General features: G+C 34.2%; 47 protein-coding genes. 31 read left to right on the top strand and 16 right to left on the bottom strand.

Annotated elements, in window-relative coordinates; all coding sequences use genetic code 11:
• Positions 1-248 (bottom strand): hypothetical protein (locus AC23MC_RS14695; protein WP_487569060.1); only part of this gene is annotated, 248 nt, incomplete at its 3' end.
• A 47-nt stretch (positions 249-295) separates the two neighbouring features.
• Here AC23MC_RS14695 and AC23MC_RS14690 point away from each other — a divergent pair.
• From AC23MC_RS14690 to AC23MC_RS14625, 14 genes are all read left to right on the top strand, one after another.
• Positions 296-493 (top strand): adenylosuccinate synthetase, encoded by a 198-nt coding sequence (locus AC23MC_RS14690; RefSeq protein WP_487569061.1) that lies wholly within the window; start codon positions 296-298, stop codon positions 491-493.
• Positions 494-571: 78 nt separating this feature from the next.
• Positions 572-1,180, top strand: a complete 609-nt coding sequence (udk, locus tag AC23MC_RS14685) for a uridine kinase (protein ID WP_487569062.1) — start codon at positions 572-574, stop codon at positions 1,178-1,180.
• Positions 1,181-1,182: 2 nt separating this feature from the next.
• A complete protein-coding gene (locus tag AC23MC_RS14680; RefSeq protein WP_487569063.1) occupies positions 1,183-1,536 on the top strand; it encodes an FtsB family cell division protein in 354 nt (117 codons plus the stop codon).
• Between the two features lie 2 nt (positions 1,537-1,538).
• The gene (locus AC23MC_RS14675) at positions 1,539-2,900 is read left to right on the top strand and encodes a methylmalonyl-CoA mutase subunit beta (protein WP_487569064.1); all 1,362 of its coding nucleotides are present in this window, start codon (positions 1,539-1,541) and stop codon (positions 2,898-2,900) included.
• On the top strand, positions 2,897-5,020 hold the full coding sequence (scpA, locus tag AC23MC_RS14670) for a methylmalonyl-CoA mutase (RefSeq protein ID WP_487569065.1): 2,124 nt from the start codon (positions 2,897-2,899) through the stop codon (positions 5,018-5,020). The genes AC23MC_RS14675 and scpA overlap by 4 nt, the downstream gene beginning before the upstream one ends.
• 98 nt (positions 5,021-5,118) lie before the next feature.
• Complete coding sequence (locus tag AC23MC_RS14665) at positions 5,119-5,688, top strand: GNAT family N-acetyltransferase (protein ID WP_487569066.1); 570 nt, start codon at positions 5,119-5,121, stop codon at positions 5,686-5,688.
• Positions 5,689-5,762: 74 nt separating this feature from the next.
• Complete coding sequence (locus AC23MC_RS14660) at positions 5,763-6,893, top strand: methionine aminotransferase (protein ID WP_487569067.1); 1,131 nt, start codon at positions 5,763-5,765, stop codon at positions 6,891-6,893.
• Between the two features lie 74 nt (positions 6,894-6,967).
• Positions 6,968-7,849, top strand: coding sequence for an SDR family oxidoreductase (locus AC23MC_RS14655; RefSeq protein ID WP_487569068.1), 882 nt, complete (start codon positions 6,968-6,970; stop codon positions 7,847-7,849).
• Between the two features lie 116 nt (positions 7,850-7,965).
• Complete coding sequence (locus AC23MC_RS14650; RefSeq protein ID WP_291094579.1) at positions 7,966-8,730, top strand: ParA family protein; 765 nt, start codon at positions 7,966-7,968, stop codon at positions 8,728-8,730.
• 6 nt (positions 8,731-8,736) lie between these two features.
• Complete coding sequence (locus tag AC23MC_RS14645) at positions 8,737-9,639, top strand: ParB/RepB/Spo0J family partition protein (protein WP_487569069.1); 903 nt, start codon at positions 8,737-8,739, stop codon at positions 9,637-9,639.
• Positions 9,639-10,202 carry a DUF5683 domain-containing protein gene (locus tag AC23MC_RS14640; protein ID WP_487569070.1) on the top strand — a complete coding sequence of 188 codons (564 nt, stop codon included), beginning with the start codon at positions 9,639-9,641 and terminating at the stop codon, positions 10,200-10,202. Before AC23MC_RS14645 ends, AC23MC_RS14640 begins: the two co-directional genes overlap by 1 nt.
• Entirely contained in the window at positions 10,202-10,903 is a 702-nt protein-coding gene (gene dapB / locus AC23MC_RS14635) for a 4-hydroxy-tetrahydrodipicolinate reductase (protein ID WP_487569071.1), read from the top strand. The genes AC23MC_RS14640 and dapB overlap by 1 nt, the downstream gene beginning before the upstream one ends.
• Positions 10,904-11,019: 116 nt before the next feature.
• On the top strand, positions 11,020-12,573 hold the full coding sequence (gene lepB / locus AC23MC_RS14630) for a signal peptidase I (protein ID WP_487569072.1): 1,554 nt from the start codon (positions 11,020-11,022) through the stop codon (positions 12,571-12,573).
• Between the two features lie 3 nt (positions 12,574-12,576).
• The gene (locus AC23MC_RS14625) at positions 12,577-13,188 is read left to right on the top strand and encodes a WbqC family protein (protein ID WP_487569073.1); all 612 of its coding nucleotides are present in this window, start codon (positions 12,577-12,579) and stop codon (positions 13,186-13,188) included.
• 1 nt (position 13,189) lies between these two features.
• On the opposite strand, the gene AC23MC_RS14620 is transcribed toward AC23MC_RS14625, so the two are convergent.
• From AC23MC_RS14620 to AC23MC_RS14595, 6 genes are all read right to left on the bottom strand, one after another.
• On the bottom strand, positions 13,190-14,242 hold the full coding sequence (locus AC23MC_RS14620) for an endonuclease/exonuclease/phosphatase family protein (protein ID WP_487569074.1): 1,053 nt from the start codon (positions 14,240-14,242) through the stop codon (positions 13,190-13,192).
• A 237-nt stretch (positions 14,243-14,479) separates the two neighbouring features.
• Positions 14,480-15,352: a rhomboid family intramembrane serine protease gene (locus AC23MC_RS14615; protein ID WP_487569075.1), complete on the bottom strand. Its 873-nt coding sequence runs from the start codon at positions 15,350-15,352 to the stop codon at positions 14,480-14,482.
• A 41-nt stretch (positions 15,353-15,393) separates the two neighbouring features.
• The gene (locus AC23MC_RS14610; protein ID WP_487569076.1) at positions 15,394-16,215 is read right to left on the bottom strand and encodes a rhomboid family intramembrane serine protease; all 822 of its coding nucleotides are present in this window, start codon (positions 16,213-16,215) and stop codon (positions 15,394-15,396) included.
• Positions 16,212-18,062: a DNA mismatch repair endonuclease MutL gene (gene mutL, locus AC23MC_RS14605; protein WP_487569077.1), complete on the bottom strand. Its 1,851-nt coding sequence runs from the start codon at positions 18,060-18,062 to the stop codon at positions 16,212-16,214. Before mutL ends, AC23MC_RS14610 begins: the two co-directional genes overlap by 4 nt.
• Before the next feature lie 507 nt (positions 18,063-18,569).
• Positions 18,570-19,049, bottom strand: a complete 480-nt coding sequence (ribH, locus tag AC23MC_RS14600) for a 6,7-dimethyl-8-ribityllumazine synthase (protein WP_487569078.1) — start codon at positions 19,047-19,049, stop codon at positions 18,570-18,572.
• A 2-nt stretch (positions 19,050-19,051) separates the two neighbouring features.
• A complete protein-coding gene (locus AC23MC_RS14595) occupies positions 19,052-19,834 on the bottom strand; it encodes a tetratricopeptide repeat protein (protein ID WP_487569079.1) in 783 nt (260 codons plus the stop codon).
• A 178-nt stretch (positions 19,835-20,012) separates the two neighbouring features.
• Between AC23MC_RS14595 and recF the strand changes: the two genes are divergently transcribed.
• The 10 genes from recF to AC23MC_RS14545 all read left to right on the top strand — a co-directional run bounded on the left by recF (position 20,013) and on the right by AC23MC_RS14545 (position 29,620).
• Positions 20,013-21,092 (top strand): DNA replication/repair protein RecF, encoded by a 1,080-nt coding sequence (gene recF, locus AC23MC_RS14590; RefSeq protein ID WP_487569080.1) that lies wholly within the window; start codon positions 20,013-20,015, stop codon positions 21,090-21,092.
• A 46-nt stretch (positions 21,093-21,138) separates the two neighbouring features.
• A complete protein-coding gene (locus tag AC23MC_RS14585; RefSeq protein ID WP_487569081.1) occupies positions 21,139-21,813 on the top strand; it encodes a DUF2461 domain-containing protein in 675 nt (224 codons plus the stop codon).
• Positions 21,814-21,822: 9 nt separating this feature from the next.
• The gene (gene murB / locus AC23MC_RS14580) at positions 21,823-22,836 is read left to right on the top strand and encodes a UDP-N-acetylmuramate dehydrogenase (protein WP_487569082.1); all 1,014 of its coding nucleotides are present in this window, start codon (positions 21,823-21,825) and stop codon (positions 22,834-22,836) included.
• 73 nt (positions 22,837-22,909) lie between these two features.
• Complete coding sequence (locus tag AC23MC_RS14575; RefSeq protein WP_112086944.1) at positions 22,910-23,113, top strand: membrane or secreted protein; 204 nt, start codon at positions 22,910-22,912, stop codon at positions 23,111-23,113.
• Positions 23,114-23,127: 14 nt separating this feature from the next.
• Positions 23,128-24,234 carry a glycosyltransferase gene (locus tag AC23MC_RS14570; protein ID WP_487569083.1) on the top strand — a complete coding sequence of 369 codons (1,107 nt, stop codon included), beginning with the start codon at positions 23,128-23,130 and terminating at the stop codon, positions 24,232-24,234.
• A complete protein-coding gene (locus tag AC23MC_RS14565) occupies positions 24,225-24,773 on the top strand; it encodes an RNA polymerase sigma factor (protein WP_487569084.1) in 549 nt (182 codons plus the stop codon). The genes AC23MC_RS14570 and AC23MC_RS14565 overlap by 10 nt, the downstream gene beginning before the upstream one ends.
• A 117-nt stretch (positions 24,774-24,890) precedes the next feature.
• Positions 24,891-25,763, top strand: a complete 873-nt coding sequence (gene lipA, locus AC23MC_RS14560) for a lipoyl synthase (protein WP_487569085.1) — start codon at positions 24,891-24,893, stop codon at positions 25,761-25,763.
• Positions 25,764-25,833: 70 nt separating this feature from the next.
• A complete protein-coding gene (gap, locus tag AC23MC_RS14555; protein WP_487569086.1) occupies positions 25,834-26,826 on the top strand; it encodes a type I glyceraldehyde-3-phosphate dehydrogenase in 993 nt (330 codons plus the stop codon).
• 37 nt (positions 26,827-26,863) lie between these two features.
• Positions 26,864-29,044, top strand: a complete 2,181-nt coding sequence (locus AC23MC_RS14550) for an ATP-binding protein (protein WP_487569087.1) — start codon at positions 26,864-26,866, stop codon at positions 29,042-29,044.
• Positions 29,045-29,089: 45 nt separating this feature from the next.
• A complete protein-coding gene (locus AC23MC_RS14545) occupies positions 29,090-29,620 on the top strand; it encodes a hypothetical protein (RefSeq protein ID WP_487569088.1) in 531 nt (176 codons plus the stop codon).
• A gap of 305 nt (positions 29,621-29,925) precedes the next feature.
• On the opposite strand, the gene AC23MC_RS14540 is transcribed toward AC23MC_RS14545, so the two are convergent.
• From AC23MC_RS14540 to AC23MC_RS14525, 4 genes are all read right to left on the bottom strand, one after another.
• The gene (locus AC23MC_RS14540; RefSeq protein WP_487569089.1) at positions 29,926-30,738 is read right to left on the bottom strand and encodes a purine-nucleoside phosphorylase; all 813 of its coding nucleotides are present in this window, start codon (positions 30,736-30,738) and stop codon (positions 29,926-29,928) included.
• On the bottom strand, positions 30,701-31,735 hold the full coding sequence (gene lpxK, locus AC23MC_RS14535) for a tetraacyldisaccharide 4'-kinase (RefSeq protein WP_487569090.1): 1,035 nt from the start codon (positions 31,733-31,735) through the stop codon (positions 30,701-30,703). Before lpxK ends, AC23MC_RS14540 begins: the two co-directional genes overlap by 38 nt.
• A 196-nt stretch (positions 31,736-31,931) precedes the next feature.
• Positions 31,932-33,269 (bottom strand): hypothetical protein, encoded by a 1,338-nt coding sequence (locus AC23MC_RS14530; protein WP_487569091.1) that lies wholly within the window; start codon positions 33,267-33,269, stop codon positions 31,932-31,934.
• A gap of 271 nt (positions 33,270-33,540) precedes the next feature.
• Entirely contained in the window at positions 33,541-34,503 is a 963-nt protein-coding gene (locus tag AC23MC_RS14525) for a hypothetical protein (protein WP_487569092.1), read from the bottom strand.
• A 254-nt stretch (positions 34,504-34,757) separates the two neighbouring features.
• Here AC23MC_RS14525 and AC23MC_RS14520 point away from each other — a divergent pair, with 254 nt between their 5' ends.
• The 6 genes from AC23MC_RS14520 to AC23MC_RS14495 all read left to right on the top strand — a co-directional run bounded on the left by AC23MC_RS14520 (position 34,758) and on the right by AC23MC_RS14495 (position 39,350).
• Entirely contained in the window at positions 34,758-35,147 is a 390-nt protein-coding gene (locus tag AC23MC_RS14520) for a DUF1398 domain-containing protein (RefSeq protein ID WP_487569093.1), read from the top strand.
• Positions 35,148-35,230: 83 nt separating this feature from the next.
• On the top strand, positions 35,231-35,581 hold the full coding sequence (locus AC23MC_RS14515) for a hypothetical protein (RefSeq protein ID WP_487569094.1): 351 nt from the start codon (positions 35,231-35,233) through the stop codon (positions 35,579-35,581).
• 104 nt (positions 35,582-35,685) lie between these two features.
• On the top strand, positions 35,686-36,513 hold the full coding sequence (locus AC23MC_RS14510; protein WP_487569095.1) for an alpha/beta hydrolase: 828 nt from the start codon (positions 35,686-35,688) through the stop codon (positions 36,511-36,513).
• Between the two features lie 84 nt (positions 36,514-36,597).
• Positions 36,598-37,692, top strand: a complete 1,095-nt coding sequence (locus tag AC23MC_RS14505; RefSeq protein ID WP_487569096.1) for a Nif3-like dinuclear metal center hexameric protein — start codon at positions 36,598-36,600, stop codon at positions 37,690-37,692.
• Between the two features lie 3 nt (positions 37,693-37,695).
• Positions 37,696-38,475, top strand: coding sequence for a zinc ribbon domain-containing protein (locus AC23MC_RS14500; RefSeq protein ID WP_487569097.1), 780 nt, complete (start codon positions 37,696-37,698; stop codon positions 38,473-38,475).
• A 29-nt stretch (positions 38,476-38,504) separates the two neighbouring features.
• Positions 38,505-39,350, top strand: coding sequence for an alpha/beta fold hydrolase (locus AC23MC_RS14495; protein ID WP_487569098.1), 846 nt, complete (start codon positions 38,505-38,507; stop codon positions 39,348-39,350).
• Here AC23MC_RS14495 and AC23MC_RS14490 read toward each other — a convergent pair.
• The gene (locus AC23MC_RS14490) at positions 39,340-41,010 is read right to left on the bottom strand and encodes a S8 family peptidase (protein WP_487569099.1); all 1,671 of its coding nucleotides are present in this window, start codon (positions 41,008-41,010) and stop codon (positions 39,340-39,342) included. The genes AC23MC_RS14495 and AC23MC_RS14490 overlap by 11 nt on opposite strands.
• A 111-nt stretch (positions 41,011-41,121) precedes the next feature.
• Between AC23MC_RS14490 and rluF the strand changes: the two genes are divergently transcribed.
• On the top strand, positions 41,122-41,898 hold the full coding sequence (gene rluF / locus AC23MC_RS14485; RefSeq protein WP_487569100.1) for a 23S rRNA pseudouridine(2604) synthase RluF: 777 nt from the start codon (positions 41,122-41,124) through the stop codon (positions 41,896-41,898).
• A 195-nt stretch (positions 41,899-42,093) separates the two neighbouring features.
• On the opposite strand, the gene AC23MC_RS14480 is transcribed toward rluF, so the two are convergent.
• The 4 genes from AC23MC_RS14480 to ffh form a co-directional block, all read right to left on the bottom strand.
• On the bottom strand, positions 42,094-42,396 hold the full coding sequence (locus AC23MC_RS14480) for a type II toxin-antitoxin system RelE/ParE family toxin (RefSeq protein WP_487569101.1): 303 nt from the start codon (positions 42,394-42,396) through the stop codon (positions 42,094-42,096).
• Positions 42,396-42,629: a hypothetical protein gene (locus AC23MC_RS14475; protein WP_487569102.1), complete on the bottom strand. Its 234-nt coding sequence runs from the start codon at positions 42,627-42,629 to the stop codon at positions 42,396-42,398. The genes AC23MC_RS14480 and AC23MC_RS14475 overlap by 1 nt, the downstream gene beginning before the upstream one ends.
• Before the next feature lie 70 nt (positions 42,630-42,699).
• Positions 42,700-43,587 (bottom strand): bifunctional 5,10-methylenetetrahydrofolate dehydrogenase/5,10-methenyltetrahydrofolate cyclohydrolase, encoded by an 888-nt coding sequence (locus AC23MC_RS14470; RefSeq protein ID WP_487569103.1) that lies wholly within the window; start codon positions 43,585-43,587, stop codon positions 42,700-42,702.
• Positions 43,588-43,653: 66 nt separating this feature from the next.
• On the bottom strand, positions 43,654-44,991 hold the full coding sequence (gene ffh, locus AC23MC_RS14465) for a signal recognition particle protein (RefSeq protein ID WP_487569104.1): 1,338 nt from the start codon (positions 44,989-44,991) through the stop codon (positions 43,654-43,656).
• Positions 44,992-45,391: the final 400 nt, after the last annotated feature.

The raw sequence follows: 45,391 nt of genomic DNA, 5'->3' as shown, positions 1-45,391 counted from the left end.
AATAAATTTAAACTTTTTCTAATTAACTCCTTTTGAAATTCTAAATTAAAACACTTTGCAAAGTAAAGGTGAGGGATTGCAGCGTAAAGCCCGGAGCAAAAAAACGCCAATTTTCTCAAGCCAAAAAAGCGACCAACGGAAGCTCTTTTTGGGTTGAAGAAAATGGTGTTTTTTGCGAGGACTTGCAGCGAAAAGCCCGACCTGTAGCTTGCGGAAGGGCACGCCCAAAATGATATTGGATTTAACAACTTCTTGATTTTCTGTTTATTATTTTGTAAATTGTAAACAAAAAAAGATGAAAAAATGTATTAGATTATTTATTTTACTGACTTCGGGATTTGTTTTTGCTCAAAAACCAAGTGAAATTCCGGGTGATACGGGTAAAGTTGAATTAACTGAAACTAGTGATGTGATTATTTATATTTTGATTCCGATCATAATTACTGTTTTGTATTTTGTTTGGAAGAAGCGAAAAAAGAATGGTTCTGAATAATAAAATTTTAGTCCGAAAAAGTGTTTTTCTGCAATTATAATTTCTACTTTTGTTATACTTAAATAAACGAAAAAAAACATGTTGATTATTGGCATTGCAGGTGGCACCGGAAGTGGAAAAACAACGGTTGTACATCAGATTATGAATGAACTTCCGGAAACTGAGGTGGGAATTATTTCTCAAGACTCCTACTACAAAGAAACACACAATTTGAGTTACGAAGAGCGAACAAAAATTAATTTTGATCATCCGCGTGCTATAGATTTTGAGTTACTGGTGGCTCATTTAAAAGAATTGAAAGCCAATAATGTTATTCAACAGCCTGTTTACTCTTTTGTTACACACAATCGAACTGATGATACGATTGTGACTCACCCAAGAAAAGTGATGTTAGTGGAAGGAATTTTGATTTTAGCCAATCCGGAACTCCGCGACATGTTTGATATTAAAATCTATGTTCATGCCGATTCTGACGAACGTTTAATCAGACGTATGAAACGCGATATTGCCGAAAGAGGTCGTGATATGGATGAAGTGATTAATCGTTATCAAAACACCTTGAAACCAATGCACGAGCAATTTATTGAACCTACGAAAGCTTTTGCCGATATTATTATTCCGAATGACAAATACAACACGGTGGCGATTGACGTGGTTCGGGCCGTAATCAACCAACGAATACTTTAGTTATGAAGTTTTTCCAACGTTTAGAAGAAAAATATCCTTGGTTTAAATATGTCGGAAACCGATATGTTTTAGTCTTGATTTTCTTTACGGTTTGGATGCTTTTTTTAGACAACTACTCCTATCTGGAACATCGCTTTTTGAATAATGAACTGGATGAACTGGAGACTAATAAAAAATATTATCAAGAGGAAATTAAAAAAGACTGTCTTGACATCAAACGCCTCAAAAATCCTGACCAAATTGAGAAATATGCTCGGGAGAAATACTACATGAAACGAGATAGCGAAGATATTTATATCATCGAATTTGAGGAAGAGATGCTACTCGAAGAGGAAGAAAATCACAAATCGCTATAATTATGGCAACACATTTATTTAAAGAGTTCGAACCGATTTCATCCAAACAATGGAAACAGCAAATTCAGTTTGAACTTAAAGGTGCGGACTACAACGAAACACTCGTTTGGGAAAGTCCGGAAGGTATCAAAGTGAAACCCTTTTATCACATTGACGAAAATGAAGTAAAAATTGAATCTCCTCCTTCGAGCGGATTTAGAATTATTCAAAATATTTATGTTTATGATGTAAAAAAATCGAATGAAAGAGCACTGGATTCGTTGAAAAGAGGTGCGGAATCTGTTCGGTTTACAATTGAAAACGAAGCTGTTTCTTTGAATGATTTGATGGAAAACCTTCCGAAAGAAAATGTGACTTATTATTTTAATTTACTTTTTCTATCGAGTGAATTTATCAAAAAAATTGACGCTTTTGCAAATCAAAATCAATATAAAATAGTTATTCTTCAAGATTCTGTTGGTCAGCTAGCTAAAGATGGAAATTGGTATGAATCGTTAGAAAAAGATTTTCTACATTTAAATACTTGTTCTGCTTTACCAATTTCAATGTTAAGTTGCAAAATTGATTTGTATCAAAATGCCGGAGCCAATATGGTTCAGCAATTGGCGTATGCGATGGCACATGTGAATGAATATTTTAATCGTATAGAAAAAATTTCTTCACCTATTACTTTTGAAGTGGCAGTGGGAACAAACTATTTCTTTGAAATTGCAAAATTGAGAGCTTTACGTCTTCTTTTCAATGCATTAGCTAAAGAATACAATCATGATTTTGATTGCCACATTATTGTTACACCAACCAAACGAAACAAAACACTGTATGATTATAATGTAAACATGCTTCGTACCACAACCGAATGCATGAGTGCGATTTTGGGCGGTGCAAATGGTGTTTCAAATTTGGCTTATGATGCTATTTATCACAAAGACAATGAATTTGGTGATCGAATTTCCCGCAATCAATTGTTGGTTTTAAAACACGAAAGTTATTTTAATCAAGTGCATAATCCGGCCGACGGAGCATACTATATTGAAAGTTTAACAGAACAATTAGCCGAAAAAGCTTTGGCATTATTCAAAGATATTGAAGCAAATGGCGGATTAATTACGCAGTTAATTGAAGGTACAATTCAGCGAAAAATTAGCGAAAGTGCTCAAAAAGAGCAAGATTTATTTGATTCCGGAAAAGAAGTTTTGTTGGGAACTAATAAATATCCGAACAAGAATGATAAAATGAATCATGAGTTAGAATTGTTTCCTTTTGTGAAAATAAATCAAAGAAAAACATTGATTACACCAATTATTGAAAAAAGATTGGCAGAGAAAAGTGAACAAGAACGTTTATCTCAAGAACAACAGCCATGAGAAAAGATATACAACAATTAAAATTAGAAGGTGGAAATCAGAATTTAGAAAATCCTGAAAAGGAGAATTTCTTAACAGCTGAGAACATTGAATTAAAAACTTTATATTCAAAAGAAGATTTAAAAAACATAGAACATCTTGATTTTGGTGCCGGATTTGCCCCTAATCTTCGAGGTCCTTATGCCACAATGTATGTTCGTAGACCGTGGACAGTTCGCCAATATGCCGGATTTTCTACTGCCGAAGAAAGCAACGCTTTTTACCGAAGAAATTTAGCCGCAGGGCAAAAAGGACTTTCGGTTGCGTTTGATTTGGCAACACACAGAGGATATGATTCCGATCACGAACGTGTTGTTGGAGATGTTGGAAAAGCAGGCGTAGCAATCGATTCGGTGGAAGATATGAAGATTTTGTTTGACCAAATTCCGTTAAACGAAATGTCAGTTTCCATGACTATGAACGGAGCAGTTTTGCCAATTATGGCATTTTATATTGTGGCTGCCGAAGAACAAGGTGTGTCTCCAAATTTACTTTCAGGAACAATTCAGAATGATATTTTGAAAGAGTTTATGGTGCGAAATACGTACATCTACCCGCCTACTCCTTCGATGAAAATTATTGCCGATATTTTTGAATATACGAGCAAAAATATGCCGAAATTTAATTCGATTTCGATATCCGGTTACCATATGCAAGAAGCCGGAGCAACTGCCGATATTGAATTGGCGTATACGTTAGCCGATGGTTTAGAATACATCCGAACCGGACTCGCTGCCGGAATGGATATTGATACCTTCGCCCCTCGCCTCTCTTTTTTCTGGGCGATTGGGATGAATCATTTTATGGAAATTGCCAAAATGCGTGCGGGTCGAATGTTATGGGCAAAATTACTCAAACAATTCAATCCGAAAGATGAAAAATCATTGGCTTTGCGAACACATTGTCAGACTTCGGGTTGGAGTTTAACCGAACAAGATCCGTTTAATAATGTGGCTCGTACGTGTATTGAAGCGGCTGCCGCAGCTTTTGGCGGAACGCAATCATTACACACCAATGCCTTGGATGAAGCGATTGCATTACCAACCGATTTCTCTGCTCGAATTGCCCGAAATACACAAATCTTTTTGCAAGAAGAAACTAAAATCTGCAAAACAGTTGACCCGTGGGCAGGAAGTTATTATGTAGAAAGTTTAACAAATGAAATTGCTCAAAAAGCATGGGCGTTGATGGAAGAAGTGGAAGAATTAGGCGGAATGACCAAAGCCATTGAAGCCGGAATTCCGAAACTGCGAATTGAAGAAGCCGCAGCCAGAAAGCAAGCCAGAATTGATAGCAGTCAAGACATCATTGTTGGTGTAAACAAATACCGTTTGGAGAAAGAAGATCCGTTAATGATTTTGGATGTCGATAATCAAATGGTTCGCAAACAACAATTGGAACGATTGGCAGAAATAAAAGCGTCTCGTGATACGGAAAAAGTAAAAGCCAGTTTAGCAAAATTGACGGAATCTGCAAAATCAGGTCAGGAAAATTTATTATCTTTAGCCGTAGAAGCAGCCCGAAACCGAGCAACTCTTGGCGAAATTAGTGATGCCTTAGAAGAAGTTTTCGGACGATATAAAGCACAAATCAGAACCTTTAGCGGCGTGTATAGTAAAGAAATTAAAAATGACGAAAGCTTTGAAAAAGCGAAACAATTAGCCGATGCTTTTGCCAAAAAAGACGGTCGTCGTCCCCGTATTATGATAGCCAAAATGGGACAAGACGGTCACGATCGTGGAGCAAAAGTGGTCGCAACCGGTTATGCCGATGTAGGTTTTGACGTGGACATTGGCCCTCTTTTTCAAACGCCAGCCGAAGCAGCCAAACAAGCCGTGGAAAACGACGTGCATATTTTAGGCGTTTCTTCCTTAGCAGCCGGACACAAAACCTTAGTGCCACAAGTGATTGAAGAACTTAAAAAATACGGTCGTGAAGACATTATGGTCATTGTAGGTGGTGTAATTCCGCACCAAGATTACCAATTTTTGTTTGATGCCGGAGCGGTTGCCGTCTTTGGACCTGGGACGAAAATTAGTGAAGCGGCGATTAGTATTTTGGAGGTTTTACTTGAAGATTAAACACTTTCTTGTCATTCTGACGCAGAAAGAATCTCTATTTTTTATAAAACACTGACTGAGAGGTTGGTGTTTTTTTTTATATTTACAAAAACAAAAAAATGCTCACCCTCTCCTTCACCCCATTCCCAATTCTCGAATCCAATCGTTTATTATTACGAGCGGTTAATGTTGATGATGTCAACGAAGTAATGGAACTTCGTGGCAATCCGGAAACGATGAAATTCATTCCAAGACCGTTAGTAACTTCACCCGAAATGGCATTGGAACACATTGCTATGATTATCGAAAAAATTGAAAATAACACCGGAATCAATTGGGCAATTACGTTAAAAGGAAATCCGAAATTGTTGGGTGTCATTGGTCATTATCGCATTCAACCTGAAAATTACCGTTCGGAAATTGGGTATATGTTGTTGCCGGAATACCAAGGTCAAGGAATCGTGAGTGAAGCCATTAATACTGTTTTGGATTATGGTTTTAATGTGCTGAATTTCCATTCTGTGGAAGCCGTGGTTGATCCGGAAAATTATGTTTCTGCCAAAGTGTTAGAAAAAAATGGATTTGTGAAAGAAGCTCATTTTTTGGAAAATGAATATTGGGATGGAAAATTTTGGGATTCGGTAGTTTATTCACTTTTAAAACGAAATTTTGTAAAGAAAAATTACTAAATTTAACCATATAAGGCATATAAGTTAAGTCACTTTAAAACTTATATGGCTTATATGGTAAAAAAATAAAATCCATGTCAAAACTTCCCAACACGCCCATCAGTATTTTCACTATAATGTCTAAAATGGCAACCGATTATCAAGCCATCAATCTCTCACAAGGTTTTCCGAATTTCCCCATTGATGTGCGAATGACAGAAATTGTGGCTCGTTTAGCCAAAACAGATATTCATCAATATGCTCCGATGGCTGGTTATCCGCCGCTGTTGGAAAAAATTAGTCAATTGACTTTTGATAATTATCAGCGAAGAGTAAATCCGTCCACCGAAATTTTAATCACTGCCGGAGCAACCGAAGCGATTTTTGCCACCATTCAAGCGTTCGTGCAACCGAATGACGAAGTCATCATTCTCGACCCAAGTTATGATTGTTATGAAATGCCAATTTTATTGAGTAATGCAAAACCAATTCGGATTTCGTTAAAAGAAGATTATTCTCCCAATTTTGAGGCAATCAGTCAAAACTTATCATCTAAAACTCGAATGCTGATTTTGAATAATCCACACAATCCATCGGGAAAAATTTGGACAGAAAATGATTTTATTCAACTCGAAAAAATCATCGGAAATTATCCTGATTTATTGATTTTATCAGATGAAGTATATGAATTTATTACATTTGAAAACAAACATATTTCCATCAATACAAGAGAAAAATTAAAAGATAGAAGTTTGATTGTTTCGTCGTTCGGAAAAACACTTCACTTAACCGGTTGGAAAATTGGCTATTTAATCGCTCCTGAAAATTTACTAAAAGAAGTTAAAAAAGTGCATCAATATTTGGTATTTAGCGTGAATAGTTTGTCTCAGGCTGCAATTAATGAATACTTGACTATTTTTGATACTGAAGAAGTTTCAAAATTATATCTTCAAAAAAGAAACTTCTTTCAAAACCTTTTAAAAGAAACCGCTTTCGAGTTGTTGCCTTGTGAAGGAACGTATTTTCAAACAGCATCTTATCAAAACATTTCAAATGAAAATGATTTGGATTTCACGAAACGATTAGTGACCGAATTTGGTGTAGCAACCATCCCGCTTTCGGTGTTTTATGGCAATCAAACCGACTTAAAACGCATTCGGTTTTGTTTTGCCAAAGATGATGAAACGTTAATGAAAGCAGCTGAACGACTTTTAAAAATAAAATAATTTTGTTAGCTAAATGCTAAAAATATTTCATACTTTAACTGAATTAATATCTTTACCAAAAAACTATATTTTATATGAATTTTTCAGCAAAAATGCTCCGTGATAACGCCTTAGAAGGCAAAGTAATTGTAGTAACCGGAGGTGGTAGCGGCCTCGGAAAAGCAATGACAAAATACTTTTTAGAATTAGGTGCAAAAGTTGCCATTACTTCCAGAGATTTAGATAAATTAAAAACCACCGCATCCGAATTAGAAAAAGAAACCGGCGGAACGTGTTTGCCGTTGCAATGTGATGTTCGTTTTTATGAACAAGTGGAAGCAATGCTTGAGGAAGTATTAAAAAATTTCGGAAAAGTAGATGTTTTACTAAACAATGCAGCCGGAAATTTCATTTCTCCTACCGAACGATTATCCGCGAATGCGTTTGATACCATCATCGATATTGTATTAAAAGGTTCCAAAAACTGCACTTTAGCTTTCGGAAAACATTGGATTGACAACAAACAAGAAAGTTCAGTGATTTTAAATATTGTCACAACCTATGCTTGGACTGGTTCTGCTTATGTAGTACCAAGTGCCACAGCCAAAGCAGGCGTTCTTGCGATGACCCGAAGTTTGGCGGTTGAATGGGCAAAATACGGCATCCGAAGTAATGCAATTGCTCCGGGACCATTTCCAACGAAAGGTGCTTGGGATCGATTACTTCCGGGAGATTTAGCCGAAAAGTTTGATATGGCTAAAAAAGTACCGTTAAATCGTGTCGGTGATCATCAGGAATTAGCCAATTTAGCGGCTTATTTAGTTTCTGATTTTTCTGCTTATGTAAATGGCGAAGTAATTACAATTGACGGTGGCGAATGGCTCAAAGGAGCAGGTCAATTTAATTTGTTAGAACAAATTCCTGAACATATGTGGGATATGCTCGAAGCAATGATTAAATCGAAAAAGAGCAAATAAAATCCATCGAATTTTAGCTAATTAATTGTACACAAAACAATTAACATTTGTTAACAACTTGACGTTGAAAAACCCATAAATAATCGTAATTTTACGGCTCAAATTTAATCGAATCAATGGGCAAAATTATTGCAATTGCGAATCAAAAAGGAGGCGTTGGAAAAACCACAACAACCGTTAATTTAGCGGCCTCACTAGGTGTTTTAGAAAAAAAAGTATTACTTATTGATGCTGATCCTCAGGCAAATGCCAGTTCGGGATTAGGGATTGATGTAGATAGTGTTGCGATTGGATCTTACCAGGTTTTAGAGCACAGCAACACGCCACAAGAAGCGGTGATGAAATGTTCTGCTCCCAACGTAGATGTTATTCCGGCTCACATTGATTTGGTTGCCATTGAAATTGAATTGGTCGATAAAGAAAATCGTGAATATATGCTCAAAGAAGCATTGGCATCCATCAAAGATCAATATGATTATATTTTGATAGATTGTGCTCCTTCTTTGGGATTATTAACGTTGAATGCCTTAACCGCAGCAGACAGTGTGGTGATTCCGATTCAATGCGAATATTTTGCATTGGAAGGTTTAGGAAAATTATTAAACACCATCAAAAGTGTTCAAAAATTACATAATCCGGATTTGGATATCGAAGGGTTATTGTTAACGATGTATGATTCCCGGTTGCGTTTATCGAACCAAGTGGTGGAAGAAGTACAAAAGCATTTTAACGATATGGTTTTTAAAACCATCATTCAACGAAATGTAAAATTAAGTGAAGCTCCAAGTTTTGGCGAAAGCATTATTAATTTTGATGCAACCAGTAAAGGAGCCAACAATTATTTGAGTTTAGCAGAAGAAATTATCAAAAAAAATAGCTAGGATTTTATGACACAAGCCACTAAAAAACAAGCATTAGGAAGAGGATTATCGGCTTTATTGAAAGACCCGGAAAACGACATCAAATCGGTAAATGATAAAAATGCCGATAAAGTGGTTGGGAATATTATTGAGCTTGAAATTGAGGCAATAGAAATAAATCCGTTTCAGCCCAGAAGCAATTTTAATGAAGAAACACTTCAGGAATTAGCAACATCCATTAAAGAATTGGGTGTAATTCAGCCGATTACTGTTAGAAAATTAGATTTTAATAAGTATCAGTTAATTTCCGGTGAACGAAGACTTCGTGCTTCAAAAATGGCGGGATTAACTGTTATTCCTTCTTATATTCGAATTGCCAACGACAATGAATCGCTTGTGATGGCTTTGGTAGAAAACATCCAACGTCATGATTTAGATCCGATTGAAATTGCACTTTCATACCAACGTTTGATTGATGAAATTCAGTTGACGCAAGAACAAATGAGTGATAAAGTGGGTAAAAAACGCTCGACGATTGCCAATTACCTTCGATTATTGAAATTAGACCCGATTATTCAAACCGGAATTCGCGATGGTTTTATTTCGATGGGACATGGTCGTGCGTTAATCAATATTGAAGACGAAGATGCTCAATCTGACATTTATCACAAAATCATCAGTCAGAATCTTTCTGTTCGTGATACTGAAACATTGGTAAAAAACTATCAGGAAGGTTTAAAACCAAAATCCGGAAAAACTGCAAAAGCTGCTTCGGCATTTGTAGTTGCAGAATCTGATAAAAAAGAAATTGCAACGGTTTTAGGCACAAAAGTTGACGTGAAAATTGATACCAACGGAAAAGGAAAAATAACTATTCCGTTTAAATCTGAAGCCGATTTTCAACGAATTATTGCTTTAATTAAAGGATAGTGGTTGTTTCTCGAATCATACTTTTTTCTTTTTTCCTTTTTGGAATAAATTCTGCTATTGCACAAGTTCAGTTTGAAGAAGTCAAAATTACAAAAGACTCTACTTCATACAAATCAATCGATCCTTTAACACCTGCAAAAGCTGCTTTTTATTCAGCTGTTATTCCAGGTTTGGGACAAGTTTACAACAAACAATATTGGAAAGTTCCAATTGTTTATGGTGGTTTAGCAATTGGTTTTTATTTTTATAACGATAGTAGTAAAAAGTATAAAGAATTTAGAAACATCTATAAAAGAAGGTTAGAAGGCTACACCGACGACCGTTATTTTGGTGTTTATTCAGATGCCGTTTTAATAAACGCTCAAAGAGGTTTCGAACGAAATAGAGATATTTCAACCGCGGTAATGATTGGTTTTTATGTCTTAAATATTATTGATGCCAATGTTGGTGCTCATCTTATGCAATTTAATGTAAACGATAATTTATCATTAACTCCAGATCTTAGCAGAAATGAAATCGACTACAAATACAACGTTGGATTAACTTTGAATTATAAATTTTAATGAAAATTGCACTTTTAGGATACGGGAAAATGGGAAAGGTAATCGAACGAATTGCCTTAGAACGCGGTCATGAAATTGTGTTGCGAAAAGGAAGTTCTGATTCTTTTGAAGGATTAGAAAATACTGATGTTGCAATAGATTTCAGTGTGCCTGATTCTGCCGTAAATAATATCTCTACTTGTCTTGAAAACGGAATTCCTGTAGTTTCAGGAACAACAGGTTGGTTAGAAGATTATCACAAAATGGTTAATCTTTGCAAAGAAAAAAATGCTGCATTTATTTATGGTTCTAATTTTAGTTTAGGCGTAAATTTATTTTTTGAATTGAATGATTATTTGGCTAAGATGATGGCAAAATTCAATCAATATAACGTTTCGATGGAGGAAATTCATCACACCCAAAAATTAGATAAACCAAGCGGAACAGCAATTTCATTAGCCAATTCAATCATCAATCATACAAACAAAAATAACTGGAGCATCGAAAATCCAAAATCAGATGATTTATTTATTGATGTAAAAAGAGAAGACAATGTTCCCGGAACACATAGTATTTTCTATCAATCGGAAGTTGATACCATCGAAATCAAACATACCGCTCACAACCGAGACGGTTTTGCTTTTGGTGCCGTGATTGCCGCCGAATGGATTGTGGGTAAAAAAGGTGTTTTTACCATGAAAGATGTTTTAGATTTAAAATAATTCATAGCAAAATCATTATAAATAAACGTTAAATTGGTAACGTTTTCTATATTTGAGAACTAATTAAGAACTTGACTTTCGTTAACAAGTAAAAACGAAATTAAAAAATAATAAAAATGACATTATATCAATGGTTTATATTCTTCTTAGTGATACAAATCGTACACTATTTGGGAACATGGAAATTATATCAAAAAGCAGGTAGAAAATCATGGGAAGCTGCTGTTCCTGTTTACAATGCAATCGTTCTGATGAAAATTATAAACCGTCCTTGGTGGTGGGCTTTTTTACTTTTTATTCCAATTGTAAACCTAATTATGTTTCCTGTTGTCTGGGTTGAAACCTTGAGAAGTTTCGGGAAAAATTCGCAATTAGACACGATTTTAGGTGTTGCTACTTTAGGTTTATACATCTACTATGTAAATTATACACAAGACGTTACACACATCAAAGATCGTTCATTACATCCCAAAAATGCTACTGCAGATTTTGTGAGTTCAATATTATTTGCAATTGTGGTGGCAACAACCGTTCATACCTATGTAATGCAACCGTTTGTTATACCGACATCTTCCTTAGAAAAATCATTGTTAGTAGGTGATTTTCTTTTTGTAAGTAAATTTCATTACGGTGCCAGAACACCTACTACAGCAGTTGGTTTACCGATGGTACACGATTCTATTCCGATTGTTCGAACCAAATCTTATTTAAGTTGGCCTCAACTACCTTCGTTCCGTTTTCCGGGAATTGAAAGTATTGAAACTAATGATATTGTGGTGTTTAACTGGCCAATTGATACGGTTTATAAATTCAGAGATAGATCAGGAAGAAGAGTAGATAAACCACTTGATAAAAAATCAAATTATGTAAAACGCTGTTTAGGAATTCCGGGAGACAGTCTTCAAATTAAAAACGGAGATGTTTATGTTAATGGGAAAATGCTTCCAATGCATGACCGTCAGAAAGTTCAATATTCCTATGACGTTATTACAGACGGAACGCAATTTAATCCTGATTATGTTTACAACGATCTTCAAATTACAGATGGCGTTAGCGTAAATTCACAGAATTCATATACCTTTTTTGCTATAACCGATGAAAATGCAGCTCGATTAAAAAACAATCCAATTGTAAAATCAGTTACAAAAAGAATTGATACGGAAGGAACAACCAGTGTTTTTCCTCATACCAAAAATTGGAATACTGACAATTACGGTCCGATATACATTCCACAAGCCGGAAAAACGGTGGCTTTAAACAAAGAAACTTTGCCTTTTTATAAAATGATCATTACCGATTATGAGAAAAATGATTTACAAGTAAACGGTGACGAAATTCGAATTAACGGAAAAGTTGTCAAAGAATACACTTTTAAAATGGATTATTATTGGATGATGGGTGACAACCGCCATAACTCGGAAGACAGCCGTTATTGGGGTTATGTTCCAGCCGACCACATTGTTGGTAAACCAGTATTCATTTGGATGAGTTTAGACCAAAATGTTCCATGGGGCAAAGCGATTGACAAAATACGTTGGAATAGATTGTTCACAACAGTTGGTGGAAGTGGCGAACCTGTTTCTTATTTTATTTACTTCGTCATTCTTTTAGCCGGATGGTTTGGCTTTGATTTCTACAGAAAAAGAAAGAAAAAAAAGGCTGATTTATAACTAATGAAAGCACTCGTTCATCCTACCTATTTCCCGTCAATTAGTCATTATGCCGCTATGATTCAGGCAGAAAAAGTTGTGTTTGAAATGGAAGATAATTTCCAAAAACAAACCAACCGCAACAGAATGTACATTTATAGTCCAAACGGAATTCAAATGCTTAACATTCCGATAAAGCACAGCAAAATAGCCAATCAAAAGTGTAAAGATGTTAAAATTGAACCGGATTTCAATTGGCAAAAACAACATTTCAAATCGTTGGAAGCAGCGTACAGAACATCTCCTTTTTTTGAATATTTTGAGGACGACATCGCTCCTATTTTTCAAAAAAAACATACTTTTTTAATGGATTTGAATTTGGAAGTTTTTGAACTACTCAATCAATGTCTTGACATTTCCATTTCACCCGAAAAAACAATAGAATATTTTCACGAAGTGAATGATGTAACCGATTTTCGTTTTCTAGCAAATGGAAAAAAAGACCAAACTCAATGCGAACCTTACACGCAAGTATTCGGCGAAAAACATGGATTTCTTAATAATTTAAGCGTTTTAGACTTACTTTTCAACGAAGGTAGATATGCGTTAGATTACTTAAAAAAACAGCAATTATAATTTACTTTTCTTTTTCAAAAGACAATCGGGTAACAATAGGAAAATGATCTGAATTCCTAAAATTTGGAAAAGAATTGAACTGTTTCACCACAAATTTTTTATCCGCAAAAACATAATCAATTCGAGCTGGATAGTACTTAAAACTATACGTTGTGCCAAAACCGGAACCGGCTTCTTCAAATGCATCATTCAAGTCGCCTTTTACACTGCGGTAAACGAACGAAAAAGGACTATTATTCAAATCGCCGCAAATTATAATTGGAAATTTACAATCCGCTTTGTGCTTTTTAATAATCTCTGCCTGATTTTGCTGCGATTTAAACGACGTACTCATTCTACGAAGCATGCGTTTTGACTGGTCTTGCGAAACACCTTGAATATTTTCATCAATTTCATGCACGTCAGGCGTAATTTTAATCGACTGCAAATGCATACTGTACACCCGAATCGTATCTTTCCCTCTTTTAATATCAGCATAAATTGCATTATTTGTAGAATTAGGAAACGGAATAACACCTTCATTCACAATCGGATATTTAGAAAAAATAGCCTGTCCAAGCTTTGTGTTCTTACCTTCAATAAAAACGTATTTATGTTTATACACTCGAAAATCGACTTCATTCGTATTCGAAAATTCCTGAATACACAAAATATCCGGAGTTTGTTCTTTAATAAAATCTGAAATTGACAAGCTCACATCACGCTCAATCCAATCATACAAATTAAATAAGCGAACGTTGTAACTCATCACAATAAAATCCTCTTCCGCGGTGGGTAAATTAGTCTCAGAAAATTTATAAAATTTATTTATAAACGTAATTCCCAACAACAAAACAATGCCGGACAACAACATTTGTCGCTTAAATTGAATCAACCAATAGCTAAAAAACAATAAATTTAGAATCAACATCAACGGTAAAAAAAGCGTCAAAACCGAAAGAATCGGAAAAAGTCTAGGAGCCAAAAAAGGCAAAATATAAGCAATAAATGTCAATACAGTAAGCACTATATTAAAAAACAAAATCACTTTATTAAACCATCCTAGGTTCTTCATTCCGTTATATTAAACATTCAAAAATTAAAAATAATTATGTGCCTAATCCCGCTTTTCACTGCAAGATTTTTTGTCTTGTCGGCATTTTCTAAGCCCAAAAATGTGCTCCCAAGGTCGCAATTTTTTGGCAAGAAAAATGTCCGCCAATCCTGCAAAATGCTTTCCGTTACAATCGGGGGCAAAATCCGTGCTACTTCGCAAGTCCCAACAACTTTCAACCCGCAACCCGCAACCTTCCTAACTCTTCCCCGCTTTAAACAAAAACTCCTTTTCCTCTTTCGTCAAACTATCATAACCTGATTTACTGATTTTATCTAAAATCTCATCAATCTGTTGCTGTGTTTTATCTTTCGGAGCAGGTTTTGGCTTAGTGAATGATTCATTTTTATGCACTTTTTTAAACGGTGCCGATTTTCTTCCTCTAAATAAATTCACCAAACCATCCACAAACGAAGTAAATGGTTTTGTAATATCCGTACCATTTTTAAGCTGAGAACTATATAAATAACCAAACAAAGCACCACCCAAATGAGCAATATGTCCGCCAACATTGGAGAATGACAAACTAATCAAATCAATTATCAAATAAAATACGGCAATGTGCCAAAGTTTTACAGTTCCAATTAACAACAAACGAATTTGCATGTGCGGAGCGTATGTAGTAGTTGAAAAAACCACCGCCATGATTGCTCCCGAAGCTCCAATTAACAAAGCATTTTTATTTATCAAAGCCGGAAAAATCAAATAGCTAATGATAAAAATGACTCCCGAAAAAATGGCTCCCATTAAATATAAACTCAACAATTGCTTTTGGGTAAAAAACGTGAGAAACAATCGTCCTGCAAAATTCAACACAATTAAATTAAACAAAATGTGAAAAAAATCAGCATGAAAGAAAGCATACGTCAAAATAGACCAAGGTTTCCATAACAAATCTGATGGATTGGAAGACAAACTAATGTACTCGGTAAAACCGAAACCAATTCCAAAAAGCGACAAAATTCCTTTTAAAATCCAAGGAATAGCAAACAAAATCACATTAAGGTAGATTAACTTTTCAGTTACGCCACCCATTCTAAATTGTTGCTTTATTTCGTTTAAAATACTCATTTCTATTTCCTTTTACCAATTACCTTTCACCCATCACCATACTAATCCCACCGCTTATCATTAAACTGATTTTTCTTCCACATCCACATCATCAAAAACCCGGTTAAAGCTCCACCTACGTGAGCAAAATGGGCAATTCCACCACCACCAAAAATAGAGTTTCCGCTAATTCCCATAAACAAATCACCTAAAACCAATACCGGCACAAAATACTTTGCTTTAATTGGAATAGGAATAAAAATCATCATCAATTCTGCATTAGGAAACATAAATGCAAAGGCAACCAAAATTCCGTAAAGTGCACCAGAAGCTCCTACTGCTCTTCCATCTGCAATGATAGAAGCATCAAAAAGTGCTTTAAAGTTTTCTTCATTCAACAATTGATATTTGCCAAGTGGTTCTAAAATTGGTTTAATATTTTCGGCTAATAATTCTCCCTTATAAACATTTCCTTCTCTAAACGGAACATTAATTATCTGATGAATTGTTTCGGAAGACAACTGTAAATCAGCAGCCGATTCTAAAACTTTTTGAAATTGATAATACTCCATTCCCATATGAATTAGAGCGGCACCCAATCCGCAGGAAATATAAAAAAACAGGAATTTTTTCCATCCCCAAAAATGTTCTAAGGCAGAACCAAACATAATCAATCCGAACATATTAAAGAAAATATGCATCAAATTAGGCATTTCGGCATGCATAAACATGTGTGTGATAGGTTGCCACCAAGCAAATTCATTGCTTAATGGAAAATGAATTGCCAACAAATCATTTGCCGCAGGAGCAATCGTATTTGCACCAATGTAAAAAAGTACATTGATAATTACTAACTGCTTTACTGTTTCAGTCATTCGCATCATATCGCAAATTTTTTATCTAAATCATCTACACTAATTGTGATGAAAGTTGGTTTATTAAAAGGCGAAACATCCGGTTCTTTGCAAGCAAAAAGTCCGTTTACAATGTTTTCCTGTTCTCTTTCGGTTAAATACGTTCCGGTTCGCACGGCCAAACTTCTGGCCATTGATTTAGCAATGCTGTCGTTTAAACTAAAACTGCTATCCGGAATGCCGTTTTGTAAATCGTTCATCAATTCTTCCAAAACGATAGCTACTTCACTCTCGGTAACCAAAATAGGAATTCCAGAAATGGTTAATTTATCGTTTTCAATCGAATCAAAAACAAATCCGGTATTTTCCAGAGACATTTTTAAATCGTTGATTAATTCAATTTCATTCACCGAAAAATACAACTCAATTGGAAACAACAAATGCTGACTCGAAGCTTGTTGCACCGTTATATTTTTCAAATATTGTTCATACAAAATCCGCTGATGTGCTCGTTGCTGATCTATGACCATCATTCCGGACTTGATAGAACTTACAATATATTTCTTATGAATTTGATAGGTTCGGTTTTTGTTTTCTTCAATTTCATTGTCATTAAATAACGAACTCGTAACCGCATCTTGTTCAAACGTGATATTCTCAATTTCTTGTGTATCATTTTTCAAACCAACATATAAACTTTCCCAATTCGCTGTTTCAGATTTTCTCTCCCGATAACCGGAACCTGAAAAAGATTTAGTAGGTTTATCTTCTGCAAACGGATTAAAATTCGCATCCACTTGAATCAATGGCATCGAAGCATCTTTCTCTTGATAATGATACGGTGTATCTAAATTCGGATCTCGTTCAAAATCCAATACCGGAGCCACATTAAACTGACCTAAACTATGTTTAACAGTAGAACGCAAAATGGCATACAACGCATGCTCATCATCAAATTTGATTTCCGTTTTGGTTGGATGAATATTGATATCGATGGTGTTTGGCGGCACATCCAAATAAATAAAATACCCAGGTTGCATTCCGTCTTTCAACAAACCTTCATAAGCAGCCATGACGGCATGATGCAAATAACCACTTTTGATAAATCGGTTGTTGACAAAAAAGAATTGCTCACTTCTGCTTTTTTTAGAAAATTCGGGTTTAGAAACAAATCCTTGTGCTTTTACAATTTCGGTTTCTTCAGAAATTGGCACTAATTTTTCATTGGTTTTGCCTGAAAACATGGCCACAATCCGTTGTCTTAAATTGGAAGATGGTAGATTAAACAATTCACCACCGTTATGAATAAACGTAAAATGAATATTCGGATGAGCTAATGCTACCCGCTGAAATTCATCTACAATATGACGATGTTCCACCGTTTCCGATTTAAGAAAATTTCGTCGGGCAGGAATATTGAAAAATAAATTCTTCACAGCAAACGAAGTTCCTTTAGGCAAGACAGAAGGATCTTGCGAAATAAATTTACTTCCTTCAATAATAATATGCGTTCCTAGCTCGTCTTGTTCTTGTTTGGTTTTAAGTTCCACATGAGCAATCGCGGCAATGGAGGCCAACGCTTCTCCTCTAAAACCTTTGGTATAAAGGGAAAACAAATCTTCCGCATGACGAATTTTGGAAGTAGCATGCCGTTCAAAACACATTCGGGCATCGGTAACATTCATACCTAGACCGTTATCAATTACTTGAATAAGTGATCTTCCGGCATCTTTTACGATCAACTTGATGTCGGTTGCTTTAGCATCAACGGCATTTTCCAATAGTTCTTTTACCACAGAAGCGGGTCGCTGAACGACCTCACCGGCGGCAATTTGATTAGCTACGTGATCGGGAAGTAATTGAATGATACTCGACATTATCTTTGTCTAAATATGGATAAATCGAAATCGATTATAAACAAAAACACCAGTAATAATACTAAAACAATTGCAATTAAACGGAAATTCACTTCACGATTGCCACGATGCCTACTTTCTTTCCTAGCTTCATTCCAGTGCGACCGGTAATCATTATAATTTACCGTTTCTCGAGCTTTATTAAACTTGGAATCAAAATCATAAATATTGCCCATCTCCTTTCCTTCGTAATAACGGGGAGTATAATTAAAAGTTTTGTTTTTGGGCAATTTGAATAATGATCTTTTCAGCATGTTTTTACTATTATCATTCAAAGTTAATGAATTCTGAAATGACTAGAAAATATAACCGTGTGAAAGTTTTGTTAGTTTTTATATGAAGGTTGTTGTTACACCTGACAGGTTTTAAAAACCTGTCAGGTGTAAAAGCATTAATTGATGAGATTTATACCTAAAAAAGCCAAAATCAAACGACTTTGGCTTTAAATTATGAATTTAAATACTTGTACTAGTAAGCAGTCATTTTAATTGCCGCTACAGCAGCTTCAACACCTTTGTTGCCATGCTTTCCACCACTTCTGTCAAGAGACTGCTGCATGTTATTATCGGTTAGAACGCAAAAGATAACAGGCATTTTTCCTAAGATATTCAAATCTTTGATGCCTTGTGTTACTCCTTCGCACACAAAATCAAAATGCTTGGTTTCACCTTGAATTACACTTCCTATGGCAATAATTCCGGCTAAATTTGGATGTTTGTCCATCATTTTTTTACAACCATAAATTAATTCAAAACTTCCCGGAACATTCCATCGAATGATGTTTTCTGGATTTACATTACAATCCAAAAATGTGTCTAAAGCTCCTTGATAAAGACCATCGGTAATGGTTTCATTCCACTCTGAAACAACAATCCCAAACGAAAGTTGACTTACGTTTGGGAGTGTGTTTTTATCGTATTGCGATAAATTTTTATTTTCGGTTGCCATATTTATTGAGCCATTCCGATTAATCCATCTATATTTCTCGCCTCCGGAGCCGATTCATATTTTTCTTTTATTTCTGTAAAATATTTTAACGCATCCGCTTTTTGTCCTAAAGTGTAAGCCGTTTGACCAGCTTTTAACAAAAATCGTGGCGTTGTTAAATCGTTTACATTCATTTCTGCAGCTTTTTTGTAATAATCCAATGCTTCTTTTAACTGATTTTTTTGAGCAAAAGCATCACCAATAGCTCCTTGAGCCAACGTGCTTAAAATCATATCATCTGAAGAAAATTTATCCAAATAAGAAATAGCTTCTGTATTTTTTCCTGTATTCAAATAAGCAATTCCGGCATAGTAGTTTGCTAAATTTCCGGCATCTGTTCCAGAATATTCTTCGGCAATTTTAATGAAACCGAATTTTCCTTCGGCACCATTTAAAGCTAAATTAAACAAACTATCTTGACCTGTTGTAGCGTCAATTGCTTTTTGAAAATTTTGTTGTGCAACAAACATTTCGTCTGCAGCTTCCAATTGTTTTGGCTCAACAACAAATTTTTGATATAAAAGGTATCCTACAGTTACTAACGCAATTGCACCAACTATTCCAAAAATATATTTTTGATTTCTAACAACCCATTCTTCTGCTTTAGAAGCTCCAACGTCTAATGTATTGAAAACTTCTGCCGTAGTACTGTCTTTTGCATCAACATCAATATCTACATTTTCTTCAATATCTTCAATTTCTTTTGGTTTAGGCGATTTAAATCCTCTTTTATTGTATGTTGCCATTTATATTTAATTTAATGAGCCGCAAAAATAAAATTTTTATTGATATATAAAAGTCATTTTTTTGGATATTTTTGAATAATTTTTGTGACTTCATATTTAAATAGCATTTATTCCTTTAAAACAGTTTATTTTTGCAGTGCTAAAATGAGATTTAATCAAACTAATAAACCTATTCACCTTGTTTTTAAAACAAATTTCGCTTTTTAACTATAAAAATTTTTCTGAAACTCAATTTGAGTTCGACAGTAAGATTAATTGTTTTGTGGGAAAAAACGGTGTAGGAAAAACCAATGTTTTAGATGCAATTTATCATTTAGCCTACGGAAAAAGCTATTTTAACCCTACGGCAATACAAAATATCAAGCATGGGGAAGATTTTTTTGTGATTGATGGCGAATTTGAAAAAAATGAACGGACAGAGCAAATTGTTTGCAGTGTAAAAAAAGGATTAAAGAAAGTTTTGAAAAGAAATGGCAAGATGTATGATAAATTTTCGGAACATCTTGGTTTTATTCCACTAGTAATTATTTCTCCGGCTGATACCGATTTGATTATTGAAGGAAGCGAAACCAGACGAAAATTCATGGATAGTGTGATTTCGCAATTAAATTCGGTTTACTTAAATCAGCTTATTCACTACCAAAAAATCATTTTGCAACGCAATGCTTTGTTGAAATATTTTGCACTAAATCATGTTTTTGAAAAAGACACTTTACAGATTTACAACGAGCAATTGAATGAGTTAGGTCAATCGATATTTGAAAAAAGAAAAGAATTTATAGAAGAATTTCTGCCTATTTTTAACAAGCACCATCAAACTATTACTAATTCAGCCGAAGAGGTTCAATTGGTGTATGAAAGTCATCTTTTTGAAAAGAATATTCAAACTCTTTTAGATGAAAATTTAGCAAAAGACAGAGCTTTACAATACACCAGCGTTGGCATTCACAAAGATGATTTATCGTTTGAAATTGCAAATCATCCCATCAAAAAATTTGGATCACAAGGTCAGCAAAAATCGTTTTTAATTGCATTGAAATTGGCTCAGTTTGAATTCTTAAAAAAACAAAGCGGACAAAAACCAATTTTATTATTAGATGATATTTTCGACAAATTAGATGAAACCAGAGTTGGGAAAATTGTAGAAATGGTGAATGATGATGAGTTCGGACAATTATTTATTTCAGACACACATCCGGAACGAACTGAAAAAATTGTGAAATCTACTCTTCAAAGTTATAAACTATTTCACTTGTAAATTAATATCTTTACCAATCATAAAGCATCCTTTAAATAAAAATAAAATGGCACAAAAAGAAGCACTCCAATTTATTGAAGATTTAAAAAACAATAACAACAAAGAATGGTTTCACGAGAATAAAAAGCGTTACGAACTTTTTAAAAAAGAATACCAAAACATCATTGCAGAAATTCTTCAAGAAATGAAACCTTTGGATGCTACGTTGGCCAATTTAGAAGTAAAAAACTGCACATTCAGAATCAATCGAGACATACGTTTTTCCAAAGACAAATCGCCTTATAAAAGCAATATGGGCATTTGGCTTTCTACTAATAAAAACAGTAAAAATTCACCCGGATATTATATTCATTATGAAAAAGGAAGCAGTTTTATTGCCGGCGGATTATATTGTCCGGAAGCGGAAGATTTGAAAAAAGTGCGAAAAGAAATTGCTTTTTTTCATGAAGATTTGGAAAAAATTTCGTCTAATTCAACCTTTAAAAAAGAGTTTGGAGCTTTAGATCGTGATGAAGCAAATGTGTTGAAAAAAGCCCCAAAAGATTACGATCCAAATCATCCTGCCATCGAATTCTTAAAATTAAAAAGTTTCACCGCTACTCAAAAAATAAGCGATGAATTGTTTACCGATAAAGATTTTGCTAAAAAAATCACTCAAAAACTCATTGCTTTAAAACCTTTAAATGAATTTTTAAACAGAGCTTTAGAAACTGTTGAATAACTTTCCATCATGCAAATTCACACCAACTTTTCCCTAAAAAATTATAATACTTTTGGTATTGAAGCCAAAGCAAAAGAATTCGTTACCGTTCATTCAAACGATGAATTGATTGAAATTCTACAACAATATCCTACTTCCAAAAAATTTATTTTAGGAGGCGGAAGTAATATGCTACTTACGAAAGACATTGATGCTTTGGTCATTCATTTAGACTTAAAAGGCAAAAAAGTAATCGATGAAAACGATGATTTTGTTTGGGTTGAAAGTCAAGCCGGTGAAAATTGGCATGAATTTGTGTTGTGGACCATTGATCAAAATTTTGGTGGTTTAGAAAATCTTTCGCTCATTCCCGGAAATGTTGGCACTACGCCTATTCAGAATATTGGAGCATATGGAGTAGAAATTAAAGATACCTTCGTTTTGTGCGAAGCTATTCATATTGAAACACAGGAATTATTGGTGTTTACGAATGAAAAATGCAAATTTGGTTACCGCGAAAGCATTTTTAAAAATGAAATAAAAGATGAATTTGTTATTACTTCCGTTGTTTTTAAACTAACGAAACGCAATCACAAACTCAACACTTCTTATGGAGCAATTGAAGCTGAATTGGAAAAACAACATATCAAAAATCCAAGTTTAAAAGATGTGAGTAATGCCGTAATTGCCATCAGAGAAAGCAAATTACCTAATCCAAAAGAACTAGGAAACAGCGGAAGTTTCTTTAAAAACCCTGTGATTTTGAAAAGTGATTTTGAAAAAATTCAACAAAATTTTCCCGAGATGCCACATTATGTTGTTTCGGAAACCGAAGTAAAAGTGCCCGCCGGATGGCTCATTGAACAAGCCGGATTTAAGGGAAAACGTTTTGGCGATGCCGGAATTCACAAAAATCAAGCACTGGTTTTAGTCAATTATGGTAATGCAACAGGACAAGAAATTTTAGAAGTTTCCAAAAACATTCAAAAAACGATTTTTGAAACCTACGGAATTTCAATTGAAGCAGAGGTTAATATTATTTAAAATTATAATAATATCAATCTGTTAAATAAACTCTTTTTTGTACCTTTGTAGTTCAAAAAAATTCAATTGAACGATGAAATTGATATTAATTACTATAGGATTATTAGCCATTGCTTTTGCTGGAATTGCTATTAAAATTTGGGCAAAAAAAGACGGAAAATTTGCAGGAACTTGTGCCAGCCAAAGTCCGTTTTTAAACAAAGACGGTGAAAACTGTGGTTTTTGTGGCAAAACACCCGAACAAATGAAAGATTGTTCAGAACCCTCTCATTCTTAAATTAAAAATACATTATGTTTGACATATTGTTTTATGTTTTGATTGGCGTAACGGTCATACAATTAGTGTATTATGTAGTTATTTTTGGAAAGTTTTCGTTTGCTAAGGTTCAAAAAAGCAATCCAAAACGTATTCCGATTTCTATTATTGTTTGTGCTAAAAATGAAGGTGAAAACGTTAGAAGATTCGTTCCTCTACTACTCGAACAAAACTATCCTGATTTTGAAATTGTTTTGATTGATGATTCTTCTTCCGATGATACTTTGGATCTTTTTGAAGAATTTGAAAAACAACATTCCAATATTAAATTGGTAAAAGTGCAAAATAACGAAGCCTTTTGGGGAAACAAAAAATTTGCACTTACATTGGGAATAAAAGCAGCTAAAAATGACTATTTGTTGTTTACAGATGCCGATTGTTATCCAACTTCTAAAGAATGGATAAAAGAAATGAGTTCTAATTTTACACTCAAAAAAACAATTATTTTGGGTTATGGAGCATATGAAAAAATTCCGAATTCATTCCTAAACAAACTTATTCGTTTTGAAACATTGTTGACAGCTACGCAATATTTTGGATGGACAAAAACAGGCAAACCTTACATGGGAGTTGGGCGTAATTTAGCCTACAAGAGAGACGAATTCTTCCGTGTAAACGGATTTATAGACCACATGAAACTGCGTTCCGGTGACGATGATTTGTTTGTGAATCAAGCATCGAATTCAGAAAATACGACGGTTTGTTTTTCTAAAGAAAGTTTTACGTATTCCAAACCAAAAACCAGTTTCAAGGAATGGTTTGATCAAAAACGAAGACATGTTTCTACGGCAACATATTACAAATCATTTGACCGTTTTCAATTGGCTTTGTTTTTCTTTTCACAATTATCATTTTTTATTCTTGCTATCATTTTGTTGGCTTTTCAACACCAATGGATGATTGTATTGCCAATTGTTTTATTTCGCTATATCTTTACCTGGACATCATTAGGTTACGCAGCCAATAAATTAAATGAAAAAGACGTTATCTATTGGTTTCCGATTATGGAAATTGCATTGATTTTTACACATTTGAATGTGTTTTTTACTAATCTTTTTTCAAAACCTATTCATTGGAAATAAAAAAAATTATAGAAAAAGCCACGAATGGCGATCAAGTTGCCTTTACTTCCCTTTTGGATATGTATTGGAACGAAGTCTATGGTTTTATGCTCAAAAGAACAGAGAATGAAACGGATGCAGAAGACATTACCATCGAAACCTTTTCAAAAGCTTTTGATAAAATAGCCAATTACAATCCTGAATTTCAATTCAATACATGGCTGATTGCGATTGCAAAAAATGTGCATATTGATATGCTTCGTAAAAAGAAAATCTCTCTTTTTGTAGACATTACGGACGAAGAAGACCATCAAGCCTATAATGTGGCAGACACTACGCCATCGGCAGAAGACAAATTGATTACGGAACAAAATTTGTCTCGCTTATTAGAATTCATAAAAGAATTAAAACCTCATTATCAAGAAGTTATTCAACTTCGTTACTTTCAAGAAATGAGTTATCAGGAAATCGCTGAACAATTAAACGAACCGTTGAGTAACGTAAAAGTTAAACTTCTTAGAGCCAAAAAATTGTTAGCAGAAATCATCCAAGGAAGATAATTATATTGATTTGATATTTTTATTGAACGATTCTTTACTATACAATTGTTCAATTTTAGTTAAATCACCACATAATTCCTCAATCTTTTCTATCTTTGCAGTTCTAAAAATTGCAACATGGAAAGTGTTTTAGATAGCGTTCAGCCACCAATAGGAAAACCAAAATGGTTGCGGGTAAAACTGCCAACCGGACAAAAATATACCGAACTTCGAGGATTAGTTGACAAGTACAAATTAAACACCATTTGTACCTCCGGAAGTTGCCCAAACATGGGCGAATGTTGGGGCGAAGGAACTGCTACCTTCATGATTCTAGGTAACATTTGTACACGTTCGTGCGGATTTTGCGGTGTAAAAACCGGAAGACCGGAAACAGTAGATTGGGATGAACCGGAAAAAGTGGCTCGTTCTATCAAAATTATGAACATTAAACATGCTGTCATTACGAGTGTAGATCGTGACGATATCAAAGATATGGGTTCAATTATTTGGTACGAAACGATTCTAGCTATCCGAAGAATGAATCCTGAAACCACGTTAGAAACATTGATTCCAGATTTTCAAGGTGTAGAAAGAAATATTGACCGAATTATTGAAGCCAATCCCGAAGTTGTTTCTCACAATATGGAAACCGTTCGCAGACTTACTCGTGAAGTACGAATTCAAGCAAAATATGACCGTAGTTTAGAAGTTTTGCGTTACTTGAAAGAAAAAGGCATCCGCAGAACCAAATCCGGAATTATGTTAGGTTTAGGCGAAACGGAAGAAGAAGTAATTCAAACCATGAAAGACCTTCGTTCTGTTAATGTTGATATTGTTACGATTGGACAATACTTACAACCAAGCAAAAAACATTTACCTGTAAAAGAATTCATCACACCGGATCAGTTTAAAAAATACGAAGATATCGGAAAAGAATTAGGTTTCCGTCATGTAGAAAGTGGTGCGTTGGTGCGATCTTCTTATCATGCTCAAAAACATATACTTTAAAAAATTGTTTCAAGTTTCAGGTTTCAAGTTAACTACGAAAACCTGAAACTTGAAATTTCATACTTCAAACTTGAAAACAAAAATAGCCATCAACGGTTTTGGAAGAATTGGAAGAAACTTATTCCGATTATTGCTCAATCATCCCACGATTGAAGTGGTAGCCATAAACGATATTGCCGACACGAGAACCATGTCGCATTTGCTGAAATATGATAGTATTCACGGTGTTTTGCCAAACGAAGTTACTTTTGATGAAGAAAATATTTTTGTGGATGGAAAATCGTATTCCTTTTTCAGAAAAAAAAATATCTCCGATTTGAATTGGCAATCTATTGATGTTGTGATTGAAAGTACAGGAAAATTTAAAACCTACGAAGAAGCTTATCAACATATTTCTGCCGGAGCCAAAAAAGTTATTCTCTCTGCTCCGCCGGAAGATGATCAAATCAAAACAGTCGTTTTAGGTGTGAATGACTCAATTTTAGATGGTTCGGAAGTGATTATTTCCAATGCGAGTTGCACGACCAACAATGCGGCTCCAATGATTAAAACTATTGACGAGTTATGCGGAATTGAGCAAGCTTACATTACCACCGTTCACTCCTACACCACCGATCAAAGTTTGCACGACCAACCACACAAAGATTTACGAAGGGCTCGTGGTGCAGCTCAGTCAATTGTTCCAACCACAACCGGAGCTGCAAAAGCGTTGACTAAAATTTTTCCCAAATTAGATGGAAAATTAGGTGGAAGTGGCATTCGTGTTCCGGTTCCAGATGGTTCTTTGACAGATATTACGTGCTATGTTTCCAGAGCCGTTTCGATTGAAGAAATTAATGCTGCTTTTCTAAAAGCATCCCAAACAAATCTCAAAGGAATCCTTGCCTATACTGAAGATCCTATCGTTTCTGTTGATATAATTGGCAACCAAAATTCATGTCTTTTTGATGCTCAATTGACCTCCGTTATTGACAAAATGGTAAAAGTAGTGGGTTGGTATGATAACGAAATTGGTTATTCATCAAGAATTATTGACTTAATTGGGTATATTTCAAATAAATAGTTAATTTTATACCATTAAATATAACCATTTTTTTGGTATGAAGTATTTTACTTTAGTATTCCTTATTCTAACTATAACTGTTAATTCCCAAACACAATCTTCTTCGGATGATGAAGAAGAATTGGATAGCACCAACTATTTTATTGAGCTGGCTAATTTTCATAAAAAGAATAACAACTACAGAAGTTCACAAGATTACATTCAAAAAGCTATTGAATTTGCTGAAGAAAAAAAAGATTATCAAGCTCAAGCAGATGCCTACTCATTTTTAGGAAACGTGTATTTTGAATTAAAAAAATATGCCGATGCCATTCAAACCTACAACAAAAGTATTTCACTTTATAATAATCAGAAACCATCTTCAAACCAAGCGTATACGTTTTATAACTTAGGTTTATGTTACATTGAACGAAAAGAATATTCTAAAGCGGAATATTATTTTAAAGAAGCTGAAAAAATTTATGAAACGATAGATATTCCGGAAGCTAAAGAAATGATTAACCTCCAAAAAGGTATTGTTTACCGTGCCAAAGGCGAAAATCAATTGGCTTTATCCATTTTAAACACGGTAATTGTTAATCCGGATGAAGAAGATCATTTTAAAACAAAAGCCGAAGCATTGTATCAAATTGGTTTGATTGAAGCAGAAGACAATCGCTATAACCTTGCTTTAAATTATTTGAATAAAGCGTTCGAATTAAGTTCTAAAAACAAAAATTTAGAACTAAAAGCCAATGTCGCCAGAACATTGAGTGAAGTGTATGAAAAAATGATTGATATTGACAATTCATTCAAATACATGAAACAACATCTTAGAATTAGAGATAGTATTCAGGAATTAAACAGTAAAAGAATTGGAACTGAAGATTTTTTGAGTTTTAAAGAAGCCGAGCGTTTAAAGTCGATTGACCAAATGGATCGCGAAAACAAAGAACAGCAGCGAGCCAACAAATTTTCTAAATTGATTAGTATTTTAAGTATTGCTCTGATTTCGATTTTGTCGTTATTGAGTTTGTCGTTGTATAAAAATAATATTATTAGAAGTCAGTCTAACAAAATGTTGCAAGACAAAAACAGTGAACTTCAATTAGCCAAAGACAAAGCTGAAAAAGCTTCCAAAGCCAGAGCAGAATTTTTATCGACTGTGAGTCATGAATTGCGAACGCCTTTGAACGCCATTAACGGAATTACGCATTTGTTGATTGAAGAAAATCCGAAAAAATCGCAGTTGCAGTACCTTACTTCGCTTAAATTTTCAGGAGATTATTTGCTTACGTTTATCAATGATATTTTAGAAATTAACCGTGTTGAAAGTGAAAACATTGAAATTGAAAGTATAAACGTAAACATCAAACAATTGTTGAGCGATTTGTATAATTCTTTCAAAGATTTAGCAAGCAAAAACAATAATGATTTTGAATTGGAATTAGACGAAAGCATTCCTGATAATTTAATTGGCGACCCAACAAAACTTTCTCAAATTTTCATCAATTTGATTAACAATGCGTTGAAGTTTACCAAAAACGGAAAAGTAAATGTGTCTGCTAAAATGCTGAAAAACGAAAATGATATTTCTTCGATTCGTTTTGAAATTTCGGATACGGGAATCGGAATTCCGTTAGAGAAACAACAAACTATTTTTGAAAGTTTTTCGCAAGGTTCTGTAGAAATTAACCGAAAATATGGCGGCACCGGATTGGGATTAGCCATTGTTAAACGATTGGTGAATTTATTGGGTGGCGAAATCAAGCTCACAAGTGCAGAAGGAATTGGTTCTACGTTTTCGTTTGATGTTGATTTCGAATTGGGTCAGCAAACGTTTGTGGAAGTTAAGAAACAATATGATGAAAGTGTCTTTGCTTTCAAAAAAGTGTTGGTTGTTGAGGATAATAAAATCAACCAAATGATTACCAAAAAAATGTTGGAAAACAAAGAAATTGCCTGTGAACTCATAGACAATGGTGAAGATGCCATTGAAATGATTCGCAACAACGGCTACGACTTGGTTTTGATGGATGTTCATCTTCCCGGCATAAACGGAACAATTGCCACCGAACGAATCAGAGAATTCAACAAGAAACTTCCTATTATTGCGTTAACGGCCATTTCATTGAATGAAAACCGTGAAATGTTGCTTTCTTTTGGGATGAATGATGTGGTTACCAAGCCTTTTAATCCTGATAATTTTTATAAGGTGATTGCTCAGCAGTTGGGGTGATATGTAAGTTGGCGGTAATTTTATAGCAGAAAAAGATAACACAAGATGAAAGAAAAAATATATACTAATAAAGAAAAGATTATATATATAAATGGATTACTTCATTCAATAGAATTATTAAATTTTGCTCCAAATAGTTGGAAAGACTATAAATTTGTCGAATTAAATTGTATTTCAGATGATTTAACTGAGAGTTTAAGAAGTTACTTAGAAACACCTAAATGGAATTTTAATTTCATCAAATTAAATCAGGACTGGAAGAAAATAATAATTAAAGATACAAGCTGGGCATTCACAGATATTGTAATACAAAACCACGGTTATCCAATTGAAATTGGAATTGAAAAATATGAAGTTTTGTTGGAGAAATACAATATCAAAATAGCTCAAGAGACAATATTAAACAATATCGAATATATTCTAAATTCTTTTGCTAGTTTTGAAGTTTATCAAATCGATATAGGTTCAATAGAAGCAAATAATACTTCAGGATATTTTGCACACGGAGAATCAAACTACCTTTTTAAAACATCAGAAAAAAATTTATTTTTATTATATTTTCGATCATCAGACTAAAAAACTACTGTCAACAAAGGTTTTTACGCTAATGTGAGTTTTAGCCTTAAATTAAAGTTGGTTTTGTGTCTTTATAGTCAGTGCTAAACCGAAAGTTTAAACTTCTTTAGTCTGCTATAGTTCCTAGCCTGATAACGTTAATTCCGCTTCTTAGCACAATCCCCAGCCCGGGTAGCAGTGGAAACCCCGCAGGCCTTCAAGCTAATTTTTCTTTGCTTTTTGGGGCGACCAACGGAAGCCACGAAAAAGCAGTAGAAAAATAGCTTGAAGGCCGAGGAGTTGCAACGGATGACCGGATAAGCTGCCTAAAAATTCAGAATAAATTCTTTGATTAATTTTCGAACTTTTGGCTCGGCTTTTCGGGCGGCTTCAAGGACTTCTTGGTGGTTGACTTCGTGGATGTTTTCTTCATCGCCCATGTCTGTTATTACCGAAATTCCGAGGCAATCGACTTCCATGTGGCGGGCAACGATGACTTCGGGCACGGTGGACATTCCGACGCAATCGGCACCGAGAATTTTGACCATTTTGTATTCGGCCAACGTTTCAAAAGTTGGCCCTTGCAGTCCTAAGTAGATGCCGTCTTTGAGTTCAATAGTATTTTTTTGAGCAATTTCTTTGGCTTTTTGAATCATGGTTCGAGAGTACGGTTCGCTCATGTTGACGAATCGCGGCCCGAAACGTTCATCGTTTGTTCCTCGCAACGGATGAGCGGGAAAAAGGTTGATGTGATCCTTAATTAGCACCACATCGCCCACTTTATAATTTGGATTCACGCCGCCGGAAGCATTGGAAACGATGAGTTTTTGAACGCCTAAATACTTCATGACACGGACAGGAAAAGTCACTGTTTGCATGTCATAACCTTCATAAAAATGGAAACGACCTTGCATGGCAACCACACTTTTATTTCCGATTTTACCGAAAACCAACGCACCTTTATGACCTTGCACGGTGGAAACCGGAAAGTTTGGAATTTCGGAATACGGAATGGTAAATTCGATGTCGATATCTTGTGTAAATGTTCCCAAACCGGAACCGAGAATGATGCCGAATTCGGGAGTATAATTGGTTTTTTCTTTAAGAAACTGAACGGTTTCTTGTACTTTGTTCCACATAATTGTTTATTTGTTTGTTGAAATTTTCGCCATTGGAAAGAAAAACACTTTGAATGGGCAAATAGAATAATTGTGCCGGATTTACTTTTCCTTTTAACCGAACGAAATCTTTTTCGGTGGTAATAATGGGTTTATTTTTAGATTTTTTTTGAATGGTTTGGATGTCACTTTCTGTAAAATCGTGGTGGTCGGGAAATTCCAATTCCTCATCGTTGCCATCTTGCAAATGGTTGAAAAATGGTTTGGGTTTGGCAATTCCGGCTACTAGCAATTTATCGGTGTTTTTTAGTGAATGAACTGTATGATTTTCGGTTTCGGAATACAAAATTTCATCATATTGAATAGCCGAAAAATAAAGTTGTTGATGTGTCGAAAGATTTAATTTTTGACGAATTTTACTTTGATCTGCTTCGGAAAGCGTTGGTGGACATTTGGTGACAACTACTATATTTGCTCGTTTTGCTCCACTCCTGCTTTCACGCAAATTCCCGGTTGGTAAAATAAAATCATCGGCATACAAATCGTTGTAGGCTGTGAGTAAAATATAGAAACCGGCTTTTACTTTGCGGTGTTGAAATGCATCGTCAAGCAAAATGATATCCGGTTTGTTTTGTAAAGCCAATAATTGCTCAATTCCGTTTTTACGATTAGCATCAACAGCCACTTGAATAGTTGGAAATTTTTGATGGAGTTGAAAGGGTTCGTCGCCTAATGTTTCAGCTGTTGAGGAAAATTCTGCTAATAAAAATCCGGATGATTTTCGTTTGTAGCCTCTGCTTAACACCGCTATTTTATGGTTTGGCAAAAGCAATCGAATTAAATATTCTATTTGTGGCGTTTTGCCGGTTCCGCCTACACTAAGGTTTCCAACGGCAATTATAGGAACAGAAAATGAATAGGATTTTAGAAATCCTTTGTCATAAAACCAATTGCGAATGGCGGTGATCAAACCATAGAGAATGGCAAAGGGAAAGAGTATTTTTCGCAAAAGAATCATGTTACGAATGTAGGGATTTTTGGGAAATATTTGGTTTTTTGGTGTGGTTTTATTTTGAAATTATAAGTCTTTTTTGCTACGAAGAAAGAAGGCACGAAGTTTAAAATTAGACTAGAAAATTAAATCATTTATTAGAATTTAATAAATTTTCTCTCACGGAAAGCACAGAAAACACAGAATTTTATAATTTGAAGATTTAAAAAATATTCTTCAAAATTTCTTTTATCGAATGTTGCTGTTGTTTTGACCAATAATTGGTGTGTGAAAAGAACGGTAAATTTCGTTTAAACCAATTTCCTTTCGGAATGAGAGGTATGTTTTGAATCCCTTTTCCAAAATAATCATTCAATTCTCCTCCCACAAAATCATTCTGAAAATAAATATTTGTCCATTGAATAAATGAAAATTGGGAGTTGTGATTAATGAATCGCATGGTTTTCTTTTCTCTTACACTATCGATAGTAACAAATAAATTTGCTTGAAAAGAAATGGCATTTTCATAGTCTTTTACGATTTCGTTGCCTTTCTTTCTGACTTCAATTTTGGGTGGACAAAGCGGATATTCGCGATAATTGGTTTTTTTATCAAACTCTTCAAAGTTTTTTGTTAGAATATAATCGCCATGGCATAGTGGGCTTCCAATAGATATGAAATCGGAAACCAACCACGGATTTTTAAGGTTTTTGATTTCTTTGAATAATTTTCGTTGTAATTCTTGGAAAACTTCCAACGGAAATGCTTCTTCTTTGTGTTGATGACTATGGTTAATTATTGTTGTAATTTCATTAAGAATGGGCTGAACGACTGGGAATTCTTCTGGATGATATTCATACATGTAATCATGCCATAGGTTCGTAATTAAATCATACGCCACAACGCTTCCTAAACTGTGACCAACAATCACAATTCGTTCGTATTGCGGGTTTCCGTCTTCGTCTTTTTTGTCGTGTAATTTTTTAAGTAGTTGAATACCTTTCTTTCTAATTTTATATCTCGATTCGATATTTTGGGGAGATGGTGTGAGGTACTTTACAGCATCACCAACCGTTTGAGCGGCTTTTGAGTTAATTTTTGGTACAATGAATTTCAAAACTATATAGGATGTAGCTGCAAAGATTCCCGAATTTAAAAACGGAATACCTTGCTCTTGAAAATGTTTAAAATCGTTTGCGATAATAAATCCGAAAGTTATTATTACGGCAAGCATTATAATACGGATTGTCCAAACTAAAACTTCAACACGTTTGGAAGGTTTCTTTACAAAAAGCAATTTAAAAACCCAACTGTATAAATCGCCTAATTTGGGTTCAGAGATTAAATTAGCCCAATAAAACTCGTAAAAATCGGTTTTCTTTTGGCTCAAACTCAATCTTCTTGTTTCAAAATAATTGGCTTCACGATCCGGACTACTGTATAAAATATCGCTGTCTTCTTTGATATTCTCTACAAATTCTTTGGCAGTTTCCATAGGATATTGATTCCCGATTCCGTGAATGATGACGATGGCTTGTTTTTTTGAAGTTGGTTTTTCCAATGAGATTGTTTTATCAAATTTATTTTAAAATTCAAATCTAATTAAAAATCTAAATATTCCTTACTAACCCAACGATCTTCCATACTGATTTGGCACCAATTGTTTTAAAACTCATTTTAAAATTGGCTATCCAAATTCCACACTTGGATAAATTCATTTTGTACATTGATTTCAAACGGAAAATTGAATCACAATAACTTACTCAAGGGAAGAATAACGTCGAATTTTGTTCATCAGCCCGACTGATGTGAAACCAGTGTTTTAATAGGATTTACTTTTTTGGAACAAGTTTATCAAGGGTATCTTTGTAAAAGGTGCTTTTAATAATTTCTGCTAATTCATTGACTTCTCCATTGTAACTTGTCCCAACATTATAGTTGCTAATTATGTAATCTTTTGCATAATACTCAAAGTATTCACCATTAATCTCTGCTGTATTTTCAAGATAATTTTTGTAATCATCAACAATTTTTTTGGTTCCAAGTTTAACGCTCTCTAAGTCGGAAATTAACTTATCGGACTTGACTTGCATAACACCTAAAGTAAGAGACTTTTTTGTCAACCTGAATTTTAGATTTTCAATTTGTCTTATAACTTTTGGTCTGTTGAAATCTTCATAAATTAATACTGCATAAACTATACTTTCTAAAATTTCATTTTTTGTCATGTCTTTGATTAATTCTCCGTAAAATTTCTTGAAATATTGATATCTACTTTTTAAATAGTTATCTTTTCTTTTTTCTGTCGTTTCCTGAGAAAAACGCAGATTATTGGCGACTTGAAAAATAAAAATTAAGATAATTATCCAAAGTTCATTTGAAACCGTCGTAAAGTCAGGTAAAATGTTTGCTTTTACCTTTATCAATTTCTCATATGTGAAATAAGAAATCACTAAAATTGCTATCCAATAAAGAAATTGTCTATACCAATTTAGTAAAAGTCCACGATTTGTAATCAAATTAAATAGTAGTCGAAACAATATGTAGTAGACATTAATTAAATAAATGTTCCATACGTATTTGTCGAGTTTGAAATAATACAGAATTGTCGACATAATAATTATGTAAACTATCGGTGTCAGAACACGAATAAGAAAGTTCAATGCAGGAGCTTCTTCAGTCTTGACAAATATGGATATTTCCATATAACCAATTGAATAAGAATGCTTTCCCAGCCAATTGATAAGAAAAAAAAGCCCGATACCTAAAACTATTTGAACTAAAAGTATTTCCATTTGCTTCGATTTTAAAGTTTAAACTTACTAATGTATTTTGTGATAACAAAGTAAATAATTGATAATTATTATGCATCCCTAATGATGGGGATTTTTAATTAAAATATTTTATTCTATTTGTTTAAGGATTTATTTAAAATCAATCCGTTTCGACTTGATAAAACCTAAAGAAAAATTCATAATTTTTCAATAAAAATGGTAACTTTAAAAACTAAAATTAATTTACTTTTGAATCATCTATAAATCCAAATAAAATGTTTACAATCGAACAAATTAAGTCAGCTCACAGCAAGGTAAAATCCGGAGCCGATTTTCCATCTTACATTCGAGACCTCAAACAATTGGGTGTCATCTCTTATGATGCCTATGTTTCAGATGGACATACGGATTATTATGGTAAAAATGACTTTAAAACAACTTCTCCGGCAAAATATGAATCGTTAGCAATTGCAGATGTAACTGATGAAAATCAATTCAAAGCCGATTTAAAAGCTCATCAACAAGGAAAAACTGATTACCCGACTTTTTGCAGTGATTGTGCCAAATCCGGTATTGAAAAATGGATGGTTATCCTTGAAAAAATGACGTGTACGTATTATGATAAAGCCGGAAATGAAATTTTAGAAGAGATAATTCCGGGATAATTTTCAAACTAATTTTTAACCGCATAATAGAATTTTTCTAAATTTAAATAACCAGCTCGTAGAACTAACTAAAATTGTATCGCATGAAAAGTGAAGTAAAATCAGTTTTAAAATCAATACAACATTTTGTACTATCGATACTTTTTATTAATAAAGGAATTGACAACATCGTTTTAGGGCATCATGTAACCGGTTGGATTTTAGTAATATTGGGGGTTTTTATATTATCATATTTCATTTATCTAAAATTCAAGAAATCAGAACATTTTTTGTTAGAAATTTTCATCTATATTTTTGAAAGCATCGCTCTATTTATAACAGCTTATTTATATTATGATAGTGGGAAAAAGTATTTACCAATTTTAATTTTTATAGCTGGTTTAGGTTATTTAATTGCAGGATTCGTTCATTATTTTAAACGTTATAAAAATTAAATAAATTTTAAATTGTATCGAAAATGCTTCACAAAGTCATTAAATATGTTACCTTAATTATTAGCAATGAAACCTCAATCTATTCTCACATCAAAAATTAGTTTATGAAAAAATACATAGTTGTTTTATTTTTCTTAGTAACAGGTTATTGGGGACTAGCTCAAACTACTGAATACAATACCAAAGAAAATCAACCCTACTATTCTAAAGAGGTGAACCAAAAAGATTCCTACATCAAAGAGCGTTGTGTTTTGGATATTTACTACCCCATCAATCAAAAAAACTTTGCTACGATTGTTTGGTTTCATGGTGGAGGATTAACAGGTGGTAACAAACACATTCCTGAAGCTTTAAAAAACAAAGGCATTGCAATTGTGGCAGTAAATTATCGGCTCTATCCAAAAGTAAAATCACCAACTTATATTGAAGATGCTGCAGCTGCCGTGGCTTGGGTGCTCAACAATATTGAATCATTAGGAGGAGACAAATCTTCTGTTTTTGTTTCCGGTCATTCTGCAGGAGGTTATTTAGCAACAATGATAGGATTAGACAAACGTTGGCTAGCTAATTTTGGATTAGATGCTAATAAAATTGCAGGATTAATTCCGTTTAGTGGTCATACAATTACGCATTTTACCATTCGAGAGGAAAGAGGAATTGACGGCAAAAAACCAATAGTAGACGATTTAGCTCCTCTATATCACGTACGTGCAGATGCTCCTCCACTTTTACTGATTACCGGCGATCGCGAATTAGAATTGCTGGGAAGATATGAAGAAAATGCCTATTTAATGAGAATGATGAAAGTAAACGGTCATCAACAAACACAATTACTTGAGCTAGACGGATATGGGCATGATATGACTGAACCTGCATTTCCTTTATTGCACAATGAAGTTAATCGTATTCTGAAGAACAGAAAATCAAATTAATTGAAATTGAAAAAATAATTCGATTTACAACTTAAATAAGCTTGTTACTTATAATTATCTAAATTTGTAACTTAACTATTTTAAATGAAACTTCAATCCATTCTCCCAATTTTAGAAGAACTTGCTCCTTTGGCTTATGCCGAAGACTTTGATAATGTTGGTTTACTTTTAGGAAATTCTGACCAGGAAATCAATGGTATTTTAGTTTGCCACGATGCTTTGGAAAATGTGGTTGATGAAGCTATCGAAAAAAACTGCAATTTAATTGTCTGCTTCCATCCTATTTTATTTTCGGGTTTAAAGAAAATCACGGGAAAAACCTATGTGGAAAGAGTTGTGTTGAAAGCCATCAAAAATGATATTGCCATTTATGCCGTGCACACAGCTTTGGATAATCATCAAAATGGTGTAAACAAAATTATTTGTAATCAATTAGAACTTTTGAACACTAAAATTTTGGTTCCGAAGGAAAAATTCATTCGCAAATTAATTACGTATACAATTCCTGAAAATCATCAAGAATTACGCAATGCTTTATTTGAAGCCGGTGCCGGAAACATTGGTAATTATGAAGATTGCAGTTTTAATTCAAAAGGAATTGGAACGTATATGGGAAATGAAAATAGTAATCCCGAAATTGGTGAACGTTTTGAATTTGTAGAAAACGAAGAAATTAAAATTGAAGTCACTTTTGAAAAGCATTTAGAATCAAAAATTTTGAAAGCTTTATTCAAAAATCATGTGTATGAAGAAGTGGCTTATGAAATTTATGAATTGCAAAACCAACATCAAAATATCGGTTTAGGAATGATTGGCGAACTCGAAAATGAGATGAATGAAGACGATTTTTTGCAATTTGTGAAAGAAAAAATGCAGTGCGAAAGCATCAGACACAGTACTTTTTTGAATAAAAAGATAAAAAAAGTTGCCGTTTTAGGTGGCTCAGGAAGTTTTGCCATTGGACATGCTAAACGATTGGGAGCCAATGCTTTTTTGACGGCCGACTTGAAATATCATCAATTTTATGAAGCTGAAAATCAGCTACTTTTGGCAGATATTGGTCATTATGAAAGCGAACGTTACACAAAAAATTATATTGTTGATTTTCTTATCAAAAAATTTCCTAATTTTGCAATCATTTTATCAGAACAAAATACAAATCCAGTTAAGTACTTTTAGATTATGACAAACGTAAAAGAAATGAGTGTAGAAGAGAAGTTAAGAGCACTCTATGACTTGCAGTTAATCGACTCAAGAATTGATGAAATCAGAAACGTAAGAGGTGAATTGCCGCTTGAAGTACAAGATTTAGAAGATGAAGTAGCAGGTTTAAAAGCACGCAACGAAAAATTAAAAGCAGATTTAGATCAAATTGATGATCAAATCAAAGCGAAGAAAAATGCTATCGAAGCTCATAAAGAGGGAATTAAAAAATATACCGAACAACAAAAAAATGTTCGTAATAACAGAGAATTCAACTCGTTGACTAAAGAAATCGAATTTCAAGAATTAGAAATTCAATTGAGTGAGAAGCATATTAAAGAAATGAAAGCTTCTATTGAATACAAAAAACAACAAGTTGCCGAATCTCAAGAAAGATTAAGTGCTAAACAATCTCACTTAGAGCACAAAAAAGCTGAATTGGGCGATATCATGTCAGAAACACAAAAAGAAGAAGAGTTTTTAACTAAACTTTCTGCCGAATATGCTGCAAAAATCGAAGATCGTTTATTAGCTGCCTATCACCGAATTCGCACTAGTGTTAGAAACGGTTTAGCAGTAGTTTCTATTGAAAGAGGAGCATCTGCAGGATCATTCTTTACTATTCCGCCACAAACGCAGGTTGAAATTGCTGCACGCAAAAAAATCTTAACAGATGAGCACAGTGGAAGAATTTTGGTAGACAATGTTTTATCTACCGAAGAAAGAGAAAAAATGGAAAGCATATTTGCTAACATCTAAATATCAAACCCCGGATTCGGGGTTTTTTTATGAATAAATTTTTCAAGACATTATCGATTAAATTAATTGGTTTCTACATCAATTTGCTTAGCTATATCTTTCCAAAGCAAGCAACAAAATTAGCATACAAATTTTTTAGCGAACCTCGTGACGGAAGATTAAAACCGGAATCAATTCCACAAATTTTAAAACAAGCAGAAATTGAAACTGTTTCGTTAGAAAACTACAACTTTCCTATTTATAAATGGAAAGGAAACGAAACCAAAATACTTTTAGTTCACGGTTGGGAAAGCAATGCGTCTCGTTGGGAACCCATGTTTCCGTATCTACAAAAATCGGGTGCTACAATTTTGGCTATTGATGGTCCAGCTCACGGTTTGTCTTCCGGTATTGAATGCAATGTGCCGCAATATGCTGATTTTATTAATACTGTCTTCCAAAAATATGAACCTCAAATTTTGATTGGTCATTCGCTTGGCGGATTAACTTGCTTATATTTTCAACATCAATTTAAGGCAGCTTCACTACAAAAAATGGTTTTGCTTGGTGCTCCTTCTGATTTGGAAATAATTATTCAAAATTATGCTAACTTACTTAGCTTAAACAAAAAAGTTATTCAGTTAATGTATGATTATTTTATAAATCGGTTTAAAATAAATCCAATTGAATTTACCGGAACAAATTTAGCTTCTTCACTTTCAGTTTTAGGAATTCTTTCGCATGATGAAGATGATAAAGCGGTACATTTTAGCGAAAGTAAAAAAATTGCTTTGGGATGGAAAAATGCTACGTTTATTGAAACAAAAGGACTTGGTCACAGTATGCATGACAAAACTTTGTATCAACAAATTGAAAAATTCTTGTTTACTTCTTAATTATTTTTTTGGTAGCGGATTGATTTCCGTCAGAGACTTTTACAAAATATATTCCACTAGATAAAATAGAAACATCAAGTTGTTTATCTTGTGGCATCTTTGCTTGAAAAATTGCTTGTCCTAACGCATTAAAAATCTCGACCGAAGCCATTGCAGATAAATCTTGATGCGTCAAAAACGTCAATTGATTTTGAACCGGATTTGGAAAAACCGAAAATTCAGTTCTATTTATAACATCCAAACCTAAAACATAATCATCATAAACCCGTTGCACAGCTGTTTCCATGTTTGGAAAAGGGCCAATATTTCCTGCTGATGGATTGCCTTGCGGAATTCCGGTTTCTTTTAAAATGGTTCGCAATTGCGGTCCGGTTAAATAATTTCCGGTTAAACTGTGGTGATACGATTGCAAAACAATAGCACAAGCTGCCACCATTGGTGTTGCCGAACTAGTTCCAGAAAAATTAATATAACCTTGATTAATATCACCATTAATCATCGTTAGATTACCATATCCACAAGCAAAAACATTTTGAGACCAACCTTGCACATCAACTCTCGCACCATGCGTGCTGTATGAAATTTTGTTGTGAGTAAGGTTTGATAATCCACCGCCAACAATGATTGCTCCGCTATTTCCACGGTTCATATAATTTGCATAAAGAGTACCATTCAAATTTTGGTTACCATTTCCGGCCGCTGCAACAATTACGATTCCGGCATCTGATGCGGCTTTGGTTAAATCCCAAATTACATTATTATATTCAGCCGGAACATAATCTTCAAAACCAGCAACAGCTCCATCTTCTTGCATTTCATATATAATAACGTCACCAGCCGTTGAATTTTGAATGGATTGATTCACTGCATTAATTCGGCTATAGCCAATTTCTTGCCATTCGGGAAAAAGAATCACTTCGGATGCATCATGAGCTAAGCCTGTCATTCCATAACCATCATTTCCTGCGATGATAATACCAACAACAGCGGTACCGTGTTGAGTATAAAGCAAAGCATCTTCAGCAATAGTCATTCCTGGAGCTAGAAAAGCATTCACTTCATTCAAATCTTCATGGTTTTTGTTAAAACCATATTCCACATCTCTCACGCGAATTCCTTCACCTTTTAAACCTAAATCCCAAGCATATTGCATGTTTAAGCCCGGATTTGGACCTATATAGGTTTGATTTACCATAAAATCGGGCGTTGTTGGAGGAATATCTAATGGTGGTTTTATGGGTTCTAATGAAATTAAACTGGCATAATTCACTGAATTCAATTTTTCAAATTCTGTTGCTAATAAAAGTAAATTTTCGTTTGAAGAATTATCCACAATCACTCTAAAAATATTTTTCAATTGATGAACTGAAGAAGAATTTCCGGCATATTGTTTGGCATTTTTTTCTAAATCTTTCCATTTATCATCTGAAAATGAAATCGTTTTTTCAAAATTTAATTGAAATTCATTTGAAAGTGAAGCAACTTCCGAAAATTGAGTAAGAATTGATTCTTTGTCTCTTAAAACAATATCCGAATTAAATGAAACATGCAATTCATGTTTACTGCTACTTGAATTCAGCTGAAACTGATTTTTTCTGGTTTGAGCATTCAAAAATAGAGAAACTAGAAATGTAAAAATAAAAAGTATTTTTTTTATCATAAAGCTAAGTTCTTGATTATAGGCAATTTTTGTGCAATTTACTAAATTTCTTTCAGATTTAAATAAACTTCAATTTTTCTGAAATCCATAAAATAAAATTACTTTTGCAGTATGGAAGATACAGGTAAACGCATCAATAAATTTTTATCAGAATCCGGGTTTTGCTCTCGTCGTGAAGCCGACAGGTTAATCACTGAAGGTCGTGTAACAATTAATGGAGCTGTTCCGGAAATGGGTACAAAAGTTTTTGAAACCGATGAAATTCGTGTCGATGGTAAACTAATTCGTGAAAACAGAGACAAACCCATTTATTTAGCGTTCAACAAACCTGCCGGAATTGAATGTACAACCAACCAAAGTGTTCGCAATAATATTGTAGATTACATTAATTATCCCGAGCGAATTTTTCCAATTGGAAGATTAGATAAAGCCAGTGAAGGACTGATTTTTATGACGAATGATGGCGATATTGTGAACAAAATTCTTCGGGCCAGAAACAACCACGAAAAAGAATATATTGTTACGGTTGACCGACCGATTACCGATCGTTTTATTGAAAAAATGGGTAACGGTGTTCCGATTTTGGATACAATTACAAAAAAATGTAAAGTAGAACAAATCAGTAAATACGTTTTTAAAATTGTATTAACGCAAGGTCTAAACCGTCAAATTCGTAGAATGTGTGAGTATTTGGGATATGAAGTTACGGCTCTAAAACGAATTCGAATTATCAATATTTCTTTGGATGTTCAAGTGGGAAGATACCGTGATTTAACCGAAGCTGAAATCAAAGAATTAAATCAATTGATAGAACCATCGAGCAAAACGGAAGAGGCGAGTTTGCCGAAAGTGGAGGTTAGAAGACCGATTGTGATTAGAAAAAAATAAACCTCACCCAAACCCTTGGCTCTTGTTTTCGCGAAGAGCATCTCTAAGTAAGCTATTTTCTCTCGCAAAGACGCAAAGTCGCAAAGAGAAGTTTTTAAATTTTGCGTCTTTGCGAGATTTTTTACGTAATCTTCTTTGGATTTTTCTTTACTACAAATAAATAGACAATTCTAATTCTATCCTGATTTATTTTGTTCACTTTAGTTTCGGTGGATTTTGACGAGTATCAAAAACATCTGAAATTTTTATAAATCCATTTGTATTGTCAACAGAATAAATCAATTTATAGTTTTTAAAAACAAAATAGCGATATTCAGTTTGTCTATGCTTTAACAATTCTTCTTCTTGTCCAATTAGAGGCGACTTTATTAACTTTTTGGATTCGTTAATAATTCCAATTATAATTTTTTTAGCAACTCTTGCACTTACTTCCTTTTCGTAATATGCATAGATTTCGTCAAGTTGAGTTTCGGCGAATTTAGACCAAATAATTTTCATTATTCGTATTTAGCTAAAAGTTCAGCACTACTTTTAAATCTATTGTTTTGGAAATCCGATTCCGATTGGTCAATTCGATTATTCAATTCGTCTTGAGTCATTGGTTCAATCAGTCGATTTTCTGACATTTTCTTCTCATTCCTTAATATTTTTTCAAGACGAGAAATAGCTTCTTCACTTTGAAGTTTTAAAAATTCCTGCACAAATTCTATTTTTCGGGCTTCTAAATTCATTTTGTAAAATTTAAAGCTAAGATAATCATTAAAACTAAAAAACCCAAGCTCATCACTTGGGTTTTATTATTTATCTCATCTTCAATCGCTTCTGCTCTCTCGCCAATAACGTGTTTTTCAACAACATCGCAATGGTCATTGGTCCTACACCACCCGGAACCGGAGTGATAAAGGATGCTTTTTTACTTACATTTTCAAAATCTACATCACCGGTAATTCGGTAACCTTTTTCAGTCGAATCGTCTGCAACGCGTGTGATACCGACATCAATAACCACCGCATCATCTTTTACCATTTCGGCTTTCAGGTAATTTGGCACTCCTAAAGCAGTGATGATAATATCGGCTTGGGTTGTAATTTGAGAAATATTTTTGGTATAACTATGCGTTAATGTAACAGTTGAATTTCCTGGAAATCCTTTTCTTCCCATCAAAATACTCATCGGTCTTCCTACAATGTGACTTCTGCCGATTACAACGGTATGTTTTCCTTGTGTTTCAACGCCATAACGTTCTAAAAGTTCTAAGATTCCAAATGGTGTGGCCGGAATAAAAGTAGTCATATCCAACGCCATTTTTCCGAAGTTTTCAGGATGAAACCCGTCCACGTCTTTGTTAGGATCAATCGCCATCAATACTTCTTGTGTATCAATTTGTTTAGGCAATGGCAATTGCACAATGAATCCGTCTATGTTATCGTCTTCGTTTAATTCTTTGATTTTTTTCAATAATTCGGTTTCCGAAGTAGTGTTGGGCATTTTAATCAACGTACTTTCAAATCCTACTCGTTCACAGGCTTTTACTTTGCTTCCTACGTAGGTTAAACTCGCTCCATCATTCCCGACAATAATTGCGGCTAAGTGCGGTACTTTTTCGCCATTGTCTTTCATTTTCTGCACTTCGGCAGCAATTTCATTTTTGATGTCTTCGGAGACTTTTTTACCGTCTAATAATTTCATGTATGTGTGTTTTAGTTGTGTCGTAAAAAAATAAGACGCGATAAATCGCGTCTGTTATCTTGAAAACTATCTCATTCCCTTCATTCCACCCATCATTCTGGCGAGGTTTTTTCCGCCTCCGCCTTGCATCATCTTCATCATTTTGCTCATTTGGTCAAACTGTTTCATCAATTGATTCACTTGTTCCACTTTGGTTCCTGAGCCTTTGGCAATTCTTATTTTTCTTTTTCCGTCTATCACGGCAGGTTTTGTTCTTTCTAAAGGAGTCATCGAATGAATAATTGCTTCAATGTGTTTGAATGCATCGTCTTCAATTTCCACATCTTTCAAAGCTTTTCCGGCACCGGGAATCATACCAACCAAATCTTTCATGTTTCCCATTTTTTTGATTTGCTGAATTTGAGTCAGGAAATCATCAAAACCGAATTCATTTTTGGCAATTTTCTTCTGAAGTTTGCGAGCTTCTTCTTCGTCATATTGTTCTTGTGCTCTTTCTACCAAAGACACAACGTCTCCCATGCCCAAAATTCTGTCGGCCATACGAGAAGGATAGAACACATCAATAGCTTCCATCTTTTCACCGGTACCAATGAACTTGATTGGTTTATTTACCACCGATTTAATCGTAATCGCTGCTCCACCACGGGTATCACCATCTAATTTGGTTAGAATTACACCGTCAAAATTTAATCTGTCGTTGAAAGCTTTTGCAGTATTCACAGCATCTTGACCTGTCATTGCATCTACCACAAATAACGTTTCTTGTGGTTGAATGGCTTTGTGCACATTCGCAATTTCGTTCATCATTTGCTCATCAATAGCCAAACGACCGGCTGTATCGACAATTACGACGTTGAATCCGTTTGCTTTGGCATATTTAATTGCATTTTGAGCAATATCAACCGCATTTTTATTTTCAGGTTCAGAATATACTTCTACCCCAATTTGATCTCCCACCACATGCAACTGATTGATAGCCGCAGGACGATAGATATCACAAGCCACCAAAAGCGGTTTCTTTCCTTTTTTAGTTTTTAAGAAATTAGCAAGTTTTCCGGAAAAAGTGGTTTTACCCGAACCTTGCAAACCGGACATTAATATGATCGATGGATTTCCGGAAAGGTTGATACCAACTTCTTCTCCACCCATTAATTCGGTTAATTCGTCTTTCACCAATTTCACCATTAACTGACCTGGTTGTAACGAAGTTAATACGTTTTGACCCAATGCTTTTTCCTTAACGGAATTGGTAAAATCTTTCGCAATTTTAAAATTCACGTCGGCATCCAACAACGCACGTCGCACTTCTTTTAGGGTATCGGCAACGTTTACTTCGGTAATTTTACCGTGACCTTTTAATATATGAAGGGCTTTGTCGAGTTTATCGCTTAAATTACTGAACATAATTTGGATTTTCTTTTAATGAAGTGCAAATTTAAGAATTTGAATTTTAAGTTTGGTACTAGTTATGAAGAATAATTTAAAAGTGAAAATAAATACGGTATGGTTTGTACAATCTAATTCATTTGCGAGGCTATTGATAAACATTAGAATGGGATTGGAAGGAAATCGACTGTCACCATTGTCGCTTTATCCATATACTATCCATACTTTATCTATACACTATCCATACCTATTGACCCGTCCTGACCCGTCCTAAATTAACTATACAGATTATTAAATAAATCCTACTCTAGTTATACAAATATAATTCTTAATCCTAAAAGTACTATACAACTGTTTTTTCATAATTAAAACTTCTATTATAATTCTTCCATCGTTTGTTTAATTTCTCTGATTTCAA

This window comes from Flavobacterium sp. T50_26 (assembly GCF_057652995.1).
Note: the sequence above shows the minus strand (reverse complement) of the source record. Positions and strands in the feature narration are given on the sequence as shown.

Excerpts from the sequence above, each read along its gene's own strand:
- AC23MC_RS14690 (WP_487569061.1), top strand. The coding sequence starts at position 296 with ATGAAAAAATGTATTAGATTATTTATTTTACTGACTTCGGGATTTGTT.
- udk (WP_487569062.1), top strand. The coding sequence starts at position 572 with ATGTTGATTATTGGCATTGCAGGTGGCACCGGAAGTGGAAAAACAACG.
- AC23MC_RS14680 (WP_487569063.1), top strand. The coding sequence starts at position 1,183 with ATGAAGTTTTTCCAACGTTTAGAAGAAAAATATCCTTGGTTTAAATAT.
- AC23MC_RS14675 (WP_487569064.1), top strand. The coding sequence starts at position 1,539 with ATGGCAACACATTTATTTAAAGAGTTCGAACCGATTTCATCCAAACAA.
- scpA (WP_487569065.1), top strand. The coding sequence starts at position 2,897 with ATGAGAAAAGATATACAACAATTAAAATTAGAAGGTGGAAATCAGAAT.
- AC23MC_RS14665 (WP_487569066.1), top strand. The coding sequence starts at position 5,119 with ATGCTCACCCTCTCCTTCACCCCATTCCCAATTCTCGAATCCAATCGT.
- AC23MC_RS14660 (WP_487569067.1), top strand. The coding sequence starts at position 5,763 with ATGTCAAAACTTCCCAACACGCCCATCAGTATTTTCACTATAATGTCT.
- AC23MC_RS14655 (WP_487569068.1), top strand. The coding sequence starts at position 6,968 with ATGAATTTTTCAGCAAAAATGCTCCGTGATAACGCCTTAGAAGGCAAA.
- AC23MC_RS14650 (WP_291094579.1), top strand. The coding sequence starts at position 7,966 with ATGGGCAAAATTATTGCAATTGCGAATCAAAAAGGAGGCGTTGGAAAA.
- AC23MC_RS14645 (WP_487569069.1), top strand. The coding sequence starts at position 8,737 with ATGACACAAGCCACTAAAAAACAAGCATTAGGAAGAGGATTATCGGCT.
- dapB (WP_487569071.1), top strand. The coding sequence starts at position 10,202 with ATGAAAATTGCACTTTTAGGATACGGGAAAATGGGAAAGGTAATCGAA.
- lepB (WP_487569072.1), top strand. The coding sequence starts at position 11,020 with ATGACATTATATCAATGGTTTATATTCTTCTTAGTGATACAAATCGTA.
- AC23MC_RS14625 (WP_487569073.1), top strand. The coding sequence starts at position 12,577 with ATGAAAGCACTCGTTCATCCTACCTATTTCCCGTCAATTAGTCATTAT.
- AC23MC_RS14620 (WP_487569074.1), bottom strand. The coding sequence starts at position 14,242 with ATGAAGAACCTAGGATGGTTTAATAAAGTGATTTTGTTTTTTAATATA.
- AC23MC_RS14615 (WP_487569075.1), bottom strand. The coding sequence starts at position 15,352 with ATGAGTATTTTAAACGAAATAAAGCAACAATTTAGAATGGGTGGCGTA.
- AC23MC_RS14610 (WP_487569076.1), bottom strand. The coding sequence starts at position 16,215 with ATGATGCGAATGACTGAAACAGTAAAGCAGTTAGTAATTATCAATGTA.
- mutL (WP_487569077.1), bottom strand. The coding sequence starts at position 18,062 with ATGTCGAGTATCATTCAATTACTTCCCGATCACGTAGCTAATCAAATT.
- ribH (WP_487569078.1), bottom strand. The coding sequence starts at position 19,049 with ATGGCAACCGAAAATAAAAATTTATCGCAATACGATAAAAACACACTC.
- AC23MC_RS14595 (WP_487569079.1), bottom strand. The coding sequence starts at position 19,834 with ATGGCAACATACAATAAAAGAGGATTTAAATCGCCTAAACCAAAAGAA.
- AC23MC_RS14585 (WP_487569081.1), top strand. The coding sequence starts at position 21,139 with ATGGCACAAAAAGAAGCACTCCAATTTATTGAAGATTTAAAAAACAAT.
- murB (WP_487569082.1), top strand. The coding sequence starts at position 21,823 with ATGCAAATTCACACCAACTTTTCCCTAAAAAATTATAATACTTTTGGT.
- AC23MC_RS14575 (WP_112086944.1), top strand. The coding sequence starts at position 22,910 with ATGAAATTGATATTAATTACTATAGGATTATTAGCCATTGCTTTTGCT.
- AC23MC_RS14570 (WP_487569083.1), top strand. The coding sequence starts at position 23,128 with ATGTTTGACATATTGTTTTATGTTTTGATTGGCGTAACGGTCATACAA.
- lipA (WP_487569085.1), top strand. The coding sequence starts at position 24,891 with ATGGAAAGTGTTTTAGATAGCGTTCAGCCACCAATAGGAAAACCAAAA.
- AC23MC_RS14550 (WP_487569087.1), top strand. The coding sequence starts at position 26,864 with ATGAAGTATTTTACTTTAGTATTCCTTATTCTAACTATAACTGTTAAT.
- AC23MC_RS14545 (WP_487569088.1), top strand. The coding sequence starts at position 29,090 with ATGAAAGAAAAAATATATACTAATAAAGAAAAGATTATATATATAAAT.
- AC23MC_RS14540 (WP_487569089.1), bottom strand. The coding sequence starts at position 30,738 with ATGTGGAACAAAGTACAAGAAACCGTTCAGTTTCTTAAAGAAAAAACC.
- lpxK (WP_487569090.1), bottom strand. The coding sequence starts at position 31,735 with ATGATTCTTTTGCGAAAAATACTCTTTCCCTTTGCCATTCTCTATGGT.
- AC23MC_RS14525 (WP_487569092.1), bottom strand. The coding sequence starts at position 34,503 with ATGGAAATACTTTTAGTTCAAATAGTTTTAGGTATCGGGCTTTTTTTT.
- AC23MC_RS14520 (WP_487569093.1), top strand. The coding sequence starts at position 34,758 with ATGTTTACAATCGAACAAATTAAGTCAGCTCACAGCAAGGTAAAATCC.
- AC23MC_RS14515 (WP_487569094.1), top strand. The coding sequence starts at position 35,231 with ATGAAAAGTGAAGTAAAATCAGTTTTAAAATCAATACAACATTTTGTA.
- AC23MC_RS14510 (WP_487569095.1), top strand. The coding sequence starts at position 35,686 with ATGAAAAAATACATAGTTGTTTTATTTTTCTTAGTAACAGGTTATTGG.
- AC23MC_RS14505 (WP_487569096.1), top strand. The coding sequence starts at position 36,598 with ATGAAACTTCAATCCATTCTCCCAATTTTAGAAGAACTTGCTCCTTTG.
- AC23MC_RS14500 (WP_487569097.1), top strand. The coding sequence starts at position 37,696 with ATGACAAACGTAAAAGAAATGAGTGTAGAAGAGAAGTTAAGAGCACTC.
- AC23MC_RS14495 (WP_487569098.1), top strand. The coding sequence starts at position 38,505 with ATGAATAAATTTTTCAAGACATTATCGATTAAATTAATTGGTTTCTAC.
- AC23MC_RS14490 (WP_487569099.1), bottom strand. The coding sequence starts at position 41,010 with ATGATAAAAAAAATACTTTTTATTTTTACATTTCTAGTTTCTCTATTT.
- rluF (WP_487569100.1), top strand. The coding sequence starts at position 41,122 with ATGGAAGATACAGGTAAACGCATCAATAAATTTTTATCAGAATCCGGG.
- AC23MC_RS14480 (WP_487569101.1), bottom strand. The coding sequence starts at position 42,396 with ATGAAAATTATTTGGTCTAAATTCGCCGAAACTCAACTTGACGAAATC.
- AC23MC_RS14475 (WP_487569102.1), bottom strand. The coding sequence starts at position 42,629 with ATGAATTTAGAAGCCCGAAAAATAGAATTTGTGCAGGAATTTTTAAAA.
- AC23MC_RS14470 (WP_487569103.1), bottom strand. The coding sequence starts at position 43,587 with ATGAAATTATTAGACGGTAAAAAAGTCTCCGAAGACATCAAAAATGAA.
- ffh (WP_487569104.1), bottom strand. The coding sequence starts at position 44,991 with ATGTTCAGTAATTTAAGCGATAAACTCGACAAAGCCCTTCATATATTA.